The following is a 46,064-nucleotide window of genomic DNA, read 5'->3' on the forward strand; positions in this document are numbered from 1 at the left end:
CAGCGCCACGCTGGCCACATCCGAGGGAGAGGCGAGGCTCGCCGCGAGCGACACCCGGCCGCCCAGCGAGTGGCCCACCCACTCCAGCGGGCCGGAGAAGCCCTGGGCGCGCGCCGTCTCCAGCACGTCCCTGGCGAGCGTCTCCAGGTTCGCGCCTGGGAGCGGCACGGGCGAGGCTCCATGGCCGGTGAGGTCCGGGAGCAGGAAGCGGCGCCGCGGCTCGGCCTGGCTCCAGGCCACCGCCAGCGAGCGCAGGTTGCGCCCCGAGCCGAGGAAGCCGTGCAGCAGCACCGTGGGCACCTCTCCCGTGCCCAGTTGGAAGCTCTCGAGGACCACACGCATCCCTTTCCGAGCCTCGCGCCTTGACCGGGACGCGGGCCGTCGCGCTTCATATCGCGAACGCCTTCACCTCGGAGTCACTCCTTGCCCATCGCCTCCCTGCTGTGTCTCATGCTCGCCGCTTCTCCTGCTCCCGCCGGCAGTAGTGATCCGCGCACCGCGATCGCCGCCGTGATTGATGACTGGCACAAGGCGGCCGCCGAGGCGGACGAGGCGCGCTATTTCGGTCACTTCACCGCGGACGCCGTCTTCCTGGGCACCGACGCCACCGAGCGGTGGACCCGCGATGCGTTCCAGGACTGGGCCAAGCCGTTCTTTGCTCGCGGCAAGGCGTGGAGCTTCCGCTCCGTGTCTCGGAATATCTCGCTGGCGAAGGACGGCACCGTGGCCTGGTTCGACGAGGCGCTCGACACGCCGAACATGGGGCCGTGCCGGGGCTCGGGCGTGCTGGTGAAGGAGGGCGGGAGTTGGAAGATCGCCCAGTACAACCTCTCCGTCCCCATCCCCAACGCGCTGATGTCCGAGCTCAAGGGCCGCATCGACGCGTACCTCAAGCAGCCTCCCGCGCCGGCCAAGAGCGAGCCGGCGAAGAGCGAGCCGGCGAACGGCTACAAGCCGAAGGGATAGGTGTCTGGCGCGTCCTCCTTCTCGTGCCCCGCGTCCGCGTCCAGGGGCCTGAGCGCTCGCGTCTCGTCGCAGTGCACCACCGCGTCGAACTGCGCGGGCAGATCCGCCAGGAAGTAGTGGCTCCAGCGCTCCGTGCGTGGCGCGTACACCACGCCGATGGCTCGCTCCAGCCGCCGCTCGCGCAGGCCGGAGGCCGCCTCGCCCAGGTCCTCCATCCGCAGCAGGAAGCGCGGCAGGCCCACCTCGTGGAAGAGGTGCTCGTAGCTGCTTGGCAGCGCCGGGCGGACACGGTGCCGCCGCCCTGGCCCGTCCCACTCCTTGGCCGCGATCACCGTCCCCGTGTACGTGGTGAACCCCACGCTGTAGACCGCCTTGCCGTGGCGCTCGCGCAGGAGCTGTCCCAGGTTCAGCTCACCTTGCTCTCCCAGCTGCGTGGCTCGCGCATCCCCCAGGTGCGAGTTGTGCGCCCACACCACCATCCGCGCCGGACGCCCCGCCTTGCGCCCCAGGTACTCCGCCAGCGCATCCGCCGTGTCCGCCATGTGCGTGTCCCGCAGGTTCCAGCTCTCGTTCCGGCCCGCGTACATCGTCCGGTAATACGCCTCCGCGTCCCGCGCCAGCCGCGCGTTCTGCTCGGCGAAGAAGTGTGCATCCTCTTCCCTCGCGCCTCGAACCTGGCGCCCCTGCAGCTCCAGCAGCTGCTCCACCACCGCGTCCTCACACGTCTGCGCGTAGCCGTACGCCGTGGCGTGGCCGTAGCTCTGCGGATCCTCCCCGAAGTGCTCGAAGCAGGAGTACCGCTCGCGCGCTCGCCGGGCCGCCTCCGGATCCACCTGCTCCAGGTAGGCCACCACCGCCCGGATGGAGGCATGCAGGCTGTAGAGATCCAACCCGTAGAAGCCCGCCCGCTGCTCCACCGGCTGCGCGGCGTTGTGCGCGCGCATCCACCGCAGCAGCTCCGCCACCTCCTGGTTGCGCCACATCCACCGCGGGAAGCGCTCGAAGTTCCCCAGCGCTCCCTCCACCTGGGTGTCCTCTCCCTCGCCGTGGACGAAGGCATTCACTCGCAGCGCGTCCGGCCAGTCCGCCTCTACCGCCACCGCAGTGAAGCCGTGCTCGGAGATCAGCCGCCGGGTGATCGCCGCGCGCAGGGCGTAGAAGTCGTGGCTGCCGTGCGTCGCCTCGCCCAGCAGCACGAAGCGCGCCTCGCCAATGCTCTCCAGGAGCGCGTCCAGCTCCGAGGGCTCGCCCGTGAGGGGCAGGGCGGCCGTGCGCACCCCATCCAGCAAGGCGGGGGAGATGGCCGGAGTTTCGTCATCGAAGAAGGGAGCCATGCGGTGAAAATGGGGCCGCTCCGCCTGTGCTGCCCAGTCATCGGACAGCCAGCAGGTAGGTGGGCAAGGGGCCTTTCGTACTCGCGGTCCGCCTCCCTTCGCTGTCAGGGAGCGCCAGTACGCTGCTGTCATGCGGAAGCGTTTTGCGCACCCGAACGTGTCCAATTCCCATCAGCGCTCGGGTTGGGGCGCTAGCCACCTCGAAACCCGATGCCCAACGTCGCAGGCACTCGTTTCCGTCACGGCTTTGGAGATGAGAACAGGCACTCGCTCTCTGGCTCCCTCATGGAGCGAGAGGGGCGGGGGCCGAGCCGTGGGGCGGTGGAGGGGTCGGCGGATGGAACGCGACGGCTGGGTGGCGGGAGCGCGGTGGCTGGTGCTCGCGGCGATGCTCGCGGCGGGGTTGGCCGAAGCCCACGAAGTCGGCGGCGTGAAGATGCCGGACACGCTGGAGCTCCAGGACCACCGGCTCGAGCTGGCGCACATGGAGCTCAAGCGGAAGCTGTTCTTCGACATCTACGTGTGGGGGCTCTACATGGAGCAGATCCCCCGCCTGGAGGCCGAGGCCATCGCCACCGACTCGATCAAGCGGCTGCACTTCCGGTTCCTGCGCAACATCCGAAAGGATCAGCTCGTGGGCGCCTTCCGCCAGGGGCTCTCCATCAACCCCGCCCTGCGCAGCGGGCCGTTGCAGCAGGAGATGGAGAAGCTGCTGCAATCGCTGAAGGACGTGAAGAACGGAGACGATCTCATCCTCACCTACGAGCCCAACGCCGGGCTGAAGGTCTCCGGCGAGGCCTCGGGCGGCGTGGTCATCCCGGGCAAGTGCTTCGCGGACGCGCTCTTCACCGCGTGGTTGCAGAAGAACCCGGTGTTCCCGCGCTGAGGGCCGCTACTTCCTTCGGAGGACGAAGGTCATCAGCGGCTTGATGCCGTTCACCTGGGCGAAGCTGCCCTGGTTCACCGCGAAGGCGACCCGCCCGCGCGAGTCCACGTACAGCAGCGGCTTGCCCACCGGCACATCGCTGAACGTGGCGACGAAGGGCAGGCGCAGCTCGTGGCCCTTGCCGAAGGTGACGCGCGCCGTGTCCCCGCGCTGGTAGCCCAGCTTCGCCAGCACCGAGCCGTCCGCGTTGGTGACCAGGTTGCCGTAGGGGTACTCGATGGCGAGCACCGTGCCGTTGAGCCCCGTGTCCGTCAGCTTCACCTCGGGGATGTCCAGGCGCTTCCAGTCGGTGATGGCGGGGCCCACCTGTGTCCAGTCGTCTCCGCGCGCAATGCGGGCGCCCACCGGAGAGAACACGTCCCGGCCGTGGAAGGTGGAGGAGATGGTGGAGTTGAGGTGCCAGGCGGTGTTGGTGATGTTGCGGACCTCGGCGATGCCGTCCTGGCGCTCCAGGAGGGTGATCAACCCGTTGTCCGGGAGCACGAAGAACTGCCCCCGCTTCGTCTTGGCGACGATGGCGCGGCGCTCGCTGCCCACGCCCGGATCGATGACGGTGACGAACACGGTGCCCGCTGGGTAGTACGGCGCCGTGCCGGCCAGGAAGCGCGCTCCGTCCAGCACCGAGTACGGCTCCACGTCGTGCGAGAGATCAATGATCCGCAGCCGGGGCTCCAGCCCGAGCATGACGCCCTTGCAGAGGGCCACCGAGTCGTCCCGCTGCCCGAAGTCCGTCATGAAGACCAGGGTGGGCTGGGCCAGAGCGGCGGGAGCAGCGGGCGCGGCGCTGGGAGCGGTGGGGGTGGGCTCCGCGGCCAGGACTCGGAGGGTGGCGAGGAGCGGAAGGAGGAGGGCGACGCGATGGGTCAGGCGCATGGGCGGAATCCTTGGCCGAAGTCTGCGCGCTTGGGAACCCTGAACAGGCTCCTTCTGTGAGTAGGGGGCGCGCGATATGACGGGTGGATCCATGGAAGCACCCTGGGTACCAAGGGGGGCCGTGTGTCTGATTCCGACGACGTTCTGGGCCGCGTGCAGCAGGCCACCGGGGTAGCTCGAGAAGTCCAAGAGACCGTGGAGCAGATCCGCGATGGCCAGGTTCCTGTCCAACAGGTGGGCCCGCTCGTGAAGGCGCTGGAGCAGATCCCCGAGGTCCAGCAAGCCACCCAGCAGGTGCAGCGGGTTGGGCAGGTGGCTCGGCAGGTGGTGGATGTGGCCGAGCGTATCGCTGGCGGCTCGGGCGCCCTCGACGCGCTGTCCAACGTGGCGCAGGAGCTGGCGGGCGCGCTCAAGCCCGTGGAGAAGGTCCAGTTCAAGTTCGAGTCGAGCGCGGATCCCGGAGGCACCTGGCGCGTGGTGGAGCTGCACGCCCGGGAGGGGCTCTCGGAGCTGTACGCCTGCACGGTGGAGCTGGCCAACGAGAACCTGGGCGCGGATGTGGACGGGCTGCTCGGCTCGTCGGCCGAGGTGCTCATCTCCCGGGAGGCCGCCGCTCGCCGCCTGTGCGGCATCATCCACCGGGTGGAGCACTTGGGCACGAAGGCCGGGCACCTGCTGGCGCGAGTGCAGGTGGTGCCCGCGCTGTGGGCCCTGTCGCAGCGCAGGAACTCCTTCATCTTCCAGGAGAAGACAGTCCCGGAGATCCTCGAGGATGTGCTCACCGAGGGATTGCAGCCCTTCGAGCGCTCCTTCCGCATCGAGGTGAACCGCGAGTTCCAGCCCCGCGAGTACTGCGTGCAGTACCGGGAGACGGACCTGGACTTCGCGCTGAGGCTGATGGAGGAGGAGGGCCTGTTCTTCTACTTCGACCATTCGGGAGAGAAGGAAGAGCTGGTGGTGGCGGAGGAGAACGAGCAGTGCCCCAGCTGCGAGGCGGTGCACGGCAGCCCCATCACCGTGAAGGGCCCCGAGGCCGCCACCGCCGAGGACGAGTCCCTGCGCCACTTCGACTTCGCGCTGCAACTGCACACCACCAGCGTGGTGATTCGAGACTTCGACTGGACCCAGCCGGCGTTGGACCTGACGAAGAAGGCCCGGGCCAAGGATGGCCAGGGGCGGGACCGCGAGTCCTACGAGTACCCCGCGCCCCTGCTGGGCCCGTATGACGCGGGCAACAAGAAGTACAAGCACGAGCAGAAGCAGGAGGAGTTGCGCCGCCAGGGCTTCGAGGTGGAGGGCAAGCGCGCTCACGGCGAGGGCTATGTCACGGGCTTCACCCCCGGGTACATGTTCGAGCTGACCGGACACGGCCACGCCGCGCTGGATCAGTGGTACCTGCTGACGCGGGTGGAGCACCACGGCCACGCGCCCGAGGAGCTCACCAGCGACACGCACGAGGCGGGCAAGAGGGACTCGGAGCGCTACCGCAACACCTTCGAGTGCATCCCGCTGGATGTGCCCTTCCGTCCCGAGCGCCGGCGCCCGCGCGCGCGGATGGCTGGCCTGCAGACGGCCACCGTGGTGGGGCCTTCGGGCGAGGAGATCTTCACGGACGAGCACGGGCGCATCAAGGTGCAGTTCCACTGGGACCGGGCGGGCCGGAAGGACGAGAAGAGCTCCTGCTTCCTCCGCGTGGCCCAGGTCTGGTCCGGCGTGGGCTGGGGCTTCGTGTTCCTGCCGCGAATCGGCATGGAGGTGCTGGTGGACTTCCTGGAGGGAGACCCGGATCGGCCGCTGGTGGTGGGCTGTGTCTACAACGGGCAGAACCCTCCGCCCTACGCGCTGCCGGATCAGAAGACGCGCAGCACCATCCGCACCTCCAGCACTCCCGGCGGCGAGGGCTTCAACGAGCTGCGCTTCGAGGACGCCAAGGACGCCGAGGAGGTGTTCCTCCACGCGCAGAAGGACTTCAACGAGGTGGTGCTGCACAACCACAGCACCCAGGTGAAGGCCAATCAGACGAACTCCGTGGATGGCTCGCAGTCGGAGTCGGTGGGCGGCGACCAGTCGATGACGGTGCACGGCAAGCGCACCAAGACGGTGGACAAGGACGAGACCACCACCGTCCACGGCAAGCGCACCGAGACGGTGGATCAGGACGAGAAGATCACCATCACCGGCACGCGCACCGAGGAGGTGACGGGGCAGGAGAAGCTCACCCTGCACGGGGGCCGGGACAGCACCGTCAACACGCTGGAGAAGCTCAACGTCACCGGGCGCCGCGAGGAGACCATTGGCGGCAATGATGACCTGACCGTCAACGGCGACAAGACGGACCACATCACCGGCAAGTACGCGATGACGGGCGACCAGGAGGTCAAGCTCAACCAGGGAGACGTGGTCGTCACACTCAACCGTGGAGGCGCCGTCGTCGAGGGCAGCGGGCAGAAGATCCAGCTCCACAACAGCTCGGGCGAGCTGAAGTTCGACGGCGGGAAGATCGAGGCCACGGCTCAGAGTGAGATCTCCCTGGTGTGCGGCGCGGCGAGCTTCAAGCTCAAGAGCGACGGCACCGTGGAGGTGTCCGGCGTCAAGGAGATCAAGCTGACCTCCGCGGCGAGCAACGTGAAGGTGTCGCCCACGGGCGTGGAGAGCGCGGGGCCGAAGATCAGCTCCTCGGCCACGGCGCTCCACGAGATCTCCGGCGCCATCGTGAAGATCAACTAGCGCCGCACCGAGGAAGACATGGACTCGATTGCGCAGCCCCTCACGCGGATCGTCGAGGCGGTCCAGAGATTTGTCATCGCTCCCGAGGTGCGGCTCCTGCACGTGGTGACGGAGTCTTCCTTGCGGCTGGCCGTGCTCGAGCACATCGCCGCCAGCGAGCACCATGGGGACAACCACTCGCCCTTCTTCGTGCTGGAGACACCCACGCAGGACGGGGAGGACGAGTGGGAAGGCCGCACCGAGGAGCTGCGCGCCGACTACGAGGAGCTGCGGAGCCTTCTGGCCAAGGCAGGGGAGGGCGTCTCCCTGCCGGAGCTGTGGCCGCCGCCTCGGGCTCAGCGGGAGCTGCCGCGCTTCTGTCTGGAGCTTGCCGAGGCGCTGAAGCGCTTCAGCTCGCCCTTCGATGGGGTGGTGCTCGTGCTGGCGCCCGTGGAGGTGCGGGACCCGAAGCGCTGGGTGTCCGAGGTGAAGGCCCTGCTGGGCCGCCCCGAGCTGAAGAAGGCCCGCCTCATCGTCGTGGAGGCGGATGGGGCCCACTGCGAGCCGCTGGCCGTGGCGCTCGCGGACGCGGGGATGCGTGTGGATGCACGGCCGGACGAGCAGCAGGCCCGGGAAGACATGGCGCAGATGCTCGCGGCCATGGCCTCGGCTCCCGCGGGAGCCACGGGGGCGCAGGTCATCGGTGCGGCAGGGCCTCGGGTGGCTCCGCCCCCTCGAAAAGGGGCGCCGGCTCCCATGTCCGCGGCTCAGCGGGAGGAGATGGCCCGGGAGCTGAAGGTGGCTCCGGCTCTTCTCGAGCCGGGCTTCCAGCAGTCGCTGCGTCTCAAGGTGCTCGCCGCCGCTCATGCCCTGCGGGAGGGACGGCCCGTCCAGGCCGTCCAGGAGCAGCGGGAGGTGAGGGACCTGTGCCTCAATGCCGGCTTGAATCGCGAGGCCGTGACGATGGAGCTGATCCTCGGTGGCTATGTGCTCCAGGCGAAGCACCCGGCGCAGGCCCTGGAGGTGTTCCAGGCCGCGCGCAAGCGTGCCGAGGCGCACCAGCTCCCGGAGCTGGCTGTCCAGGCGCAGCTCTCCCTGGCCTCCACGCTGCTGGTGCTCCAGCGCTCCGAAGAGGCTGCCCACGCTTATGCCGAGGCCGGGAAGTTGGGGGTGGGGGCTTCCGTTCCCGTGCTGGCCATCGAGGCCTACCGCATGTGCGGGCAGATCCTGGCGGGAGCGGGAAAGACAGCGGAAGCCACCTCCGCGTGGAAGCAGGCGCTGGCGGCGGCTGAGAAGGCGGCTCCGGAGCAGCGCTCTGCTTCCTCTGCTCCCGAGGCCGCGCGCCAGCTCGCCGAGCTCTGCCGCAAGCACGGCCTCAAGGCCCAGGCGGATTCGCTCGAGGCTCAGGCAACTGCTCTGGAAACTCCGTCCCCCCGCCGCGCACAGGAGGCCTGACGCACCATGCTGCAGAGCACCTTCTTTGATCCGGTCCTGGGTGTCGACACGCACATCGTCCTGGTGCCCACGCCTGCGGGGCCCGTGCCGACTCCTGTGCCCATGCCCTTCGTCGGCATGGTGTTCGATCCGGCGGGCCTGGCCATCGGCGCGGCCATTGGCATGGCGACGGGAGGAGGTCCCGGGCTGGTGCTGGTCAACAGCATGCCGGTGACCAATGCGGGAACCAACGTCACCAACACGCTGACGATGCCGCACCTGCCGGTGCCCGGAGTGGCCTTCGCCAAGGGACTGCCGGGAAACGACGCGGAGCTGTTCTTCGGCAGCCTCAACGTGAACCTGGCGGGCAGCCTGGGGGTGCGGCTGGGCGAGATCGCCATGAGCTGCAGCGATCCGGTGAGGCTGCCGACGAGCGTGGTGTTGGCGATCCCGAAGGGGATGCCGGTGCTGAACATGCCGGCGCCGGTGCCGGACCTTGCAGGCATTGCGCAGCGGCTGGTGATGCTGGGGGCGATGAAGTTGCTGAGGGCGGTGGCCCGCGGTGGCGCGCGGTTGTTCCGGGCGTTGAGGGCCGCCCAGCGCCGCAGCCGTGGATGGCAGCGCTTCAGCCGGGCGCTGAAAGGAGCGGTGGATCGGATCGCGCCGCAGCGCTTCCGGGACCGGCTGAAGCGTGCGGTGTGCTTCGTGACGGGCCACCCGGTGGATGTGGCGACGGGGCGAGTTTTCACTGACAACATTGACTTCGAGCTACCCGGGCCGCTGCCGCTCGTCTTCGAGCGCGTGTACTCCTCCTCGCTGTCCTGGCGGAACGGGCCGCTGGGATACGGGTGGAGCCACTCGCTGGATCAGCAGGTGTGGCTGGAGCCCGGCAAGGTGGTGTTGCTGGCCGAGGATGGGCGGGAGATCGAGTTCCACACCGATGGCCTCTCCGACCGACGGCTCCGCACCGGCCAGACCCTCTTTGACGCTACCCAGGGAATGACGGTGCGGGCACTGGGCTCCTCTTGCTGGGAGATCGAACAGGAAGATGGCCGGGTGCATGAGTTCGCTCCTGTGCCTGGGGGGCCCAGGGATCGCGCCCGGCTCATGCGCATCCGCAGCCGGGATGGCCACCACGTCATTCAGCTCTCGTATGACGCCCGAGGTCGGCTGGACTTCGTGCGCGACTCCGCCGGCAGGTTGCTGGGCTTCGAGCACGATGAGAGCGGCCGCCTGATGGCGGTCAAGCTGCCCCTGGCCAGCGCCAAGGAGAGCGGCTGGTACAACCACCTGCGCTACGTCTACGGTCCGCGGGGCGACTTGGTGAAGGTGATGGATGCGGCCGGGAGCTCCTGGCAGTACGACTACCAGGGCCACTTGCTGGTGCAGGAGACGGACCGGACGGGGCTCTCCTTCTTCTTCCAATACGATGGCCTGGGTTCATCCGCCCGCTGTGTCCGCACCTGGGGCGATGGCGGCATCTATGATCACCTCATCACCTACGACGTCCAGAATCGGAAGACGGTGGTGGAGGACAGCCTGGGGGCCGTCACCGTCTACCAGATGGATGAGTTGGGCATGGTGGTGAAGGTGGTGGACCCGCATGGGGCCGCGACCACCTACGCCTACGATGAGAACTGCGGGAAGCGCATCCGGGAGACCAACGCCGCGGGCCAGACGTGGGAGACCACGTACGGCTCGCGAGGCGACATCATCACCTCCCAGGAGCCGGACGGCGCCAAGGTGTGCTGGGAGTACGACGCGCGGGGCTTCCCTGTCCGCGCCACGGATGCGCTCGGGGGGGCGTGGACGTGGGACTATGACGTGGAGGGGCACCTCGTCGAGCAGGTGACCCCAACGGGGGAGAGGACGGGATGGGGCTGGAAGCAAGGCCTCATGGTGTGGGTCGAGGCTCCCGGCGGCCGGCGCTTCACGCTGGAATACGACAAGCAGAAGAATGTCGCGCTCAAGCGCGCTCCCACAGGCGCGGCTCTCGAATACGAGTATGACGGGCTGGGCCGGATCCGGCGGGTGAAGGATGCTCGCGGCGCCATCCGTCACCTGCGTTACGACGTGCTCGGCCGGTGGGTGCGTGCCGAGTCGCCCATAGGCCTGGTGCAGGAGTTTGCCTATGACGCCGAGGGCAACCTGCTGGAAGTGCATGACGCCACCCAGCACGTGAGGCTCACTTACGGCCACTTCCACAAGGTGGTGAAGCGAGAAGAGGCAGGTACCTCCATGCGCTTCCACTACGACACGGAGGGCCGGCTCACCGGTGTCTTTAATGAAGCGGACGAGGCGTACACCTTCGTCCGGGATGCCTGCGGCCGCACGCTGGAGGAGACGGGCTTCGACGGGAGGACGCGCCGCTTCGAGCGGGACAAGGTGGGGCGCGTGGAGTGCATCCACGAGCCGAGCGGCCGGAAGACCCAGCTTCAGTACGACGCCGGCGGGCGTGTGGCGAAGGTGGTGAACTCGGATGGCACGGGCGTGGAGTTCGTCTACCGCGCGGACGGCACCCTGGTGCGGGCCAAGAACGAGAGCGCCGTGGTGGTGCTGGAGCGGGATGCCGTGGGGCGTGTGGTGCGGGAGGTGCAAGGCGACTTCTCCCTCTCCTCTCGTTTCGATACGAGTGGGCAGCGCTCCCTGCTCGAGTCTTCTCTCGGCGGGCGCATGGCGATGCTGCGCGACGCGCTGGGCAACGTGTCCGCGCTCCACCTGGGCCGGGAGAGTCACCGCTCCCAGCAGCCCACGGTGCGCTTCGAGCGCGACCCGCAAGGCTTGGAAGTGGCGCGCCAGCTCCCAGGCAATATCCGCGTGGAGTGGCAGCGGGATGTGGTGGGCCGGCCCACGGCTCGCCGCACCTTGCGCCGGGGTGCCGGTTCCTCCGCGGTGAAGCTGGGCGAGCAAGCCTACGAGTGGCAAGGCGCGGATCAGCTCACCGCCATCACGGACAGCCGCCGGGGCGCGGTGTCCTACGAGTATGACGCGCGTGGGCGCCTCGTAGCGCAGCGTGGGAAGACGGGGACAGTGCACCGGGCCATGGATGCGGTGGGCAATGTCTACCGCACGCCTTCCGGGCGGGATCGGCGCTACGGCCCAGGTGGCTGGCTGGAGGAGGCAGACGGCGCGCGTTACCTCCATGACGAGGACGGGAACCTGACCGAGCGGAGGGACGCCGATGGGGCCCGCTGGCGCTACCGCTGGAATGGCGCGGGCCTGCTGTCCGAAGTGGAGCGTCCCGATGGCAAGCGGGTGCGGTTCGAGTATGACGCCTTCGCCCGCCGCACGCGCAAGGCGCAGAGCTCCATCGGGGCGGATGGACGGGAGACCCTCGAGTCCGAGACCCGCTTCGTCTGGGACGGGGATACCCTGCTGCATGAGGTGTCCACGGGCGCTCCCGTTACCACTTGGTACTGGGAGCCGGACAGCTTCACCCCCGTGGTGAAGGAGCAGGCCGGCCACCGCTGGGGCATTGCCTCGGATCACCTCGGCACTCCCACGGAGATGTTTGATGAGGCCGGCAGGCCTGTCTGGGCCATGCGGCTCGATATCGTGGGCAGTCCCACCTTCGAACTCGGCACGGCGGAAGCATGCCCGTGGCGCTGGCCGGGGCAGTACGAGGACGCCGAGGACGGCCTTTACTATCAACGCTGGCGTCCGTTTGATCCGCGTCTCCACCTCTTCCTTCGCAAGGATCCGTTGGGGCTGAGGGGCGGGTTCAATGCCTTCCAGTACACCGAGTCCCCCCTGGCCCAGGTGGATCCGCTCGGGCTGGCGCCTTTGGTGGTGATTGGTGAGGGGCAGGATCGCATCAAGCCAGTGGCCACCAGCCTGGGCGCGCACGACATCAGCACCGTCTGGGACTGGCATGACAAGCCGTACATGCGGCAGAACCGCCGGTGGATTCAACAGCAGATCTCCGAGCGAGCCGTCTTCGTCGATCTCGGACGTGATGGGCGCCCGAATCCCTCACACTTCTACAGCATGGAGATCGACGAGCTCACCAAGGCCGGGTACACACGCATGGAGAACGTCAGCTCGGTCAAGGGAGTGCATGGCAACAAGGTCTCTGTGCCCAAGGGCTCGACGCTGTGGTTTCCTCCGCGCAACTGCACCTAGCCATGACTCCCACCGAATTCGAGAACCATGTCCTTGCGATCTTTGGGGAGCTGATGGCTCAGGCGGGCCTGCGGCGGATCGATTTTTCCCACGAGCGCGCCTTCTCCACGGTGCTCGTGGGCAACGAGCATGCGGGCATCCGCGTCCTCCTGGAGTGGCGAGAACTCCACGTGCAGGTGGAATTTTATCGGTGTGTCGAGGGCCGGCTGCCGGCTCCGCCCGCTGTCATGGAGCCGTCCCCGAATTGGCTAAGCCTGGGGGAGCTCGCGGAGACGGGGCGCTTCCACCCGCTGGAGATACCGCTGCTCACGGCCTCTCACATTTCCGACGAGGGGCTCTCCGAGGTGACGCCGCAGGATGTGATGGCCTACCTGATGGACGTGGTGCCCCTGGTGAAGGCCGTGGGGGCTCCGTGGTTTCGGGGCCGGTTCGACAGCTTCGAGACGGCTGTCCACGCACGCGATGCCCTGCTAGCCGAGCCGGAGTTGAGTGCCGAAGGGACTCCGCATCTCCGCCTGGAGGAAGGCACCGAGTTAGCGGGGCAAGCCCCCGCCTTCGTGGCAGGGGTGCTCGACGCCTGTGCGCCGCTCGTCCACGCGGGCTGGCGCGACGTCTGGTACGCCACGGCTCCACGCGTGCTGGCCATGGCGCTCGCGGATCCACAACGCCAGATCGGGGTCGAGGTTCGCATGCGCTGGCCACGGCCCGTGAATGCCCAGGTGGAACTGCTCCTGCTCGAGGCCGGACGGCTCCCTCCATACGAGCGGCTGGATCGGCGAGTGACCATCCGCTGGGCGCTTGAGGCGCGCGGAGCTGTCGTCCCTCAGCTCGACCGGGGGGCAGGCTTGGGACTCTATGCATTCGTGGGCCAATCCCTCGCGGCGCTGGCTCGGACCAGTCCGGAGTTTCTCCTCGGAGATGGACAGATCATCCGAAAGGCGCAGCTCCTGCGCCAAGACGTGGGAGAGAGCCTGGGCGCTGATTTCCGTTGAGCTGGAGCGAGCCCTGTCCGGCCCGCCCGAAATCCTCCCTGACGCGCGGCGCGGTGGGCGGTAGTCTCCTCGCTCCAACCTTCACCGCCTGTCAGGAGGATTTCTACCCATGCGTTCCATGCTGGCCCTGGCCATGCTCGCGGCGCTCGGCACCGGCTGCGTCGCCCAGAGCAAGTACAACGAGCTGGTCTCCGAGAACGAGAACCTCGACAACCGCCTCAAGGACGAGAAGGCCGCTCGCGAGGCCCTCGAGGCCAAGGTGAAGGACCTGGAGGAGAAGCTCGCCGCCGCCGAGCGCGACAAGGAGGCCCTCAACTCCCGCCTCACCACCTCCGAGTCCCGCCTCACCGCCGCCGCCGCCGAGCGCTATGCCCTCGAGCAGAAGAACCAGGAGCTCACCGCCCTCAATGACGAGCTGGCCAAGTCCACCAGGAAGCTCGCCGAGGCCAAGGAGGCCCTCGAGCAGAAGAGCGCCGAGTACGAGAACCTCGCCAAGAGCCTCAACAAGGAGATCTCCGAAGGGAAGATCCAGCTCTCCGAGCTCCAGGGCCGGATGACCGTCCAGCTCAAGGACAAGATCCTCTTCGCCTCCGGCTCCACCCGCATCAACAAGGAGGGCCAGGACGCCCTGGCGAAGATCGCCGACGCCCTGAAGACCGTTCAGGGCCGCATCATCCGCGTCGAGGGCCACACCGACGACGTGCCCATGCCCAAGGATGGCCCGTTCCCCTCCAACTGGGAGCTCAGCCTCGCTCGCGCCATGGCCGTGGTGCGCGCCCTCCAGGACTCCGGCGTGGACCCCACCGTCCTCTCGGCCGCCGGCTATGGGCAGTACCAGCCCATTGCTCCCAACGACAGCGAGAAGAACCGCAGCTTGAACCGGCGCATTGAAATCGTGCTCGCGCCGAAGGTGGGAGGCCGTTAAAGGGGGGACGCACCGCGCTCCCTCTCATGAAAACGCTCGCCTCCGTCCTCTGTCTCCTCGCCGCGACCGGGGCCTTGGCTCAGGCCCCGGATGCCGGCACGCCTCCCGCCGACGCGGGCCCACCCCAAGGAGTGCTCACCCAGGCCCCCGTCCTCAAGCGCCAGGTCGAGGCGCAGTACCCCCCCGAGGTTCTCGCCCAGCAGCTCGAGGGCACGGTGGTGATGAACATCGACATCTCCGAGACGGGCGCCGTCACCGATGTCCAGGTGACGCGGCCCGCGGGCCACGGCTTCGACGAGGCCGCCGTGGCCGCCGTGCGTCAGTTCGAGTTCGAGCCCGCCGAGGTGGACAACGTCCCCGCCCCGGTCCGCATCGAATACGCCTACCAGTTCGTCTGGCGCGCGCCGCCGCCCCCCGAGGGCACCGAGCCCGGAAAGGCCCTCGAGCCGCCGGTGAACTTCATCGGCCGCGCCCTGGAGCGAGGCACCCGCCGCCCGCTCTCCGGCGCCGAGGTGGCCCTGCCCGAGCTGCAGCTCACCACCAGCACGGATCCGGACGGGCGGTTCTCGTTCCGGGGTGTTCCCGTGGGCACCCATGAGGTGCTCGTCGTGCTCAGCGGGTATGACCGGTTCCGCACCCGGGAGACCCTCGTCGAGGGCCAGCAGACCCAGGCCACGTACTACGTGCAGAAGCGCATCTTCAGCCCGTACGAGACCGTGGTGCGCAGCGAGCGCGAGCGCAAGGAGGTCACCCGCACCACGCTCCAGGTGGCCGAGATTCAGAAGGTGCCGGGCACCCAGGGGGACACCCTGAAGGTGGTGCAGAACCTGCCCGGCATGGCCCGGCCCGCGTTCAACGGCGGCGAGCTCGTCATCCGCGGCACCAGCCCCAATGACTCGGGCGTCTTCCTCGATGGGCAGCGGATTCCCCTGCTGTACCACTTCGGCGGACTCACCTCCGTGTACAACTCGGAGCTGCTGGACACGCTGGACTACCTGCCCGGCAACTTCTCCTCCTACTACGGCAATGTCACCGGCGGCGTCATCAACGTGCACAGCCGCGCGCCGAAGATGGACCGCTTCCACGGCACCGTGGGCGTCAGCCTCATCGAGTCCAACGCCGTGTTCGAAGGCCCCATCACCGACACCCTGGGCATCGCCGTGGCGGGCCGGCGCTCCTACGTGGACCTGGTGCTCAAGCTCGTTCCCCAGAGCGGGGACGGGCCCTCCATCCAGGTGGCCCCGCGCTACTACGACGCCCAGGTGAAGCTGCACTGGACCCCCGACAAGCGAAACACCTTCACGCTGCAGGGGCTCACCTCCAACGATGTGCTGGGCCTGCTCTTTACCCGGCCGGCGGACAGCGACCCGAGCGTCAACGGCGCCTTCAATTTCGTCACCGGCTTCAACCAGCTGCGGCTCGGCCACCAGTTCAAGAAGGGCGACTTCACCCTGGACAGCCAGGGAATGGTGGGCAACACGCTGATCTCGTTCACGGTGGGAGACCGGTTCCTGCGCATCGCCTCGCTGGATTTGGATTTGCGCTCCACCGCCGAGTACGCCCTGAGCGAGGAGCTCACCCTGGCCGGCGGCTTGGACGTCCAGTACGCGCATGCCCGCGTGAAGGCCCGCGTCCAGGCGCCGCCTCGCGAGGGCGAGCCGCTCGGGCCCCAGGTGACCGAGGAGATCATCACCGCCAATGATGCCTACTTCCAATACTTCCCCGGCCTCTGGGCCGAGGCGCGCTGGAAGCCCCTCAAGGGTCTGCTGCTGGTGCCGGGCGTGCGCAGCGAGAGCTACCTCTTCGAGGGCCAGCAGGTGCACAAGCGCTCGCTCAACCCACGGCTGGCGGTGCGCTACGCGCTGACGGACACGGTGACGCTCAAGGGCGGCGCGGGGCTCTACCACGGGCCTCCTCTCCAGGACGAGCCCAGCATCTCGTTCGGCAACCCGGAGCTGAGCGCCAAGCGCTCCGCCCAGTACAGCGTGGGCACCGAGTGGCAGCCCCAGCCCGAGTACTTCCTCAGCGGCGAGCTCTTCTACAACGACTTGAGCCAGCTCATCGTCCGTTCAACCGCGCTGGTGGAGCGGGATGGGCAGATGGTGCCCGAGCGGCTGAACAACACCGGCTCCGGCCGCATCTACGGCTTCGAGGTGCTGGCCCGGCGCGCGCTCACCGAGCGCTTCTTCGGATGGATTGCCTATACCTTCAGCCACAGCCAGCGGCGGGACAGCCCGGACGGGCCGCTGCGCCTGTTCGACAATGATCAGACGCACGTGCTCACGGTGATTGGCAGCTACAAGCTGCCGGCCGGGTGGGAGCTGGGCGCGCGCTTCCGGTTCTCCTCCGGCAACCCGCTCACGCCCATCGTCGGCGCGCGGAGGGATGATCTCTCGGACGTCTTCATCCCCCTCTTCGGCGGGGTGAACTCGCAGCGCCTGCCCAGCTTCAACCAGTTGGATGTCCGCGTGGACAAGAACTTCATCTTCGACACCTGGAGCCTGGACCTCTACGTGGATCTCACCAACGTCTACAACAACCCGGCGAAGGAGGGCGTCCTCTACAACTACAACTACTCCGAGTCGGCGTACCTGGAGGGCCTGCCCATCCTGCCGATCATCGGCGCCAAGGGGAGCTTCTGACATGCGCGCGCCTGTTCTTCTCTGCGTCTCCCTGGCCGTGTCCGCGTGCAGCCCGACGTTCGAGCTCCAGCAGGAGCTCCGCCGCGTGCGGGTGCTGGCCATCAAGGCCGAGCCCGCCGAGCTGACGTTCAACCCGGATGCTCCCGCGCTGCCGCCGCCCACCCAGTTCACCGCGCTGGCGGTGGCTCCGGATGAGCGCTCCGTGGAGGTGGTGCTCGCGCTGTGCCGGCCGGGCAATGCCTACAGCGGCGAGCTGGAGTGCCCAGGCAAGGACGGCGCCACGCTGCCGGATGGGCAGCTCTCGCTGCTGGACCCGAACGTGCAGCAGATCCTCCAGGAGACGGCCAACGCGGGCGGTAATGGGGCTCCGCTGGACTTCAATGATCCGCAGACGCGTGCGGTGCTCGAGCAGGGCGTGCCGCTCTTCGTCGGCTACAAGGCCACCGATGGCAGCGACACTCCCGAGGGCCTGGAGCAGGGCGTGCACCCGCTGACGTTGAAGCTCACGGCCACGCCCAACCAGAACCCGCGCATGCAGGACCTCTTGTGGGAGGGCGCGCCGCTGGCGGGCCCGCTGCCGCTGGACACGGAGCTGGTGCTGCGGCCCGTGCTCGCCGAGGGCAGCCAGGAGCTGTACGACACTCCCGCCGGCCCGCGCTCCGAGCAGGTCTTCTACAGCTGGTTCTCCACCGGTGGCGGCAAGGTGAAGGAGTTGCGCTCGCTGGAGCCGGTGGATGGCAAGCCCGGGGAGCCCACCATCCACTACCAGACGCCCAAGGTGCCCCAGCGGGTGACGATCTACGTGGTGGCTCGGGATGGGCGCGGCGGCGTGGACTGGCTGGCGCGCACCGTGGACGTGGGCCCGTAGCTCGGGCTCAGGCCGGAGACAGCTCGAGCGCGGCGGAGGCCCGGCCGAGGCCCTCGGCCACCGAGGTGAAGGCATCCGCCGTGCGCACCCGCTCCTCGCCGAAGCGGTTCACGTAGAGCTGCCGCACCGCCGGAATCTGCGAGGAGCCGCCCGTGAGGAACACCGCGTCGAGCTCTCCTGCCCCCGCGCACCGCTCCAGCAGGCCCTGCGTCACCTGCTCCAGCTCCGTGAGCAGCGGCTGGCAGAAGGACTCGAACTCGGCGCGGGTGATGCGCTCGTGCAGCTGGATGCGCGCCTCCTCGAAGTCCAACGTCGTCTCGTCCGCGTTCGACAGCTGCACCTTGGCCGCCTCGATGGCTCGGAAGAGCCGGTAGCCCAGGTTCTCCATCACCAAGTCGTACAGGGCCTCCGCCGTCTGCGGCTTGTCGCTGGACTCCAGCATCAGCTCCAGCAGCTCCTGCGTGGACTTCTCGCGGATGAACGACATCTCGTGCCAGGACAGCAGCTTGGCCATGACATGCTGGGGCACCGGCAGCCGCTTGTCCGTGAAGCCTCGCACCTTGTACGTGGTGCCCGCTCCAAAGCGGGGCAGCAGCTTGTGGCGCATGATCTCCGCGTCGAACCGATCGCCGCCAATGCGCACGCCCGTGGAGCCCACCACGTCCGGCTTGCGGTCCAGCTTCCCCCGGCGCGAGGGCCCCAGCCGCATCAGCGTCAGGTCCGTGGTGCCCGCGCCGAAGTCCGCCACCAGCACCAGCTCGTCCCGCGAGAGCTGCGCCTCGTAGGCGAGCGCCGCGGCGATGGGCTCGATGAGGAACTGAATGCGCTTGAAGCCCGCCAGCTCCGCCGCCTTGCGCAGCCGCTGCTCGGCCAGCGCGTCCGCCTCGGGCTCGGGAGAGAAGAGGGCCGGGCGGCCCAGCATGACGGCCTCGGGGGCACTGCCCAGCTGCGCTCCCGCCGCCTCGCGCACCCGGCGCAGCAGCACCGCCACCAGATCCTCAATGGTCCACGTACGGCTGTGCACCTGCGTGGCGCGGAAGGAGCGGCTGTGCAGGAAGGACTTCACCGACTGAATGAAGCGCCCGGCGTTGTCGTCCAGGTAGCGGGTGATGGCCTCCTCGCCGGCATACGTGGTGCGTTCGTCCTCCGGGAAGAAGAGCACCGAGCGGAAGAGGCGGGGCTCTCGCGTCCCCGGGGCGATGGGCAGCACCCGGCCGTCGGGCAGGGCCGCCGCCGTGTTGCTCGTTCCAAAGTCGAGGCCGCAGACGCGCATGACGAAAGCGCCCATACCGCCGAACCGAGCGCGGCGGTAGCGCCTTCTTGCCGGGGAGCCAGGAGAGCAGGCCCTGGGAGCCTGCCCGGCTCGGGTTGGCGCCCAGGGGCCATGCTCCATCTTTGGCCTGTCCACCTGATGACAGGAGAGATCATGAAATTCGGCGCAGGATGGTTGTCGGCGGGGGTTGCCGCGTTGCTCCTCACGGCGGGGTGCAAGGAAGGCAAGCTCGTCAACGAGCAGGCCACGGACGCCCAGTCAGCGGAGCAGGCTCAGCAGCAGCCGCAGCAGACCCAGCAGACGGTGGCCCAGGCTCAGCCGAGCGCCCTGGAGGCCCAGAGTCAGCAGCAGAGCGAGCTGGCCCAGCAGAACCAGCAGGCGGCGCAGCAGCCGCAGCAGGGGGCCCAGGCGCAGCAGCAGGGGGCCCAGGCTCCGGCTTCTTCCGCCCAGGCGGAGGGAGAGCAGACCGTCGTGGGGCAGGTGCTGACGGCGAACAATCAGGAGGTGCTGGTGAGCAGCCGAGGCGAGCCGCAGGTCCGGCTCCAGCTGAAGCCGGAGACGATGATCATGGTGGACGGGCGCCAGGCCCGAGCCGTGGACATCGAGGAGGGCAGCCAGGTGCGCGCCTCCTTCAATACCCAGAGCGGTGAGCCGACCGCGACGCGCATCGAGGTGACGACGTCCCAGCGGCCCCCCACTCCTGCGGCACCCGAGAGCGGCGAGTCCTCGCCGGGCGCTCACGAGCCGGGAGATCAAGAGGCGCCGTTCCAGCCGGACCAGCCGGGCTCTGGCAGGTGAGGGCTGCTCCGGCTGTCAGCCCGCCTCGTGCATTCGGAGCATGCGCTCTGCCACCGCGGGCCCCTTCCATCCCAGGATGCGAGCGTCTTTGTTCGAGAAGGCCACCGCGGTGAGGAAGAAGTGCTCCAGCTCTTCCCGCTCCCGGCGGGAGAGATCCTCGTGGCTGCGCAGGTTCTGGGCTCTCACCGCGGCCACAGGCACCACGAGCAGCCTGTCGTTGCGCTCGCGGCCCTTGCCCTGCGTTTTCTTCTGATCCACCTGAAGCACCCCCAGCGCGCGACAGGGCAGGACCACGCCCGGCCAGGTGGCCACGTCCCAGTACACCAGCGCATCCAGCGGGTCGCCGTCCGGCCCCTTCGTGCTGGGGATGAAGCCCCAGTCATACGGGTAGCGCAGCCCGCGTGTCAGCGGACGGCTGATGGTGAAGGCCTTCAGCGTGGGCTCGTACTTCAGCTTCACCGTGGAGCCGCGCGGGGACTCGACGACGACATGGAAGGCGCCCTCTTCGTCGCGCAGGGGCAGTCGCGTGAGATCCGAGACCATACCCGGACAAGGTTGGCTCGGAGCGCGGGGCTCGCAAGCACGCGGGGCCCGGAGTTTCATCTCGGCGACGTCCCAGGGCCAGGGGTGTTACCTGGCGCGCATCCAGATGATCAGGGTCAGGACGGCTCCCACGGCGGTCAGCACCAGCCCGGTGATGGGGCGCCAGCGAACGAGGCTGGCCGGGGGCTCCTTGGCTTTGACCAGGGCGACGATGTTGACGATGAGCGAGGCGAGCTGGAACGCCACGCACATGGGGACGAGCGCGAGCAGCCCCAGCACGAGCCCCGTGGTCTGCAGCGCCGTTCCACCGCCGCGGCCCTGGTTCGCCTCGACGCGCTGGGCCCTCAGCGCCCAGCAGGCCGGACACATGGGACGCGCCTCGGGGCGTATCCGGCGCTCGCAGGCGGGGCACATGAACGAGCCGCAGCGCGCGCACGTCCAGCTCGCGGGCGTGTCCGGGTGGCTGGCGCACGAGGCGCCCTCGGGGAGCACCTCGCTCATGCGCTCCGGGCGACCGCGTCGAGCGCGGACGGCTTCTTCTGACCGGCGAACAGGTGCTGCTCGATTTGGAGCGCCGCCTCCTCGCTGGGGAGCTTGAGGGTGATGCGGCCCTCCGCGATGCGCTGCACCACCGGGCCCTTGTTCCGCGCGAAGAGCAGGAACGCGGCAATGGGTGTTGCCAGCGCCAGCCCGATGAGCAGCGCCACTGCCGCCCCGGGGCCGCTGTCGATCATCACGCAGCCACCGATGAACAGCGCGATGGCCACCAGGAAGGAGAGGCCGAAGAACACCCGCCCCATCCACCAGCGCTTGTAGGCCTCCTCGGTGAAGGGCAGGTGACCCTTGACCCGCTTGGTGAGGATGGACGCCACGATGGCCGCGATGAGCACGTTGACGATGACAAGCGCCACCGTCCAGCGGGGATACCAGGCGAACTTCACGGGCTTGAACTCGACGTTCTCCGTCTGGCCGGTGACGACGCAGACGCGCGGGAGATCAAACTCGTTCAGCTCATCCGCCGGGAGGACAATTTCACGCATGGGGCGGCTTCTACCGTAGCCGCCGGGCCATGTGCCAGATGGGGGCGCCTTACTTCACGGCGAGAGCGCGGGTGGCGCGGGCTCGGAGGCCTCTTACCTGCCTGCTCGGAGGGCGCTCAGGAGCTACAGCTCACCGACAGGTGCTTGCCCCAGGCGGGAGGCGGGGCGGCGGAGGCCTCGTGCTCGGGCTGCTCGTCGAAGGGCCGCGAGAGCACTGCCAGCAGCCGGTCCACCTCGCTGAAATCGCCCTCCTGGGCCCGGGTAATGGCCGTCTGGGCCAGGTAGTTGCGCAGCACGTACTTGGGGTTGACGCGGTCCATACGCGCTCGGCGCTCGGCATCCACGCTGCCCTCGGCGAGCAGGCGCGCACGGTACGCCGCCGCCCACGTGTCGAAGCCGGCTGTGTCCAGGAACCCGTCCCGCAGCGGCTCGTTGCGAGCCTCGGCGGAGGAGTCGAAGCGGCCCAGCATCCGGAAGAAGCGGGTGTAGTCCACCCGCCCATCGGCCAGCAGGGTGATGAGCGTCTCGAGGAGCGATTGATCCTCGGGGCGGGGCTCACGAAGTCCGAGCTTCTCACGCATCCGCGCCAGGAAGTGCGAGGTGAAGGCGGGGGAGAAGGCCTGGAGCGCCGCTTGGGCCTCCTCCTCGGTCATGAGGGTGAGGAGCGCCTCGCCCAGGCACGCCAGGTTCCACAGGGCAATGCGCGGCTGCTTGTCGAAGGCGTAGCGCCCGAAGTCATCCGAGTGGTTGCAGATGAAGCCCGGCTCGAAGTCATCCAGGAAGCCGAAGGGCCCGTAGTCCAGCGTGAGCCCGAGGATGGACATGTTGTCCGTGTTCAGCACCCCGTGCGCGAAGCCCACCGCCTGCCACTGCGCGACGAGGCGCGCGGTGCGCTCCACCACCTCCGCGAAGAAGCGGGAGTACCGCTCAGGGCCCCCCTGCAGGTGCGGGAAGTGCCGGGCGATGACGTAGTCCGCCAGCGTCGCCACATGCTCGGGGTGCCCGGTGTGGTGGAAGTACTCGAAGGTGCCGAAGCGCACGTGGGAGGGAGCCATCCGCACCAGCATGGCGCCCGTCTCCTCCTCCTCGCGGTACACCTTCTCGCTGCCGCCGATGATGCACAGGGCCCGCGTGGTGGGGATGCCCAGCCCGTGCATGGCCTCGCTGCAGAGGTACTCGCGCAGGGTAGAGCGCAGCACCGCGCGCCCGTCTCCCATGCGCGAGAAGGGCGTCAGCCCCGAGCCCTTGAGGCTCAGCTCCCAGCGCTCCCCCGTGGAGGTGCGAACCTCGCCCAGCAGCAGCGCTCGGCCGTCTCCCAGCCGAGGCACATACACCCCGAACTGGTGCCCCGCGTAGACGGTGGCCACGGGCTCCATGCCGGGCAGGGGCCGCAGCCCGCCGAAGGCCTGAATGAACTCGGGGCGCCGAGCCTCGGAGGGCGCCAGCTCGAGCAGCCGGAGCGCCTCGGGACTGACGCTCACCAGGTGCGCATCCCGAAAGGGGCTGGGAGGCACCCGCGCGCTGAACCCGGGGGGCAGGCGGGCGTACGTGTTGTCGAAGTGGAGCTGCTCGAGCGAAGGCATGACTGGAGATAACAGCGGGGGCCCCGGCATGGCATCCCGAGGAGGCATCCGCCACGGCCTCCTCGGAAGGCGGCGCTGTGCGCTCTAGCGCTGCAGGTCCGGCACCTTCATGCCCTTCGCCACCGCGGGCCGGTCGCCAACGCGCTGCATCCACTGGAGGATGCCCGAGCTGGAGCTGAAGAGCTCCGGGGCGAGCTGCCGGGCTGTCGCCACCCAGGGGTACATGGCGATGTCCGCGATCGAGTACTGGCGGGCCATGAAGTCGCGGCTGCTCAGGTGTTTGTTCAGCACGCCCACCACTCGGACGCCCTCCACGCGGAAGCGCTCGATGGCGGCGGGCACCCGCTGCGGGGCGAGGTTCGTGAAGAAGTTGAGCTGGCCGAACGCCACGCCAAAGCCCGACATCTGGAACATCAGCCACTGCATCACCTCCGCCCGGCCCACCGCGTCCGAGGGCATCAGCCGGCCCGTCTTCTCCGCCAGGTAGACGAGGATGGCGCCGGACTCGAACACCTTCAGGCCCCCCGGCACGTCGTGATCCACGATGGCGGGGATCTTGTTGTTGGGGTTGACCGCGAGGAACTCGGGCTTGAACTGCTCGCCCTTCATGAGATCCACCACCTTCGTGGTGTAGGGCAGCCCCAGCTCCTCCAGGGCGATGGAGACCTTGCGGCCGTTGGGCGTCGTGTACGTGTACAAGTCGATCATGTTTGGACTCCTGTCGCAGAAGGGAGGCTCTGTATACCGCAGATGAGGTGCCGGGTTGACGCGGAAGGCCCGGAACTCCTAGGAGAAGGCCCGTGCGACCCATGGACCTCATCGAACGGTTGCGCCAGCTGTCTCCGGGCGCGGCGAACCTGCTGTTGAGCGCCGCGCTGCCGCGGATCATCCCCTCGGCCGGCGGGCTGGGCATTCGGGTGGAGGAGGTGACGGAGGCTCGCGCCCGGCTGTCCGTGCCGCTCAAGGGGCGTACGAAGAACCACGTGGGAGGGCTCTACTTCGGCGTGCAGATGACGCTGGCGGAGCTGACGGCGGGGCTGTTGCTCCTGCGGCGCTTTCCGCCCACGGAGTACCGCTCGCTCGTGAAGCGGGTAGAGGCGGACTTTCGCGCCCAGGGGCGAGGCAGGGTGTACGCCGTGTGCGAGCCGCCCCCGGAGGCATTTGCCTCGCTGGAGGAGGCGCTGCGGCAGAAGGGGGACAAGGCCGAGGCGTGGGTGCCCGTGAAGCTGCTGGCCGAGGACGGCACCGTCGTCACCGAAGTGCGCTTTCTCGATTCGGTGAAGAAGCGCTGAGCTTCATCCAGGCAAGGCCAGGGTTGGCTCACCGGGCTCGCCCAGGGTGAGCACCTCGCAGCCCTCGTGCGTCACCAGCACGGTGTGCTCGAACTGGGCGGAGAGGCTCCCGTCCTCCGTCACCACCGTCCACCCGTCCGGCAGCACCCGCACCTCCGGGCGCCCCAGGTTCACCATGGGCTCGATGGTGAGGACCATCCCCGAGCGCAGGGTGATTCCCGTCCCGCGCCGCCCCACATGGGGCACATGAGGTGGGCCGTGCATCTGCCGGCCAATGCCGTGCCCCCCGAACTCACGCACCACGCTGCAGCCCTCGGCTCGCGCCAGGTCCTCAATGGCCGCGCCGATGTCTCCCAGCCGCGCGCCGTGGCGCACCACGGCCAGGCCCGCGTCGCGGCACCGGCGCGCCACGTCCACCACGTGCCGAGCCTCCGCGGACACCTCCCCGATGAAGAACGTGGCCGAGGTGTCCCCATGAAACCCGTTCAGGCACGTCGTCACATCCACGTTGATGATGTCTCCCGGCGCGAGCCGCTCGTCCGGGCGTGGGATGCCGTGACAGACCACCTGGTTGCGGCTGGTGCACACCGCCGCGGGAAAGCCGTGGTAGCCCAGTTGGCTCGGCTGGCCGCCGCGCCGGGCCGTGTCCTCCCGCACCCACGCGTCAATGTCCGCCGTTGCCACCCCCGGCGCCAACCGCGACGCGATATACGCCAACGTTCCTGCCGCGGCCTTCCCCGCAAGGCGCAGGCGATCGAGCTCGGTCCCCTTCAGCAGCGGAATTCCCATGGCGGAGCAAGGTGGCACTCGCTCGTCGAGAGCGTCCAATGCTGTCTTGGCATGGAGTCCGAGGGGCCTATCCAATGGCCCGAGGGTCCGCGCTAGACTCGCCTGCCGTGAGCCTTACGCACATTCAGTCCTTCGTCGCGGTGGCCGAAGAGGGCCATGTGGGGCGCGCAGCGCGTCGGCTCCACCTGTCCCAGCCTCCGCTCAGCCGCCACATCCTTGCGCTCGAGGATGAGCTCGGCACCCGGCTCTTCGAGCGAACGCCTCGCGGCATGCGCCTGCTGCCCGCGGGGGAACTCTTCCTCGAGCACGCCCGGCGCATCCTCGCCGAGGTGGACGCGGCGGTGCACTCCGTGCGAGGCGACGCCCCGACTCGTCCCAATCGGTGACGGGCTGGACCCTGCCGCCTGCTCTGCCGGGCAGAGTCCTTGCGTCTACAGAACAGGCCTGTCCTTGGGGTGGCTGCTCACCGGCTCTTCCAGGAGGAAGTCCACGACGCCCTTCCAGAGCTTCTCGAACTGGGGCCGCCGGAAGCCGGAGCCGGAGATGAGCCAGTCCACATGCGGCGGCTGGTGGGACGGCTGATCGAAGTGGCCGATGGCGTCCAGGTGGTCTGCCCGCACCGCGGCGATCACCCGGCCGTAGACCTGGGAGCGCGTGGGGACAATGCCATCACACGACTGCGGCCCGGGCAGCGCGCCATAGGCCTGCACCAGCGCCGCGGTCTGCTCGGCGGTGAGGAGCGGAATCTGGTTCAGCGGCATCCGCAGCGTCTGCCCGTAGAGGAACGCGTAGACCGTGTGGGTGATCTGCGCGTACGGGTCCAGGCCCGCGGACACGCGCGTGCGCAGCGAGGGAGGACGGGCCTGCGTCACCACCGAGCCGTAACGCACGCTGGGCCGGTCCTCGCATCCCGCGTTGAACAAGTCGATCCCCTCGGGGGTGAGCTGGGGGATGAGGGAGGTGTCCTTGCCCACATCTTCCAGGAAGCGCGAGACGGACTCGCGCCGGTCCGCTGAGAAGTCTCCCAGGAGCTGATCAAAGAGCTGATCCAGGAGCGTCTGCTTCCACCCGAGCTGCGCATCCGCGCGTGACAGCATGTGCCCCAGGCGGAAGGCCACCTTCAGCGGCAGGCGGCCAAAGCGCAGCACGTACACGGTGAACAGCGAGAGCAGCTTGAGGATCTGCTGCCCGAACAGCCCCATGAAGAAGGACGCCAGGGGTGTGCCGGCGTGGGGGGTGGAGACCGTCACCACCGAGCGGACCCGGCTGGCATAGGCCTCCGAGCTGATGCCATCGCGCAGGGAGGCGGTGGGGCTGATGAACAACCGCGCGTCCAGGCCGCCGGTGGAGTGGCCAATCAGATACAGGGGGCCGTCGTCCGAGCCCGCCGTCTCCTGGATTCCCTTGCGCAGCTCCTCCGCCCGCTGGCGGATGGAGGCGGTGGGGTGGGAGCGAATGGCCACGACTTCCGCCTCGATACCCCGCCGGGCGAACTCCGCCTGGAGGAAGTCTCGGACGTGGCCGAAGTAGACCAGCTCCCCCAGGTTGGTGAAGCCGAAGAAGCCGGGGACCAGGTAGATGTGGTGCTTCACAGGCATTCCAGTGAACCTTCCGGCCTCTTGGCTTCCGACTCAAGCCTCGTGGAGGATCTCCTGATCCGGCGGGTCCTCCCCCGCGGGTTGTCGCTCTGGGTGTGAACCTGGCGACACCGGGGGTTGTGCGCCGCGTCAGCGATGATCACCTCTCATGGAGTCCACCAGCAGCGATTCACTCTCCAATGAACGCAGTGCTCCCACCCGGGAGCAGTCGGAGTCCCTTCTGGCCGAAAGGGTACCCCGATTGGAATCAGGATCTGTTCATGCGCTAACATTCCCGCCGGTACCGGGGGGGAGAGAGGCTTGTAATGATGGAGGCACCGGAACCCGAGGGCCGTGAAGTCAGGGCCATCATGTTTACGTCGATGGTCGTGGCCGGCTCCCAATCCCCGCGGGAGGAGTCCCTGGAGCAGGCGCTGCGCGAAGAGCACAGCCGGCTCGTCCGGGAGCTCCTGCCCCGCCAGGGCGGGCGCGAAGTGAAGATGTTGGAGGACGGTTTCTTGCTCGAGTTCGACCGGGGGCTGCCCGCGGTGCGCTTCGGGCTGGCGCTCCAGGAGGCCGTGGCCGAGCGCAACCGGCACCTGCCTCCCGAGCAGCACCTGGAGCTGCGCATCGGCGCCCACCTGGGCCCCGTGCTGCACCAGGACGGAGAGGTCTTCGGTGAGGGTGTGAACCTGGCGGCGCGCATCGAGTCGCTCGCCCGGCCCGGCACCCTCTATGTCAGCGAGCCGGTGGCGCGCGAGGTAGAGGGCCATCCGCTGCCGCACGCCGTGCGCCTGGGGCGCGCCGAGCTCAAGAAGATCCGCCTGCCCGTCGCCCTGTTCCGTGTCGAGGCGCGGCGCCAGAGCCCCCGCCCCGCGCTCTTTGCCCGGGTCCGCTCGTTGTTCACATAGCCCCGCTCGGCAGTTGAACCCCCGCACCCGAGCGCTAGGGTGCGGACCATGTCCGAACTCACGCTCGTCGTTGGCTCGAAGAACTACTCGTCCTGGTCGCTCCGGCCGTACCTGGCGCTGGCCCACACCGGGCAGCCGTTCCGCGAGGTGCTGGTACCGCTGTATCAACCCGACACCACCGCGAAGATCGCCCAGCACTCCCCGAGCGGACGCGTGCCGGCGCTGCACCATGGCTCGCTCCTGATCTGGGACTCGCTGGCCATCTGCGAGTACCTGGCGGAGACGTTCCCCCAGGCGCGGCTGTGGCCCCAGGACAAGGAGGCCCGCGCGGTGGCGCGCTCGGTGACGGCGGAGATGCACTCGAGCTTCTCCGCGCTGCGGCAGAACATGACCATGGACCTCCACGCCCGGAAGCCGGGCCAGGGGCGCGCGCCGGGCGTGGCCGAGGACATTGCTCGCATCCAGGCGCTGTGGAATGACTGCCGGGCTCGCTTCGGGCAGGGCGGACCGTTCCTCTTCGGCCCCTTCACCATCGCGGATGCCTTCTACGCTCCTGTCGTCACCCGCTTCGTCACCTATGAGGTGGAGCTGGACGCGGTGAGCCAGGCCTACCGCGATGCGGTGCTGGAGCTGCCGGCGCTGAAGACGTGGTCGGAGGCCGCTCGGAACGAGCCGGTCCTGAAGCGCTCCCTGTAACCGGGAGCCAGCTCGACGCGCTCGAATCAGAGCCCGAGCGCCTTCAGCTGCGCGTCGAAGGTGGGCGCATCGGTGAAGAGGTGGCCGCGGATGCCCAGGGCGTTGGCGGCCTCGACGAACTCGGGCAGATCATCGAAGAAGGCCGCCTCGTGCGGCGCGCAGCCGGCCCGCTCCAGGGCGAGCCGGTAGAAGGCGGGCTCGGGCTTCACGTGGCCCACCTCGCAGCTCATCAGCACGGCGTCGAAGCGCTGGAGCAGCGGCAGCAGAGGCCTCACATACGCCACGTGCAGGGCATTGGTGTTGGACAGCAGCACCAGCTTCACCCGTCCCACCAGCCCCTCCACGCGCGGCAGCACCGCCTGATGCACCGTGAAGTGGCTGCTCCACAGCGGGGCGAACTCCTCCATGGGCAGCTCCACGCCGAGCGCTCCGCATACGTCCTTGCGGATACCCTCCGCGTCCAGCAGGCCCCGGTTGGCCGCCGTCCAGCCCGCGCCGGTGAGCCGCTGCGACACCTCCTGGGCCGACAACCCCGCGCGCTGCCCCAGCCGGTGGAAGAGCAGGGCGTTGTCGTGGAACACGAGGACGTTACCGAGGTCGAGGATGACGGCACGCGGCGGCGGCATGGCCCGTGCTTATACCGGGTTGCCGCACGCCATGGGCCTCCTCGCTCCGCTCGTCCCCGAGCGTTCGCTCCCTCCAAGCGCCTAGATGACTGGCACCCGGTTGGGGAGCTCCCTCGCGGGCACGTTGGAGTAGTCCGCATCGAGATCCAGCACCAGGCGCTGGAGCACCCGCTTGCTGAGGGCCTTGCGCAGCCTCCCGAGGAACTCGGGCGGAGCGGCGATGATCAGCTTCTCGAAGGTGTGCCCATCCACGCCGCGATCCAGGCGCCCGGACAGCTCGCGGGCGAACCGGTCATGCTCCAGCTCGCGGCGCCCGTCCGGCTCCGTCTCCGGAGGGGGGCCATGGAGCGTGCCCGCGTTCGGGTTGTCCCGCTGCTCCTGCAAGTCCATGTTCCGCGCCCGGCTCTCGTCGTGGCGGAACTCCTCCAGCAGGTTCCAGTCCTCCCCCCGCTCGTCCGCGGAGAACAACCGCATCCGGCTCGCATTGCCCACCAGAATCCAGAGCTTGTCCGCCATCGTCTTCCTCCTGTGAAGAAGGGATGCGGAGCGGTGCCGCGCCCGGCAAGCTTGCGGGCAGTGGAGGAGCTTGTGTCGGGTGCCGGGGGAGCGACCACACGGGGCCTTTTCCTCGACTGTCTGCCTGGAATATGCCCAAGGGGCCGGGGGCCTGACCCGCCGGTGGAGGCGTCATGAGCGAGCAGGGAGAAGCGGCGGCCGCATGGCTGGTCGGCAGGTTGGGGGAGCTGGAGGAGGCCCTGGCGGCGCTGGTCGAGGTTAATTCCTACACAGAGAACCCCGAGGGTGGCCGGAGGGTGGGGGCGCTGCTGCGAGAGCAGTTCATGGTGCCCGGGCTCTTCGCCGAGGTGGTGGTCAGCACCCGGTTCGCCGACCATTTGGTGTTCCGCTCCCGAGGCAAGGCGGGGCAGTCGCCGCTGGCGCTGGTGGGGCACCTGGACACGGTCTTCCCGCCGGGGAAGTTCGAGGGCTACCGGAAGGATGGGGCGCTGCGCCGGGGGCCGGGCGTGCTGGACATGAAGGGAGGGCTCGTCGTCATCGCCTGGGCGCTCAAGGCGCTGGCGGCGACGGGAGGGCTGGACGTGCTCCCGCCGCTGCGGCTGGTGGTGGTGTCGGACGAGGAGGTGGGCTCGCCCGAGGGCGCGGGAGTCATCCGCAGTGCCATCGGCGGCTCGCAGGCCTGCCTCGTCTTCGAGTCCGGCCGCATGGGGGACGCCATCATCACCCGTCGCAAGGGCACGGGCGCGGTGAAGGCCATTGCCCATGGCCGGGCCGCCCACGCCGGCAATGCCCACCAGGAGGGCGCCAATGCTCTCTGGGCGCTCGCCCGCTTCGTGGATGAGGTGCAGCAGCTCACGGACTACCCGCGCGGGCTGACGGTGAATGTGGGCCGGGTGGTGGGAGGCCAGGGCAAGAACACCGTGCCGGATCACGCCGAGGCGGATGTGGACCTGCGCTTCTGCACCCGCCGAGAAGGGGAGGAGCTGTTCCAGCGCTGCCACGACGTGGCCACGCGAGCGGCCTCGGGCATCCCCGGCACGCGAATCGAGCTGACGGGCGGTGTGGCCCGAGAGCCGCTCGAGCGCTCCGACGCCTCCGCGGCGCTCATGGGGGCCTATGGCGCCTGCGCCCATGCTTCCGGCCTGGGGCACTCCGAGGCGCCCCTGATTGGCGGCGGCTCGGACGCCAGCACTTCGTCCGGTATGGGGATTCCCTCCATTGACGGGCTGGGGCCTCGAGGCAAGGGCTTCCACACGGTGGAGGAGTACATCGAGGTGGAGACGCTGATCCCCAAGGCCCAGGCCCTGGTGCGATTCCTTGCCTCCCGAGCCGGATGAGCGACCCGCTGAATGATTCCTTGGAGCGGGGTACCGGGGTAGAACCGGGAGCATGCGTCGCTTCGGCCTCCCTCTCACCGGCCTGATCACGCTCTTGCTCATGCTGGCAGCTCCCTCCGCCGGGGCTCAGCAGGGGCAGGGCGGGATGGGGTTGGATCTCTCCGACACCTCCCATATCGGCCTGGATCTGAGTGGCGACGTGGCCCAGTCGGATCTGTTGCCGCACGTCGTCCTGCTGGGCTTGCAGACGCCGGAGCGGGCCGGAGCGGCAGTGGCTGTTCGCTGGCTGAAGGGGCTCTACACCGCCGCTCGCAGCAATGATCAGTGGGTGCTGAGCGCGCCGCTGAAGGAGGTGCGCGCGAAGCTGGGGGCCGGCTATGCAGCGGCGCTGCGCTGCGCGGAGGCCTCGTGCCTGGCCGAGCCCGCGGACACGCTCGAAGCGGATCTGCTCGTCACCGCCCGGCTGGCGCTGGAGGACGAGGGCTGGACCTTGCGGCTGTGGACGTACAACCGGGACCGCAACACGGTGGAGACGGATGTGGTGACGGGCCGCTCGCCCAGGGATGTGAAGTTCCAGAAGGCCGGCGCGGCTCTGCTGGCACAGCGGCTCAAGGGGCTGGCTCGCAAGCGTGCCGTGCTCTCGGTGAAGGTGAACGTGCCGCAGGCGGTGGTGCGCCTGGGCGAGAAGACGCTCGGGACGGGCACCCTCGAGCGGCGCGTGCCGCCCGGTGAGGCGAACCTCGTGGTGGAGGCGAATGGGTTCACCTCGTACAAGAAGACGGTGACCCTCAAGCCGGGAGAGAAGAACTCGGTGCAGGCGAACCTCCAATTCTCGACGGCAGCCTCGAGCAGTCGCTCGGAGCCGGCCCCGGAGTCAGCCTCGGAGTCAGCTTCGGAGTCAGCCTCGGAGCCGGCCTCGGAGGCAGTCTCTCAGGCGGTGAAGAAGGGGCCCTCGGCGCCCACCGTCTTCAGCCGGCCGGCGCTCTACACGGCGGTGGTGGGGGCGCTCGCCATCGGCGCGGGCGTGGTGATCCGGCTGCAGGCCAAGAAGATCGCGGACCGCGCTCCGGACACGGATGGCAACGGCATTGCGAACATCACTCGCAAGGAGCGCCTCGAGGTGAAGAACAAGACCAATCTCTCCACGGCGCTGCTGACGGGAGGCGTCGCCGTGACGGGCGGCAGCGTGGTGTGGCTCGTGCTCATGCCCGCCCGCGGCGAGGCTCCGAAGGCGGCGACCGTGGGGCCCGGTGGCGCCAGCGGGGCGACTCCCTCCACCGCGCTTCACCTCATCCTGGGCGGGAGCTTCTGATCATGAAAGCGCGCGCTCTCTCCTGGAGCCTCCTGCTGGGGTGCACCTTCTTCGGCGTCGGCTCGGGCTGTGTCGGCAGCCTGCCGGACGAGCTGCCCTACGCCTGCGAGACGGAGGCGGACTGTGGGGGGGACGGGTACGTCTGCACGACGCTGCCGGATCAGCGGCGTTACTGCTGCCTGCCTACGCCCGAGACGTGCAACCACATCGACGACGACTGCAACGGGGTGGTGGACGATCTGCCGAGCGGTTCGTGCACCAACAATCCGTAGGGCACGCGTTGTAGGCGCCTGCCATCCAGGTAAGCCTGCGTGCGCTGGGGCGGTGCCATTCCGCTCGAAGGTCAAGCCCTCGGGCGATGCATCAGCTCACGCGGCGCATGAACTGTCCGATGGGTAATTCCTTGAAACGGAGCGCCGGGGTAGAACCGGGGATATGCGTATCTTCGGCCTTCGTCTCACCGGCCTGATCACCCTCTCGCTCATGATGGTGGCTCCTTCCGCCCGAGCTCAACAGGGCGGGATGGGGTTGGATCTCTCCGACACCTCCCAGTCCGACTCCAACGAAAACCAGGAGACCCCCGCCGCGGGAGAGGAGCAGTCCGGCGGCATCGGCCTGGACCTGAGCGGCGAGACGGTCAACTCCGAGCTGCTGCCGCACGTCGTTCTGCTGGGCCTGGACACACCGGAGCGGGCCGGCGCGGCGGTGGCCGTTCGCTGGCTGAAGGGGCTCTACCTCTCGGCTCGCAGCAATGATCAGTGGGTGCTGAGCTCGCCGCTGAAGGAGGTGCGCGAGAAGCTGGGGGATAACTACGCGGCGGCGCTGCGCTGCGCGGAGGCCTCGTGCCTGGCCGAGCCCGCGGAAACGCTCGAGGCGGACCTGCTGGTCACCGCGCGCCTGGCGCTGGAGGACGAGGGCTGGACCTTCCGGCTGTGGACGTACGATCGAGACCACAACAAGGTGGAGATGGACGTGGTGACGGGCCGCTCGCCCAAGGACGTGAAGTTCCAGAAGGCCGGGGCGGATCTGCTGGCGCAGCGGCTCAAGGGGCTGGCACGCCAGCGCGCGATGCTCTCGGTGAAGGTGAACGTGCCGCAGGCGGTGGTGCGCCTGGGCGAGAAGACGCTCGGGGTGGGCAGCATCGAGCGGCGCGTGCCACCGGGGGAGGCGGAGCTCATCGTCGAGGCGGACGAGTTCACCCCGTACAAGAAGACGGTGACCCTCAAGCCGGGAGAGAAGAGCTCGGTGGAGGCGTACCTGGAGTCCTCGGGCCCGGCGCCGGACAGCCCCACGGAGCTGGTGGCGGAGGCGACGAAGAAGCAGGAGAAGCCCTCGGCGCCCACCGTCTTCAGCCGGCCGGCGCTCTACACGGCGGTGGTGGGGGTGCTCGCCATGGGCGCGGGCGTCATGGTGGGCATGCAGGCGAAGAAGGTGGCCAACCGCGCTCCGGACGCGGACGGTAACGGCATCGCGGACATCACTCGCAAAGAGCGCATCGACGCGCAGAATCAGGCCAATCTCGCCACGGCGCTCACGGCGGGAGGCGCCGCGGTGGCAGGCGGCAGTGTGCTGTGGCTCGTGCTCATGCCCACCCGGAGCGAGGCTCCGAAGTCGGTGGCTCCGGTTGTGGCGCCCGGCGGTGCCAGCAGTGCGACTCCTTCCACTGCGCTCCATCTCATCCTTGGCGGGAGCTTCTGATCATGAAGGCGCTCTACTTCTCCTTGAGCTTGTTGCTGTGTTGCGTCCTCTTCGGTGCTGGCTCGGGCTGCGCCGTCAGCTTCCCGGACGAGCTGCCCTACACCTGCGAGACGGACGCGGACTGTGGCGGCAAGGGCTACGTCTGCACGTCCCTGCCGGACTCCCGGCGCTACTGCTGCCTGCCCGAGACCGAGACGTGCAACCACTTGGATGATGACTGCAACGGCGTGGTGGACGATCTGAATGCGGACCCTTGCTACGCGGGGCCCGAGGCGACGCGCAACGTGGGCGCCTGCCGCGCGGGCAAGCCCGCCTGCGCCGCGGACGGCACCATCCGCTGCGAGGGCGAGGTGCTGCCCACGGCCGAGGTGTGCAACGGCAAGGACGACAACTGCGACGGCACGGTGGACGAGGGCTTCGACTTCCAGACGGGCCGCAACAACTGCGGCCGCTGCGACCAGGCCTGCACCGCGCTCGAGGACTGCGTGGCGGGCCAGTGCACGAAGCGCAAGGAGATCATCTGCGATGACGGTCTCGATAACGACGGGGATGGCTCCACGGACTGCGCGGACTCGGACTGCAATACCCTGCCGAGCGGCCCGGGCTCGACGTGCATTGGTGGCAAGAAGGCGGAGACGGACTGCAACAACGGCGTGGATGACGATGGGGATGGCCCCATGGACTGCGCGGATCCGGACTGCGACTCGCGCTCCTGTGGCCCCGGCTGCATCTGCATCAATGGCGTGCGCGGCGAGGGCGACTGCAACAACGGCGTGGACGACGACGGCGACGGGAGCGCCAAGATCGACTGCGCGGATCCGGACTGCACCGACAAGGCCTGCGGAGACGGCTGCGTCTGCCAGAACGGTGTGAAGACGGAGATCCTCTGCGACGACTTCGTTCTCAATCCGGACGGAACCCCGAGCGCTACCCAGTGGGACAATGACGGCGATACCAAGGCGAACTGCGCCGACACGGACTGCAACAACAAGGTCTGCGGCGTGGGCTGCCTGTGCGCCACCCCCAACAAGAAGGAGGTGGTGTGCTCGGATGGCCTGGACAACGACGGAGACACCAAGGCGGACTGCGCCGACACGGACTGCAACACGCAGATCTGCTCCCCGGGCGGAGATACCGGCGCCACGTGCAAGGCGAGCTTGTGCGCGGAGATTCACTGCAACGACGGGCTCGACAACGACAAGGACGGCAAGGCGGACTGCCTGGATAGCGACTGCAACGGGCAGACGTGTGGGCTGGGTGGTTCCGCCTGTAATTTCGGCTCGGGCGCCTGCGTGGAAACCACCTGCAACGATGGGCAGGATAACGACAACGACAACAAGAAGGACTGTCTCGATCCGGACTGCGAAGGCGTGTCCGTGGCCACCGGCAAGGTGTGCACGGTCGCCAATGGTCAGCAGGAAGGTGGGCCGGCGGGGGCGAAGGATGCTTGCTCTGATGGTGTCGACAACGATGGGGACGGGTTGATCGACTGCAACAACGGCAAGCCCGAGCCCAACTGCCTCACTGGCATCTGCGGCGTGGGGTGCCAGTACAACAACACGGTGGGCAGCGCCTGCAACGTCAAGGTGGAGACGCTGTGCAACGACAACGTCGACAACGACAAGGACACCAAGGTGGACTGCGCGGACACCGACTGCTTGAACAAGGCCTGCACCAAGAGCGGTGGCGGGGCCGGTACCTGCAACGCCTCGGGTCAATGCATCTGAGGCTCTCAGGGCCCTGAGGTGGGCTCCGGCCGCGCGTTCGTCACCGGACACCCGCCAGTCAGGCTGAGCCCCCAGGCCTCCCAGCTTGCCGCACAGCGGGAGACCCGGGGTGACAGGGGGCAGGCTGCCCTCGGGTGTGGAAGCCCGGGAGCCGCCCTGCCTGCTTGTGCATGTAGGTGTCCAGCGCCAGACGGAGAGGAACGCGGAGCTCTCTCTCCGAGAGAATCGGGAGGCTGATCGGGTTGCTGGATCGCCACGCCATGAAAAGCTTTGCCTCCCATGGGTGGCGACGACCCTATCGCACAGACTGTGCTCTCGAGCGTGGCCTCCCCCGGTGAGGCCATGCGGAGCATTCAGGAAGTCCAGGAAGGAGAAGTCCTGGGCAACTACCAGCTCGAGCGGCTCCTGGGCGAGGGCTCCATGGGCCGCGTCTTCCAGGCCCGCCATGTGCGCCTGGGCCGGCAGGTGGCGCTCAAGGTTCTCCGCCCCCAGCACGCGCAGGACGGCCACTTCGTCCGCCGCTTCTTCCAGGAGGCGCGCTCCGTCAACCAGATCAACCACGAGCACATCGTGGAGATCTTCGACTTCGTCGAGGAGCCGCAGCGCGGCCACGTCTACTGCGTGATGGAGCTGCTGCGCGGGCAGAGCCTCGCCGCGGTGATGAAAGAGGAGAAGCTGGCGCTCGAGCGCATCCAGCGCATTGGCGTGCAGGTGTGCACGGCGCTCGGGGCTGCGCACGCGCTGGGCGTGGTGCACCGGGACGTCAAGCCGGACAACCTCTTCCTGGTCCACCGCGGTGGCCAGGTGGACTTCGTGAAGGTGCTCGACTTCGGGGTGGCGAAGATCCTCACCTCCGAGGGCACGGGCAACACCCTGGACGGCACCATCATCGGCACGCCGACGTACATGGCGCCCGAGCAGGCCGCCGGGCTGCCGGTGGATCACCGCGCGGACATCTACGCGGTGGGCAACCTGCTGTACGAGATGCTGGCGGGGCACCCGCCGTTCCAGGCCCACGCCTTCGGCCAGCTGGTGGTGCAGATCATCACCCAGCAGCCGCCGCCGCTGCCCGAGCGCCTGGCCTCGGGCGAGGCGATGCCGCCGGCGCTGGCGGAGCTGGTGCTGCGCTGCCTCGCGAAGGAGCCGGAGGCCCGGCCCCAGCGGCTGGAAGAGGTGACCACGGCGCTGCTGATGCTGAGCGGCAAGGCTCCGGCCGCGCTGTCCGTGGAGGAAGAGGAGGAGACCCCCACCCGGCGCACGCGGATGAGGCCGGACGCGTGGTGGCTGCACCCGCGCCTGCCGCTGCTGGTGGGGGGCATGGCCATGGCGATGCTGGCCGGAGCGCTCACCTGGAGCGGGCTGGAGAAGCTGCTGCGGCCCGCCAGCGTGCCGGAGGTGGTTGCGGCACCGGCACCGGCGCCAGCTCCAGCGCCCATCACCCTCACGGTGCACACCGAGCCCGAGGGTGCGCGGGTGATTCGTGTGGACACCGGCGAGGCGCTCGGCGTCACGCCGCTGGTGAAGGAGATGCCGCGCTCGGAGGCCTCGCTGGGGCTGCGCGTGGAACTGGCGGGTTACGCTCCCCTGGAGCGCCAGGTGCGGCTGGACTCCCACGCGGTGATCGAGGTTCCCCTGGCCAAGGTGAAGCCGGCCCTGCCTCCGCCCACGCCGGCGAAGGTGGCTCCGCGCAAGGAGATGAAGCGCGATGACCTCGTCGATCCGTTCGCGCAGTGAGCGCTGGTGGCTGTCCGTGCTGTTGCTCGGGGTGTGCGCGCTGGCGCCGCTGTCCGCGGTGGGTGCGGAGCTCACCGACGAGGCCAAGGCCCAGGCCCGCGAGAAGTACAACCAGGGCAACGAGGCGTACGAGCACGGTGACTTCCGCAAGGCGCTCACGGCGTTCGATGCGGCGTACCAGCTCGCGCCGCTGCCAGGGTTTCTCTTCAACGTGGCGCAGTGCCACCGCCAGCTCGGCGCCTACGAGCACGCGGCCTTCTTCTACCGGCGCTACCTGGCCCTCTCCGAGAAGGAGCCGGCCAACGCGTCCATGGTGAAGGAGCTGATCGCGGAGATGGACTCCAAGGCGAAACAGGAGGCCACGAGCCGCTCGGGCCGACCCAAGGCGCTGGCCCAGGCGAAGGCGGCGGAGAAGGACCGTCCCGAGGCGGCCTCCGGCAAGACTCCCGAGGCGCGCGGCGATGCGAAGCGGGAGCGCAGCGGGTTGAAGGAGGCCGGGCAGCGGGCCCTGGACATCCATACCTCCCGGTCGCTCGCGGCGGCGCCCAAGTCCCTGCCACCGGGGGCGGTGCCAGGCGCGCCCGAGCCCGAGCAGCCGAAGGAGTCGCTCACGAGCAAGTGGTGGGTGTGGGCCGGCGCGGGCGCCGCGGTGCTGCTGGCGGGAGGCGTCGTCTACGCGGTGGCGACGCCCGGGCCGCGCTCGCCCACGTTGGGGACGATCCCTGCGCGCTGAGCCTGCGCCTCTTCCGAGCCCAGGTTCCGAAGAACCGGGGAAGAGTGCCATCCCTTGAGAGGGCGGTGGAGCCCGGAGCCCTCAACCCGCTCGGGCAGCCGCGGCCTGGCTGAGGCTGGCGGCGAGCCGATCCAGGCGGGAGTAGAAGCCCGTCGGATCGTGGAAGGTGAGCCGCACATCTCCCAGCTCGAGCCGCGCTCCAGGCATGAGCGGAGTCGGCTTGCCGGGCTCCAGCTCCACGCCATCGAGCTTCACGGGGCTCGATTTGGGGACAGCCTCCACCATCCACTGGCCGTAGGGCCCGGTGCTCAGCACCAGGTGGTCGCGTGACACGGTGGCGTCATTGATGACGAAGGCGTTGTGGGAGGCCCGCCCCAGAGGCAGTGTGGCGCTCGAATCGCCCACCGCGACCAGCTCGAAGCAGAGCGCGTCGCCAGCGGGCAGACAGTCCCGCAGATCCGACACGGGGAGCTGGGTGGAGGCGATGTTTTGTCGTCCGGTCTCCGGCACGTTCCACGCGCCGGCCTCCCAGACGAGCCAGGGGTGGGGGTACCGGGCCCGGAACTTCTCTTTGAGGACCAGATGCTGACGGACCAAGAGGGAGAGCAACAGGGATCGCGCCATGGAAGGATGGTAATCACCGATCCTCCCGATCTCGCAGGTGTCCTGGCGATCAGATGTCAACGAATGGGCGAAGCCTGGGAGCGGGATGCCCACCGGCACCCACTGCAGGTGCGGGGGGCGTAAGGAATTGCACAGCGCTATAGCTTGCGAGCGATCGCCTGGGCCAGCCGCCCCGGCGCCTCCGGATCCAGGCTGAGGAAGAGGCTGGGCTCGGTCACCTCCAGCTCCTGGAGGCGGCAGCGGCCTTGGTTGTCAGTGGCCACATCCACGCGGGCGTAGAGCAGGGGCTGGCCGACGGCGGCGAGCACGTCCTCGGCCAGCCGCAGCTCCTCGGGGATGGGCTCGAAGAGGTGGGGCTGCTGGAAGCCGCGAGGGGAGTCCTTCAGTCCCGGAGGCCGGCGCACCGCGTGGCTGAAGGCGCCGTCGAAGAAGAGGTAGGCGCGCTCGCCCTCGGTCTCGAAGGCGGTGAGGTAGGGCTGCACCATGACCTCGTCCTCGGCGGCGAGCGATTGCAGGCAGGACTGGGCGGCCTGCAGCTCGGCGCGAGGGAAGCGGTACGTCTTCAGCGCGCCGGCGGACACCACGGGCTTGAGGACCACGGAGTCCCAGTCGCGCTCGCGCATGAGCGCGCCCAGGTCCGCCGTGCCGCCCTGGGGGACCCAGACGGTGGGAGTGAAGGGGATGCCCTTGGCCTCGAGCTCGCGCAGGTACGCCTTGTGGGTGTTCCAGCGGAGCACCTCGGGCGGGTTGTAGAGGCGGGTGAGGCGGCCGACCTTGGAGGACCAGGCGACGAAGGCGTCGCGGCGCAGGTGGCTGTCCCAGGTGTTGCGGATGACGGCGACCTTCGGAGTGCGCCAGTCCATCTTCGGGTCATCCCAGATGCAGGGGCGCGCATCCAGCCCCAGCGCCGCGAGCGCGGGCAACAGCGGCGCATCATAGGCATCGAGCTGAGGCAGGCCGGCGTAGGTGACGATGGCGACGTCCAAGGTGCGGGGCTCCGGGTGTGAAGGAGCGCCTCTAAAGCACTCGGGTGAAAGGCTGTCCACCCGAAGGCTCCGCAGGGGTTGGGCCACTGGGGCTGCCTGGATTCACCCCGAGCGCATCAGGATCTGCCCGGAGGCGCTGGGCCCGGTGCGTGAACCCGACACCGGCTCGGTGCCCTGGCGCACGTGGGCCAGCGCCTCCTGCGCCGCCTGCGCCAGCATCACCTGCCCCTGCGGATAGGGCGCCGCCTCGCCCGTGAGCGCCAGCAGCTGCTGCCGCACCTCGGCGCCCGTCGCGGTGCGCTTGCTCACGTTGCGCTCCAGCAGCCCCATCACCACCGCGTCCAGCTCCGGCGGCACCTCCGGACGCAGCTGCGAGGGCGGCAGGATCTCCTGCGTCACCGCCGCGTTCATCAGCTCCGCCTCGTTCTGCCCCGTGAGCACGCGCTGCCCCGTGAGCGCCTCGTGCAGCGTGAGCCCCAACGCGTACAAATCCATCCGCCCATCAATCGGCTGCCCGTAGGCCTGCTCCGGCGACATGTACCCCAGCTTGCCGCGCACGTTGCCGGCCACGGTGAGCTGCGCCCGCGCCGTGTCTCGCGCAATGCCGAAGTCCGACAGCTTCACCTCTCCAATCCGCGACACCAGCACGTTGGGCGGGTTCACGTCGCGGTGGATCAGGTGCAGCGGCTCGCCCATCCGCCCGGTGCGCCGGTGCAGGTAGTCCAGCGCCGAGGCCAGCTCCGCTCCCAAAAACGCCGCCGCGCTCAGCGGAATCCCCTGCCACCCCAGCCCGCGCAGCAGCGTGCTCAGCGGCAGCCCGTCCACGAACTCCATCGCCAGAAAGTACGTGTTCGCGTGCCGCCCCAAGTCGAACACCTGGATGATGTTCGGGTGGTGCAGCGTGGAGCACAGCTCCGCCTCGCGGCGGAACAGCGACACGAACTCCGCGTCGTCCGCGTACGAGGGAAGAATCCGCTTGAGCGCCACCTGCTTCTCGAAGCCACCCTCGGGGCTGTACGTGGCGCGGTACACCTCGGCCATGCCGCCCGAGCCAATCCGCTCGTGCAGCATGTACTTGCCCATCACCTCCTGCTCCCGCAGCGCCGCCAGCGCCTGCTCCGTCTTGCGCACGAAGTGCCGCGCCAGGATGGCCGTGGCCACGCCCGAGCTGAACAGGAACACCGAGCGCATGACGATGAAGGGCGGGGTGAGCGTGAGCAGCGGCTGCTCGGGCAGCAGCGGCCGGACGAAGAAGAAGTACAAGAGCAGGTACTCGCCGCCCGCGAGCGCTCCGGCCACCAGCGCCAGGCGCGGCTGGGTGCGCAGCGCCGCCAGCACCACCAGCGTGCCCCAGATGACGAGCGTGGGCGCGGTGAGCGCGTACGCCGGCCCCTGGAAGCGCAAGTCGAACGCCAGCACCACCGAGGGGATGCTCACCTCGATGGCCACGTTGAGCCAGTGGATGGCCGGGTGGAACCAGCCGGCGCGCAGCGCCCGCCACAGCACCGTGTAGTAGACGCACAGCACGCCCACCAGCGACAGCAGCGCGCGCGTGAGCCCCCACCCCAGGTACGGCCCGAGCGCGCCCACCGCTACCAGGCACCCCGCGGCCAGCCCCGCCATGTAGCCGGCCACGGAGGTTTCACGCGCCTGGGCATCCCGGCGCATGTGGTTTTCGAGAAAACGGGAAACGGCGGACGTACGCGTTGTCATGGAGAGACCCGAACCATAGTGCGAATCGGGGGTTGGCTGGCAGGGGGGCGGCAGAGGGACTCAGCAGGTCGTCCAGATACACCGCAGGCCCGCTTCCTTGCCACGTTGGGTCCGGGGTAAAATGTCTCCGCATTGTTGCACGGGGCCATCCGCGCCGTGGCAGGTACGGAGCCCCGCTCTCCTCGCCCCCAGGACATCCGAATGCGTCAAAAAACACGCCTCCTACTGGCTGTGCTCGCCACAGGTCTCCTCTCGCTCGCCGGCTGCTCGGGCGATGACAAAACGGTCTGCGGTGACGGCCACAAGGAAGGCGCGGAGCAGTGTGACGACGGCAATTCCGCTGACGGGGATGGGTGTAGCAGCACCTGCACCGAGGAGACGGAGCCACTGCTGTGCGGCAACGGCGTCCAGGACTCGGGCGAGGCGTGTGACGACGGGAACACGAGGAGCGGGGACGGCTGCGAGAGCGACTGCACCTTCACGCCCACCCCCGTCACCCAGTGCGCCAGCCTGCCCCCGGTGAGCAGCGGCTCCACCTGCGCGATGACGAAGGCGGGCACCAACGGCGCCCGGCTGTTCCAGGGCGTGGTGCTCAAGGAAGGCGCGGTGCTCAACGGCGGCCAGGTGCTGGTGGATCCGCAGGGCATCATCCAGTGCTCCGCGTGTGACTGCTCGGCCAACGCCGCCGCCGCGGACGCCACCGTCATCTCCTGCCCGGAGGGGGTCATCTCCCCGGGCCTGATCAACTCGCATGACCACATCACCTACCAGGGCGCGCCCATCGTCCGGACGGACGAGCGCTATGAGCACCGCAACGACTGGCGCATCGGCCACGACGGCCACACGAAGCTGAACAACCCCAGCTCCACCAACAACGCCATCCTCTGGGGCGAGCTGCGGCAGGTGATGGCGGGCACCACCTCGGTGGCGGGCAGCGGCGGACAGCCGGGCCTGCTGCGCAACCTGGACAAGGACAGCGTCACCACCACCGGCGGCAACCAGCAGGGGCTGGATGAGCCGCCCCTCAACTACCAGACGTTCCCGCTGGGAGACTCGAACGGCACGGAGCTGACGAACAGCTGCACCTACCCGAGCATCGACACGCCGGCGGAGATTCCCTTCAACTCCGCGTACCTGCCGCACATTGGCGAGGGCATCGAGGAGTCCGCGCACAACGAGTTCCGCTGCACCGCTACCAGCGCCAACGGTGGGCAGGATCTCTTCCAGCGGCAGACGGCCATCATCCACGGCATCGCCGTGACGGCCAACGAGATTGGCACCATGGCCAGCCGGGGCACGGATCTCATCTGGTCGCCGCGCTCCAACATCTCGCTGTACGGCGACACGGCCATGGTGACGGCGTACAAGAAGATGGGCGTCACCATCGCGCTGGGCACGGACTGGCTGGCCTCGGGCTCCATGAACGTGCTGCGCGAGCTGCAGTGCGCCGACTTCCTCAACGACACCTATTACGCGCACCCCTTCACGGACGAGCAGCTGTGGCGCATGGTCACCTCCAGCGCGGCGGACATCACCGACACGCAGGAGAAGCTGGGCCGGCTCGAGGCGGGCAAGGTGGCGGACCTGGCCATCTTCCGGCTGCGCTCGTTCGCCAAGTCGCCCTACCGCGCCGTCATCACCGCCAACCCGGAGGACGTGGTGCTCACCGCGCGCGGGGGCAAGCCGCTCTACGGAGATCAGGCGCTGGTGGCCACGCTGGGCCAGGGCAACTGCGAGGCCCTGGACGTATGCGGGACGGCGAAGGTGGTGTGCATCGGCGGCAGTGATGAGGTGGGCCAGTCGCTCGACGCGCTCCAGAAGGCCAACGCGAGCCTCTACCCGCTGTTCTTCTGCAACCAGGCGCCCAAGGACGAGCCCGTCTGCGTGCCCCAGCGCGCCTCCGCCAGCGCCTCCTTCCCCGCCAGCGTGAACAGCTCCACGGCGTACAGCGGCGCGCGAGCGGCGGACGACAAGGACGGGGACGGAGTGCCGGACGCGAAGGACAACTGCCCCCTGGTGTTCAACCCCATCCGGCCCATGGACAACGGGGCACAGGCGGACTCGGACAAGGACGGCGTGGGCGATGCGTGCGATCCCTGCCCGCTGGCGGCCAACACCACGAGCTGCTCCGTGCCGGCCCTGGATGACGAGGACGGGGACGGCCTCAAGGACTGGCAGGACAACTGCCCGTACGTGGCCAACGCGGACCAGGCGGACGCGGATGGAGACAAGCGCGGCGACGCGTGCGACGTGTGCCCCAACACGGCCAACCCGGGCGCCAAGCCGTGCCCGGTGACCATCTATGACGTGAAGAAGCCGGCCCTGGATGGGACGCGCCCGCTGCTGAATCAGCCGGTGTCGCTGGCGGACGTGCTGGTGACGGCGGTAGGCGGCAACGGCTTCTTCATCCAGTCGCACCCCTCCGAGGCGGGGCGTTACCAGGGCCCGGACTACTCCGGCCTGTTCGTGTTCACCAGCTCGAAGCCCACGGTGGTGGCGGGGGATCGCATCTCCATCACCACCGCGAAGGTGGCGGACTTCCACGGCCAGCTCGAGCTCACCGGTCCCGTCATCACCAAGAACACCAGCGGCAACCCGCTGCCCGCCCCGGTGACGGTGAGCCCGGCGGACGTGCGCACCGCGGGTCCCCGCGCCGGAGCGCTGGAGGGCGTGCTGGTGGAGGTGGACAACGTCTACGTCACGAAGCAGGAGCCCTCGGCCGCGGGCGGGGAGACGGCGCCCACCAATGAGTTCGTCGTGGACACCACGGCGGGCACGGATGGGGAGACGGCGGGCCTTCGGGTGAATGACTACTTCTTCGCGTCCTCGCCGCTGCCGGCCGTGGGCGCGAAGTACCGCGTGGTGCGCGGCATCCTGGACTTCCGCAACGCCAACTCCAAGGTGGAGCTCCGCAACGCGCAGGACCTGGTGGTGGCGCCTCCTCCCCTCACGGCGTTCGGTCCCTCGGGCCAGTACGTGCGCGTGGGGCAGACGGGCACGGATGCGTTCCCCAAGGCGCTCACGGTGACGATGGGCGGCACCTACTTCCAGGATGTCACCATCACCCTGCAGTCCAGCTCGGGGGCGTTGATCGCGGGCACCAACGGCGCGGTCGTCATCCCCGCGGGGAAGACCTCGGTCGTGGTGCCCCTGCAGCCGGTGGCCCAGGCGCAGAGTGTCACCCTCACCGCGCGGCTGGATGACTCGATGCAGACGACCACGGTGCGCGTGCTGGGAGACATGGAGCAGCCCCTGGTGGCGGCGCTGACTCCGAGCACGGCCATGACGACGGCGAGCGGCCAGGTGCACTTCACCGTCAAGCTGGATCGCCCCGCGCCCGCGGGCACCACGCTGGACATCACGGTGGGGCCGGCGGGCTTCGGCACCGTCAACACCGCCTCGGTGAGCGTGCCCCTCAACGCCCAGGAGGCAGCCTTCCGCTTCACCGCGGACGCGGCGCCGTCGGCCAGCCAGGGCATGGTCACGGCCGCGCTGGGGGCCACCAGCAGCGCGAGCGCCACGGTGAGCATCGTCGCGAGCGTGCCCAAGCTGGCCAGCCTCACGCCCAGCACGGCGGTCCTGGTGGAGCCCAACGCCACCCAGGCCTTCACCGTCACGCTGGACTCGGCGGCGCTGTACGACACGCCGGTGGAGCTGTCGGCCACTCCGGATACGACGGGAGCCACCTACGGCACGGTGCCGGACGTGGTGGTGGTGCCCCAGGGGCAGACCTCGGCCACCTTCACCTTCACCGCGGGCTCGCAGCCCAAGGTGAACGGGTCAGTGAAGGCCATGCTCGATGGAGTGGTGCTCTCCACGCAGGTGCAGGTGGGGGACACGCTGCCGAAGCTGATCAGCCTCACGCCGGCCAACGCCTCGGTCCTCTCCGGGACGACGCAGACCTTCACGGTGACGCTGGATCAGCCCGCGCTGGGCAACACGAGCGTGGCGCTGGCGCTCACTCCCGCCAGCGGAGCCGGCTCCGTGCCGGCCACCGTCACCGTTCCGGGAGGCGCCACCTCGGCCACGTTCACCTTCACCGCCGACAGTGCGCCCTCGGTGCTGAACCCCACGCTGACGGCCAGCCTGAACAGCGTGTCGTTCTCGTCCACCCTGAAGATCGTCGTGTCCATGCCCGGGCTCGTCATCAACGAGATCGACTATGACCAGATCGGCACCGACACGAAGGAGTTCGTCGAGCTCTACAACAGCTCGAGTCAGACGATCTCCCTGACGGGGCTGAAGCTGGTCTACGTCAATGGCGGGGTGAATCCTCCGGTCCAGTACGTCCCGGCGGTGGATCTCTCGGGGGCCACGGAGCTGCTCCCGGGCCAGTACCTCGTCGTGGGGGTCAAGCTCGTGCTCGACGCGATCACCTCCCCGGACGTGAAGAAGATCCTGAACACGGCCAGCATCCAGAACGGGGATCCGGATGCCGTGGGAATCTACGACTCGGTCCACGACACCCTGGTGGACTCGATCTCCTATGGTGGAAAGACGGGCAACATCGTCATCGGTACGGCGAGCTTGGGCTTCCAGGAAGGGACGGACCTCACGACGACCTTGAAGGACTCCAACACCATCGAGGGCTCGCTGTCGCGCCTGCCCAACGGAGTGGACACCAACGTGAACGCGCAGGACTTCAAGTTCACCAAGTCGTCCACGCCGGGCGCCCCGAACGTCTTCACCCCATAAGGGGCTGCTGACGGTCACCCCGGCGCTCCGCTTGTCTCTTGGAGCGCCGGGGC

General features: G+C 68.9%; 38 protein-coding genes. 22 read left to right on the forward strand and 16 right to left on the reverse strand.

Going from position 1 to position 46,064, the window contains the following annotated elements; genetic code table 11:
- Nucleotides 1-336 (reverse strand): alpha/beta fold hydrolase (locus ACJ8AT_RS15875; RefSeq protein WP_407738609.1); only part of this gene is annotated, 336 nt, incomplete at its 3' end.
- 87 nt (nucleotides 337-423) lie between these two features.
- On the opposite strand from ACJ8AT_RS15875, the gene ACJ8AT_RS15880 reads away from it, so the two are divergent.
- Nucleotides 424-966 carry a nuclear transport factor 2 family protein gene (locus ACJ8AT_RS15880; RefSeq protein WP_407738574.1) on the forward strand — a complete coding sequence of 181 codons (543 nt, stop codon included), beginning with the start codon at nucleotides 424-426 and terminating at the stop codon, nucleotides 964-966.
- On the opposite strand, the gene ACJ8AT_RS15885 is transcribed toward ACJ8AT_RS15880, so the two are convergent.
- Complete coding sequence (locus ACJ8AT_RS15885; protein ID WP_407738575.1) at nucleotides 948-2,300, reverse strand: erythromycin esterase family protein; 1,353 nt, start codon at nucleotides 2,298-2,300, stop codon at nucleotides 948-950. The two genes, ACJ8AT_RS15880 and ACJ8AT_RS15885, sit on opposite strands and share 19 nt — an antisense overlap.
- A 337-nt stretch (nucleotides 2,301-2,637) precedes the next feature.
- On the opposite strand from ACJ8AT_RS15885, the gene ACJ8AT_RS15890 reads away from it, so the two are divergent.
- On the forward strand, nucleotides 2,638-3,186 hold the full coding sequence (locus ACJ8AT_RS15890) for a chalcone isomerase family protein (RefSeq protein ID WP_407738576.1): 549 nt from the start codon (nucleotides 2,638-2,640) through the stop codon (nucleotides 3,184-3,186).
- A gap of 6 nt (nucleotides 3,187-3,192) precedes the next feature.
- Here ACJ8AT_RS15890 and ACJ8AT_RS15895 read toward each other — a convergent pair whose 3' ends face one another.
- Nucleotides 3,193-4,119, reverse strand: a complete 927-nt coding sequence (locus ACJ8AT_RS15895) for an S-adenosyl-l-methionine hydroxide adenosyltransferase family protein (protein ID WP_407738577.1) — start codon at nucleotides 4,117-4,119, stop codon at nucleotides 3,193-3,195.
- A 123-nt stretch (nucleotides 4,120-4,242) separates the two neighbouring features.
- Between ACJ8AT_RS15895 and ACJ8AT_RS15900 the strand changes: the two genes are divergently transcribed.
- The 7 genes from ACJ8AT_RS15900 (at nucleotide 4,243) to ACJ8AT_RS15930 (ending at nucleotide 17,808) form a co-directional block, all read left to right on the forward strand.
- Nucleotides 4,243-6,846, forward strand: coding sequence for a type VI secretion system Vgr family protein (locus ACJ8AT_RS15900; RefSeq protein ID WP_407738578.1), 2,604 nt, complete (start codon nucleotides 4,243-4,245; stop codon nucleotides 6,844-6,846).
- An 18-nt stretch (nucleotides 6,847-6,864) separates the two neighbouring features.
- Complete coding sequence (locus tag ACJ8AT_RS15905; RefSeq protein WP_407738579.1) at nucleotides 6,865-8,280, forward strand: hypothetical protein; 1,416 nt, start codon at nucleotides 6,865-6,867, stop codon at nucleotides 8,278-8,280.
- Nucleotides 8,281-8,286: 6 nt separating this feature from the next.
- The gene (locus ACJ8AT_RS15910) at nucleotides 8,287-12,381 is read left to right on the forward strand and encodes a DUF6531 domain-containing protein (protein ID WP_407738580.1); all 4,095 of its coding nucleotides are present in this window, start codon (nucleotides 8,287-8,289) and stop codon (nucleotides 12,379-12,381) included.
- Nucleotides 12,382-12,383: 2 nt separating this feature from the next.
- Nucleotides 12,384-13,373, forward strand: a complete 990-nt coding sequence (locus ACJ8AT_RS15915; protein ID WP_407738581.1) for a hypothetical protein — start codon at nucleotides 12,384-12,386, stop codon at nucleotides 13,371-13,373.
- Nucleotides 13,374-13,482: 109 nt separating this feature from the next.
- The gene (locus ACJ8AT_RS15920) at nucleotides 13,483-14,298 is read left to right on the forward strand and encodes an OmpA family protein (protein WP_407738582.1); all 816 of its coding nucleotides are present in this window, start codon (nucleotides 13,483-13,485) and stop codon (nucleotides 14,296-14,298) included.
- A 26-nt stretch (nucleotides 14,299-14,324) separates the two neighbouring features.
- Nucleotides 14,325-16,940, forward strand: coding sequence for a TonB-dependent receptor domain-containing protein (locus tag ACJ8AT_RS15925; RefSeq protein ID WP_407738583.1), 2,616 nt, complete (start codon nucleotides 14,325-14,327; stop codon nucleotides 16,938-16,940).
- Between the two features lies 1 nt (nucleotide 16,941).
- Nucleotides 16,942-17,808, forward strand: a complete 867-nt coding sequence (locus tag ACJ8AT_RS15930; RefSeq protein WP_407738584.1) for a hypothetical protein — start codon at nucleotides 16,942-16,944, stop codon at nucleotides 17,806-17,808.
- Nucleotides 17,809-17,815: 7 nt separating this feature from the next.
- Here ACJ8AT_RS15930 and ACJ8AT_RS15935 read toward each other — a convergent pair whose 3' ends face one another.
- Nucleotides 17,816-19,081: an Hsp70 family protein gene (locus ACJ8AT_RS15935; RefSeq protein ID WP_407738610.1), complete on the reverse strand. Its 1,266-nt coding sequence runs from the start codon at nucleotides 19,079-19,081 to the stop codon at nucleotides 17,816-17,818.
- A 153-nt stretch (nucleotides 19,082-19,234) separates the two neighbouring features.
- Here ACJ8AT_RS15935 and ACJ8AT_RS15940 point away from each other — a divergent pair, with 153 nt between their 5' ends.
- Entirely contained in the window at nucleotides 19,235-19,879 is a 645-nt protein-coding gene (locus ACJ8AT_RS15940) for a hypothetical protein (RefSeq protein WP_407738585.1), read from the forward strand.
- A 15-nt stretch (nucleotides 19,880-19,894) separates the two neighbouring features.
- Here the strand turns inward: ACJ8AT_RS15940 and ACJ8AT_RS15945 are convergent, their stop codons facing one another.
- The 5 genes from ACJ8AT_RS15945 to ACJ8AT_RS15965 all read right to left on the reverse strand — a co-directional run bounded on the left by ACJ8AT_RS15945 (nucleotide 19,895) and on the right by ACJ8AT_RS15965 (nucleotide 23,753).
- Nucleotides 19,895-20,422, reverse strand: coding sequence for an inorganic diphosphatase (locus ACJ8AT_RS15945; RefSeq protein WP_407738586.1), 528 nt, complete (start codon nucleotides 20,420-20,422; stop codon nucleotides 19,895-19,897).
- A gap of 87 nt (nucleotides 20,423-20,509) precedes the next feature.
- The gene (locus tag ACJ8AT_RS15950; RefSeq protein ID WP_407738587.1) at nucleotides 20,510-20,923 is read right to left on the reverse strand and encodes a hypothetical protein; all 414 of its coding nucleotides are present in this window, start codon (nucleotides 20,921-20,923) and stop codon (nucleotides 20,510-20,512) included.
- Nucleotides 20,920-21,462, reverse strand: a complete 543-nt coding sequence (locus ACJ8AT_RS15955) for a hypothetical protein (protein WP_407738588.1) — start codon at nucleotides 21,460-21,462, stop codon at nucleotides 20,920-20,922. Before ACJ8AT_RS15955 ends, ACJ8AT_RS15950 begins: the two co-directional genes overlap by 4 nt.
- A 116-nt stretch (nucleotides 21,463-21,578) precedes the next feature.
- The gene (locus ACJ8AT_RS15960; protein WP_407738589.1) at nucleotides 21,579-23,045 is read right to left on the reverse strand and encodes a protein adenylyltransferase SelO; all 1,467 of its coding nucleotides are present in this window, start codon (nucleotides 23,043-23,045) and stop codon (nucleotides 21,579-21,581) included.
- A gap of 84 nt (nucleotides 23,046-23,129) precedes the next feature.
- Nucleotides 23,130-23,753, reverse strand: a complete 624-nt coding sequence (locus ACJ8AT_RS15965; protein WP_407738590.1) for a glutathione S-transferase family protein — start codon at nucleotides 23,751-23,753, stop codon at nucleotides 23,130-23,132.
- A 101-nt stretch (nucleotides 23,754-23,854) separates the two neighbouring features.
- Here ACJ8AT_RS15965 and ACJ8AT_RS15970 point away from each other — a divergent pair, with 101 nt between their 5' ends.
- Complete coding sequence (locus tag ACJ8AT_RS15970) at nucleotides 23,855-24,337, forward strand: DUF4442 domain-containing protein (protein ID WP_407738611.1); 483 nt, start codon at nucleotides 23,855-23,857, stop codon at nucleotides 24,335-24,337.
- Between the two features lie 3 nt (nucleotides 24,338-24,340).
- Here ACJ8AT_RS15970 and map read toward each other — a convergent pair whose 3' ends face one another.
- Complete coding sequence (gene map / locus ACJ8AT_RS15975; protein WP_407738591.1) at nucleotides 24,341-25,126, reverse strand: type I methionyl aminopeptidase; 786 nt, start codon at nucleotides 25,124-25,126, stop codon at nucleotides 24,341-24,343.
- 107 nt (nucleotides 25,127-25,233) lie between these two features.
- Between map and ACJ8AT_RS15980 the strand changes: the two genes are divergently transcribed.
- Nucleotides 25,234-25,512, forward strand: coding sequence for a LysR family transcriptional regulator (locus tag ACJ8AT_RS15980; RefSeq protein ID WP_407738592.1), 279 nt, complete (start codon nucleotides 25,234-25,236; stop codon nucleotides 25,510-25,512).
- A gap of 45 nt (nucleotides 25,513-25,557) precedes the next feature.
- On the opposite strand, the gene ACJ8AT_RS15985 is transcribed toward ACJ8AT_RS15980, so the two are convergent.
- A complete protein-coding gene (locus ACJ8AT_RS15985; RefSeq protein ID WP_407738593.1) occupies nucleotides 25,558-26,724 on the reverse strand; it encodes an esterase/lipase family protein in 1,167 nt (388 codons plus the stop codon).
- A 350-nt stretch (nucleotides 26,725-27,074) separates the two neighbouring features.
- On the opposite strand from ACJ8AT_RS15985, the gene ACJ8AT_RS15990 reads away from it, so the two are divergent.
- Nucleotides 27,075-27,614: an adenylate/guanylate cyclase domain-containing protein gene (locus ACJ8AT_RS15990; protein WP_407738594.1), complete on the forward strand. Its 540-nt coding sequence runs from the start codon at nucleotides 27,075-27,077 to the stop codon at nucleotides 27,612-27,614.
- A 48-nt stretch (nucleotides 27,615-27,662) separates the two neighbouring features.
- Entirely contained in the window at nucleotides 27,663-28,310 is a 648-nt protein-coding gene (locus tag ACJ8AT_RS15995) for a glutathione S-transferase family protein (protein WP_407738595.1), read from the forward strand.
- 26 nt (nucleotides 28,311-28,336) lie between these two features.
- On the opposite strand, the gene ACJ8AT_RS16000 is transcribed toward ACJ8AT_RS15995, so the two are convergent.
- Together ACJ8AT_RS16000 and ACJ8AT_RS16005 are read right to left on the reverse strand one after the other, a co-directional pair.
- On the reverse strand, nucleotides 28,337-28,936 hold the full coding sequence (locus tag ACJ8AT_RS16000; protein ID WP_407738596.1) for an HAD family hydrolase: 600 nt from the start codon (nucleotides 28,934-28,936) through the stop codon (nucleotides 28,337-28,339).
- An 81-nt stretch (nucleotides 28,937-29,017) separates the two neighbouring features.
- Nucleotides 29,018-29,452, reverse strand: a complete 435-nt coding sequence (locus ACJ8AT_RS16005; RefSeq protein ID WP_407738597.1) for a host attachment protein — start codon at nucleotides 29,450-29,452, stop codon at nucleotides 29,018-29,020.
- A gap of 173 nt (nucleotides 29,453-29,625) precedes the next feature.
- Between ACJ8AT_RS16005 and ACJ8AT_RS16010 the strand changes: the two genes are divergently transcribed.
- The 7 genes from ACJ8AT_RS16010 to ACJ8AT_RS16040 all read left to right on the forward strand — a co-directional run bounded on the left by ACJ8AT_RS16010 (nucleotide 29,626) and on the right by ACJ8AT_RS16040 (nucleotide 37,993).
- Nucleotides 29,626-30,789 carry a M20/M25/M40 family metallo-hydrolase gene (locus ACJ8AT_RS16010; RefSeq protein ID WP_407738598.1) on the forward strand — a complete coding sequence of 388 codons (1,164 nt, stop codon included), beginning with the start codon at nucleotides 29,626-29,628 and terminating at the stop codon, nucleotides 30,787-30,789.
- 52 nt (nucleotides 30,790-30,841) lie between these two features.
- A complete protein-coding gene (locus ACJ8AT_RS16015; protein ID WP_407738599.1) occupies nucleotides 30,842-32,101 on the forward strand; it encodes a PEGA domain-containing protein in 1,260 nt (419 codons plus the stop codon).
- 2 nt (nucleotides 32,102-32,103) lie between these two features.
- Nucleotides 32,104-32,373 (forward strand): hypothetical protein, encoded by a 270-nt coding sequence (locus ACJ8AT_RS16020; RefSeq protein ID WP_407738600.1) that lies wholly within the window; start codon nucleotides 32,104-32,106, stop codon nucleotides 32,371-32,373.
- A gap of 163 nt (nucleotides 32,374-32,536) precedes the next feature.
- Nucleotides 32,537-33,799 carry a PEGA domain-containing protein gene (locus tag ACJ8AT_RS16025; RefSeq protein WP_407738601.1) on the forward strand — a complete coding sequence of 421 codons (1,263 nt, stop codon included), beginning with the start codon at nucleotides 32,537-32,539 and terminating at the stop codon, nucleotides 33,797-33,799.
- 2 nt (nucleotides 33,800-33,801) lie between these two features.
- A complete protein-coding gene (locus tag ACJ8AT_RS16030; protein ID WP_407738602.1) occupies nucleotides 33,802-35,526 on the forward strand; it encodes a hypothetical protein in 1,725 nt (574 codons plus the stop codon).
- 279 nt (nucleotides 35,527-35,805) lie between these two features.
- Nucleotides 35,806-37,260, forward strand: a complete 1,455-nt coding sequence (locus tag ACJ8AT_RS16035) for a serine/threonine-protein kinase (protein ID WP_407738603.1) — start codon at nucleotides 35,806-35,808, stop codon at nucleotides 37,258-37,260.
- Complete coding sequence (locus ACJ8AT_RS16040; protein WP_407738604.1) at nucleotides 37,232-37,993, forward strand: tetratricopeptide repeat protein; 762 nt, start codon at nucleotides 37,232-37,234, stop codon at nucleotides 37,991-37,993. Before ACJ8AT_RS16035 ends, ACJ8AT_RS16040 begins: the two co-directional genes overlap by 29 nt.
- 81 nt (nucleotides 37,994-38,074) lie before the next feature.
- Here ACJ8AT_RS16040 and ACJ8AT_RS16045 read toward each other — a convergent pair whose 3' ends face one another.
- The 3 genes from ACJ8AT_RS16045 to ACJ8AT_RS16055 all read right to left on the reverse strand — a co-directional run bounded on the left by ACJ8AT_RS16045 (nucleotide 38,075) and on the right by ACJ8AT_RS16055 (nucleotide 41,316).
- Nucleotides 38,075-38,617 (reverse strand): FHA domain-containing protein, encoded by a 543-nt coding sequence (locus tag ACJ8AT_RS16045; protein WP_407738605.1) that lies wholly within the window; start codon nucleotides 38,615-38,617, stop codon nucleotides 38,075-38,077.
- A 137-nt stretch (nucleotides 38,618-38,754) separates the two neighbouring features.
- Nucleotides 38,755-39,603 (reverse strand): RimK family alpha-L-glutamate ligase, encoded by an 849-nt coding sequence (locus ACJ8AT_RS16050; RefSeq protein ID WP_407738606.1) that lies wholly within the window; start codon nucleotides 39,601-39,603, stop codon nucleotides 38,755-38,757.
- Nucleotides 39,604-39,705: 102 nt separating this feature from the next.
- On the reverse strand, nucleotides 39,706-41,316 hold the full coding sequence (locus ACJ8AT_RS16055; protein WP_407738607.1) for a protein kinase domain-containing protein: 1,611 nt from the start codon (nucleotides 41,314-41,316) through the stop codon (nucleotides 39,706-39,708).
- A 231-nt stretch (nucleotides 41,317-41,547) separates the two neighbouring features.
- On the opposite strand from ACJ8AT_RS16055, the gene ACJ8AT_RS16060 reads away from it, so the two are divergent.
- Entirely contained in the window at nucleotides 41,548-46,011 is a 4,464-nt protein-coding gene (locus ACJ8AT_RS16060) for a lamin tail domain-containing protein (protein ID WP_407738608.1), read from the forward strand.
- The last annotated feature ends 53 nt before the right edge of the window (nucleotides 46,012-46,064 follow it).

This window comes from Hyalangium sp. (assembly GCF_045802625.1).
Classification (GTDB): domain Bacteria; phylum Myxococcota; class Myxococcia; order Myxococcales; family Myxococcaceae; genus Hyalangium.

Coding starts and splice junctions, on each gene's coding strand:
- ACJ8AT_RS15885 (WP_407738575.1), bottom strand. CDS start 2,300: ATGGCTCCCTTCTTCGATGACGAAACTCCGGCCATCTCCCCCGCCTTG.
- ACJ8AT_RS15890 (WP_407738576.1), top strand. CDS start 2,638: ATGGAACGCGACGGCTGGGTGGCGGGAGCGCGGTGGCTGGTGCTCGCG.
- ACJ8AT_RS15895 (WP_407738577.1), bottom strand. CDS start 4,119: ATGCGCCTGACCCATCGCGTCGCCCTCCTCCTTCCGCTCCTCGCCACC.
- ACJ8AT_RS15905 (WP_407738579.1), top strand. CDS start 6,865: ATGGACTCGATTGCGCAGCCCCTCACGCGGATCGTCGAGGCGGTCCAG.
- ACJ8AT_RS15910 (WP_407738580.1), top strand. CDS start 8,287: ATGCTGCAGAGCACCTTCTTTGATCCGGTCCTGGGTGTCGACACGCAC.
- ACJ8AT_RS15915 (WP_407738581.1), top strand. CDS start 12,384: ATGACTCCCACCGAATTCGAGAACCATGTCCTTGCGATCTTTGGGGAG.
- ACJ8AT_RS15920 (WP_407738582.1), top strand. CDS start 13,483: ATGCGTTCCATGCTGGCCCTGGCCATGCTCGCGGCGCTCGGCACCGGC.
- ACJ8AT_RS15925 (WP_407738583.1), top strand. CDS start 14,325: ATGAAAACGCTCGCCTCCGTCCTCTGTCTCCTCGCCGCGACCGGGGCC.
- ACJ8AT_RS15930 (WP_407738584.1), top strand. CDS start 16,942: ATGCGCGCGCCTGTTCTTCTCTGCGTCTCCCTGGCCGTGTCCGCGTGC.
- ACJ8AT_RS15935 (WP_407738610.1), bottom strand. CDS start 19,081: ATGCGCGTCTGCGGCCTCGACTTTGGAACGAGCAACACGGCGGCGGCC.
- ACJ8AT_RS15940 (WP_407738585.1), top strand. CDS start 19,235: ATGAAATTCGGCGCAGGATGGTTGTCGGCGGGGGTTGCCGCGTTGCTC.
- ACJ8AT_RS15945 (WP_407738586.1), bottom strand. CDS start 20,422: ATGGTCTCGGATCTCACGCGACTGCCCCTGCGCGACGAAGAGGGCGCC.
- ACJ8AT_RS15950 (WP_407738587.1), bottom strand. CDS start 20,923: ATGAGCGAGGTGCTCCCCGAGGGCGCCTCGTGCGCCAGCCACCCGGAC.
- ACJ8AT_RS15955 (WP_407738588.1), bottom strand. CDS start 21,462: ATGCGTGAAATTGTCCTCCCGGCGGATGAGCTGAACGAGTTTGATCTC.
- ACJ8AT_RS15960 (WP_407738589.1), bottom strand. CDS start 23,045: ATGCCTTCGCTCGAGCAGCTCCACTTCGACAACACGTACGCCCGCCTG.
- ACJ8AT_RS15965 (WP_407738590.1), bottom strand. CDS start 23,753: ATGATCGACTTGTACACGTACACGACGCCCAACGGCCGCAAGGTCTCC.
- ACJ8AT_RS15970 (WP_407738611.1), top strand. CDS start 23,855: ATGGACCTCATCGAACGGTTGCGCCAGCTGTCTCCGGGCGCGGCGAAC.
- map (WP_407738591.1), bottom strand. CDS start 25,126: ATGGGAATTCCGCTGCTGAAGGGGACCGAGCTCGATCGCCTGCGCCTT.
- ACJ8AT_RS15985 (WP_407738593.1), bottom strand. CDS start 26,724: ATGCCTGTGAAGCACCACATCTACCTGGTCCCCGGCTTCTTCGGCTTC.
- ACJ8AT_RS15990 (WP_407738594.1), top strand. CDS start 27,075: ATGTTTACGTCGATGGTCGTGGCCGGCTCCCAATCCCCGCGGGAGGAG.
- ACJ8AT_RS15995 (WP_407738595.1), top strand. CDS start 27,663: ATGTCCGAACTCACGCTCGTCGTTGGCTCGAAGAACTACTCGTCCTGG.
- ACJ8AT_RS16000 (WP_407738596.1), bottom strand. CDS start 28,936: ATGCCGCCGCCGCGTGCCGTCATCCTCGACCTCGGTAACGTCCTCGTG.
- ACJ8AT_RS16005 (WP_407738597.1), bottom strand. CDS start 29,452: ATGGCGGACAAGCTCTGGATTCTGGTGGGCAATGCGAGCCGGATGCGG.
- ACJ8AT_RS16010 (WP_407738598.1), top strand. CDS start 29,626: ATGAGCGAGCAGGGAGAAGCGGCGGCCGCATGGCTGGTCGGCAGGTTG.
- ACJ8AT_RS16015 (WP_407738599.1), top strand. CDS start 30,842: ATGCGTCGCTTCGGCCTCCCTCTCACCGGCCTGATCACGCTCTTGCTC.
- ACJ8AT_RS16020 (WP_407738600.1), top strand. CDS start 32,104: ATGAAAGCGCGCGCTCTCTCCTGGAGCCTCCTGCTGGGGTGCACCTTC.
- ACJ8AT_RS16025 (WP_407738601.1), top strand. CDS start 32,537: ATGCGTATCTTCGGCCTTCGTCTCACCGGCCTGATCACCCTCTCGCTC.
- ACJ8AT_RS16030 (WP_407738602.1), top strand. CDS start 33,802: ATGAAGGCGCTCTACTTCTCCTTGAGCTTGTTGCTGTGTTGCGTCCTC.
- ACJ8AT_RS16035 (WP_407738603.1), top strand. CDS start 35,806: ATGGGTGGCGACGACCCTATCGCACAGACTGTGCTCTCGAGCGTGGCC.
- ACJ8AT_RS16040 (WP_407738604.1), top strand. CDS start 37,232: ATGACCTCGTCGATCCGTTCGCGCAGTGAGCGCTGGTGGCTGTCCGTG.
- ACJ8AT_RS16045 (WP_407738605.1), bottom strand. CDS start 38,617: ATGGCGCGATCCCTGTTGCTCTCCCTCTTGGTCCGTCAGCATCTGGTC.
- ACJ8AT_RS16055 (WP_407738607.1), bottom strand. CDS start 41,316: ATGACAACGCGTACGTCCGCCGTTTCCCGTTTTCTCGAAAACCACATG.